At 72.1% G+C, this 55810-nt stretch carries 55 protein-coding genes and 1 CRISPR repeat array (1 of these 56 cut by a window edge); of the genes, 22 read left to right on the forward strand and 33 right to left on the reverse strand.

The window, feature by feature from the left end:
- Positions 1–72: 72 nt before the first annotated feature.
- Together AH6_RS29135 and purD are read right to left on the reverse strand one after the other, a co-directional pair.
- Positions 73–2055 carry an AsmA family protein gene (locus tag AH6_RS29135; protein WP_067486203.1) on the reverse strand — a complete coding sequence of 661 codons (1983 nt, stop codon included), beginning with the start codon at positions 2053–2055 and terminating at the stop codon, positions 73–75.
- A gap of 33 nt (positions 2056–2088) precedes the next feature.
- On the reverse strand, positions 2089–3318 hold the full coding sequence (gene purD / locus AH6_RS29140; RefSeq protein ID WP_067486205.1) for a phosphoribosylamine--glycine ligase: 1230 nt from the start codon (positions 3316–3318) through the stop codon (positions 2089–2091).
- Positions 3319–3723: 405 nt separating this feature from the next.
- On the opposite strand from purD, the gene AH6_RS29145 reads away from it, so the two are divergent.
- Positions 3724–4830, forward strand: a complete 1107-nt coding sequence (locus tag AH6_RS29145; protein WP_067486207.1) for a magnesium and cobalt transport protein CorA — start codon at positions 3724–3726, stop codon at positions 4828–4830.
- Here the strand turns inward: AH6_RS29145 and AH6_RS29150 are convergent, their stop codons facing one another.
- The 6 genes from AH6_RS29150 to fbaA form a co-directional block, all read right to left on the reverse strand.
- Complete coding sequence (locus AH6_RS29150; protein WP_307190401.1) at positions 4831–5757, reverse strand: glycerophosphodiester phosphodiesterase family protein; 927 nt, start codon at positions 5755–5757, stop codon at positions 4831–4833.
- Positions 5758–5889: 132 nt separating this feature from the next.
- The gene (locus AH6_RS29155; RefSeq protein ID WP_067486209.1) at positions 5890–7173 is read right to left on the reverse strand and encodes an adenylosuccinate synthase; all 1284 of its coding nucleotides are present in this window, start codon (positions 7171–7173) and stop codon (positions 5890–5892) included.
- Positions 7174–7331: 158 nt separating this feature from the next.
- Positions 7332–7748, reverse strand: a complete 417-nt coding sequence (locus AH6_RS29160) for a DUF3151 domain-containing protein (protein WP_067486211.1) — start codon at positions 7746–7748, stop codon at positions 7332–7334.
- A gap of 25 nt (positions 7749–7773) precedes the next feature.
- Positions 7774–8292 (reverse strand): GNAT family N-acetyltransferase, encoded by a 519-nt coding sequence (locus AH6_RS29165; RefSeq protein WP_157431792.1) that lies wholly within the window; start codon positions 8290–8292, stop codon positions 7774–7776.
- Between the two features lie 47 nt (positions 8293–8339).
- Entirely contained in the window at positions 8340–8792 is a 453-nt protein-coding gene (locus AH6_RS29170; protein ID WP_067486215.1) for a winged helix-turn-helix transcriptional regulator, read from the reverse strand.
- 86 nt (positions 8793–8878) lie between these two features.
- Positions 8879–9901, reverse strand: a complete 1023-nt coding sequence (gene fbaA / locus AH6_RS29175) for a class II fructose-bisphosphate aldolase (protein WP_067486217.1) — start codon at positions 9899–9901, stop codon at positions 8879–8881.
- Positions 9902–10118: 217 nt separating this feature from the next.
- On the opposite strand from fbaA, the gene AH6_RS29180 reads away from it, so the two are divergent.
- Positions 10119–10934 carry a DedA family protein gene (locus tag AH6_RS29180; protein ID WP_083983579.1) on the forward strand — a complete coding sequence of 272 codons (816 nt, stop codon included), beginning with the start codon at positions 10119–10121 and terminating at the stop codon, positions 10932–10934.
- Between the two features lie 51 nt (positions 10935–10985).
- Positions 10986–11414 carry a hypothetical protein gene (locus AH6_RS29185; RefSeq protein WP_245679520.1) on the forward strand — a complete coding sequence of 143 codons (429 nt, stop codon included), beginning with the start codon at positions 10986–10988 and terminating at the stop codon, positions 11412–11414.
- Between the two features lie 177 nt (positions 11415–11591).
- Here AH6_RS29185 and pyrE read toward each other — a convergent pair whose 3' ends face one another.
- Positions 11592–12128, reverse strand: a complete 537-nt coding sequence (gene pyrE, locus AH6_RS29190) for an orotate phosphoribosyltransferase (protein WP_067486223.1) — start codon at positions 12126–12128, stop codon at positions 11592–11594.
- A gap of 102 nt (positions 12129–12230) precedes the next feature.
- Between pyrE and AH6_RS29195 the strand changes: the two genes are divergently transcribed.
- Positions 12231–12863 (forward strand): hypothetical protein, encoded by a 633-nt coding sequence (locus AH6_RS29195; RefSeq protein ID WP_067486225.1) that lies wholly within the window; start codon positions 12231–12233, stop codon positions 12861–12863.
- A 130-nt stretch (positions 12864–12993) separates the two neighbouring features.
- Here the strand turns inward: AH6_RS29195 and AH6_RS29200 are convergent, their stop codons facing one another.
- The 3 genes from AH6_RS29200 to AH6_RS29210 all read right to left on the reverse strand — a co-directional run bounded on the left by AH6_RS29200 (position 12994) and on the right by AH6_RS29210 (position 17937).
- Positions 12994–13635: a tetratricopeptide repeat protein gene (locus AH6_RS29200; protein WP_067486227.1), complete on the reverse strand. Its 642-nt coding sequence runs from the start codon at positions 13633–13635 to the stop codon at positions 12994–12996.
- Positions 13636–13726: 91 nt separating this feature from the next.
- Positions 13727–15001, reverse strand: coding sequence for an NYN domain-containing protein (locus AH6_RS29205; protein ID WP_067486229.1), 1275 nt, complete (start codon positions 14999–15001; stop codon positions 13727–13729).
- A gap of 428 nt (positions 15002–15429) precedes the next feature.
- Positions 15430–17937: a sigma-70 family RNA polymerase sigma factor gene (locus AH6_RS29210; RefSeq protein ID WP_067486231.1), complete on the reverse strand. Its 2508-nt coding sequence runs from the start codon at positions 17935–17937 to the stop codon at positions 15430–15432.
- Between the two features lie 195 nt (positions 17938–18132).
- Between AH6_RS29210 and AH6_RS29215 the strand changes: the two genes are divergently transcribed.
- Positions 18133–18909 (forward strand): hypothetical protein, encoded by a 777-nt coding sequence (locus tag AH6_RS29215; protein WP_083983582.1) that lies wholly within the window; start codon positions 18133–18135, stop codon positions 18907–18909.
- 172 nt (positions 18910–19081) lie between these two features.
- Here AH6_RS29215 and AH6_RS29220 read toward each other — a convergent pair whose 3' ends face one another.
- Both AH6_RS29220 and AH6_RS29225 read right to left on the reverse strand, forming a co-directional pair.
- Positions 19082–20701, reverse strand: a complete 1620-nt coding sequence (locus tag AH6_RS29220; protein ID WP_067486233.1) for an alkaline phosphatase D family protein — start codon at positions 20699–20701, stop codon at positions 19082–19084.
- Between the two features lie 129 nt (positions 20702–20830).
- Complete coding sequence (locus AH6_RS29225) at positions 20831–21835, reverse strand: NADP-dependent oxidoreductase (RefSeq protein ID WP_067486235.1); 1005 nt, start codon at positions 21833–21835, stop codon at positions 20831–20833.
- A gap of 75 nt (positions 21836–21910) precedes the next feature.
- Here AH6_RS29225 and AH6_RS46785 point away from each other — a divergent pair, with 75 nt between their 5' ends.
- Positions 21911–25021: an AfsR/SARP family transcriptional regulator gene (locus tag AH6_RS46785; protein ID WP_067486237.1), complete on the forward strand. Its 3111-nt coding sequence runs from the start codon at positions 21911–21913 to the stop codon at positions 25019–25021.
- A gap of 13 nt (positions 25022–25034) precedes the next feature.
- Here AH6_RS46785 and AH6_RS29235 read toward each other — a convergent pair whose 3' ends face one another.
- Positions 25035–25517: a hypothetical protein gene (locus tag AH6_RS29235; RefSeq protein ID WP_157431793.1), complete on the reverse strand. Its 483-nt coding sequence runs from the start codon at positions 25515–25517 to the stop codon at positions 25035–25037.
- Positions 25514–26140 carry a TetR/AcrR family transcriptional regulator gene (locus AH6_RS29240; protein WP_067486240.1) on the reverse strand — a complete coding sequence of 209 codons (627 nt, stop codon included), beginning with the start codon at positions 26138–26140 and terminating at the stop codon, positions 25514–25516. Before AH6_RS29240 ends, AH6_RS29235 begins: the two co-directional genes overlap by 4 nt.
- Before the next feature lie 305 nt (positions 26141–26445).
- On the opposite strand from AH6_RS29240, the gene AH6_RS44215 reads away from it, so the two are divergent.
- Positions 26446–26619, forward strand: coding sequence for a hypothetical protein (locus tag AH6_RS44215; protein ID WP_157431794.1), 174 nt, complete (start codon positions 26446–26448; stop codon positions 26617–26619).
- 131 nt (positions 26620–26750) lie between these two features.
- Here AH6_RS44215 and AH6_RS29245 read toward each other — a convergent pair whose 3' ends face one another.
- From AH6_RS29245 to dnaK, 6 genes are all read right to left on the reverse strand, one after another.
- A complete protein-coding gene (locus AH6_RS29245; protein ID WP_157431795.1) occupies positions 26751–27482 on the reverse strand; it encodes a hypothetical protein in 732 nt (243 codons plus the stop codon).
- A 287-nt stretch (positions 27483–27769) separates the two neighbouring features.
- On the reverse strand, positions 27770–30367 hold the full coding sequence (clpB, locus tag AH6_RS29250) for an ATP-dependent chaperone ClpB (protein ID WP_067486245.1): 2598 nt from the start codon (positions 30365–30367) through the stop codon (positions 27770–27772).
- 31 nt (positions 30368–30398) lie between these two features.
- Complete coding sequence (locus AH6_RS29255; RefSeq protein WP_067486247.1) at positions 30399–30845, reverse strand: heat shock protein transcriptional repressor HspR; 447 nt, start codon at positions 30843–30845, stop codon at positions 30399–30401.
- Positions 30846–30848: 3 nt separating this feature from the next.
- Complete coding sequence (dnaJ, locus tag AH6_RS29260; protein ID WP_067486253.1) at positions 30849–32024, reverse strand: molecular chaperone DnaJ; 1176 nt, start codon at positions 32022–32024, stop codon at positions 30849–30851.
- A gap of 90 nt (positions 32025–32114) precedes the next feature.
- The gene (grpE, locus tag AH6_RS29265) at positions 32115–32720 is read right to left on the reverse strand and encodes a nucleotide exchange factor GrpE (RefSeq protein ID WP_067486255.1); all 606 of its coding nucleotides are present in this window, start codon (positions 32718–32720) and stop codon (positions 32115–32117) included.
- A gap of 67 nt (positions 32721–32787) precedes the next feature.
- Positions 32788–34656, reverse strand: coding sequence for a molecular chaperone DnaK (gene dnaK / locus AH6_RS29270; RefSeq protein WP_067486257.1), 1869 nt, complete (start codon positions 34654–34656; stop codon positions 32788–32790).
- 267 nt (positions 34657–34923) lie between these two features.
- Here dnaK and AH6_RS29275 point away from each other — a divergent pair, with 267 nt between their 5' ends.
- The 6 genes from AH6_RS29275 (at position 34924) to AH6_RS29300 (ending at position 40553) form a co-directional block, all read left to right on the forward strand.
- On the forward strand, positions 34924–35511 hold the full coding sequence (locus AH6_RS29275) for an RNA polymerase sigma factor (protein ID WP_067486259.1): 588 nt from the start codon (positions 34924–34926) through the stop codon (positions 35509–35511).
- On the forward strand, positions 35508–36710 hold the full coding sequence (locus tag AH6_RS29280; RefSeq protein WP_067486261.1) for a CU044_5270 family protein: 1203 nt from the start codon (positions 35508–35510) through the stop codon (positions 36708–36710). Before AH6_RS29275 ends, AH6_RS29280 begins: the two co-directional genes overlap by 4 nt.
- A 134-nt stretch (positions 36711–36844) precedes the next feature.
- Positions 36845–37456: an RNA polymerase sigma factor gene (locus tag AH6_RS29285; RefSeq protein WP_083983585.1), complete on the forward strand. Its 612-nt coding sequence runs from the start codon at positions 36845–36847 to the stop codon at positions 37454–37456.
- On the forward strand, positions 37449–38597 hold the full coding sequence (locus AH6_RS29290; protein WP_067486263.1) for a hypothetical protein: 1149 nt from the start codon (positions 37449–37451) through the stop codon (positions 38595–38597). Before AH6_RS29285 ends, AH6_RS29290 begins: the two co-directional genes overlap by 8 nt.
- Before the next feature lie 136 nt (positions 38598–38733).
- Positions 38734–39330, forward strand: a complete 597-nt coding sequence (locus tag AH6_RS29295; protein ID WP_067486265.1) for an RNA polymerase sigma factor — start codon at positions 38734–38736, stop codon at positions 39328–39330.
- On the forward strand, positions 39327–40553 hold the full coding sequence (locus AH6_RS29300; RefSeq protein WP_067486267.1) for a CU044_5270 family protein: 1227 nt from the start codon (positions 39327–39329) through the stop codon (positions 40551–40553). The genes AH6_RS29295 and AH6_RS29300 overlap by 4 nt, the downstream gene beginning before the upstream one ends.
- 16 nt (positions 40554–40569) lie before the next feature.
- Here the strand turns inward: AH6_RS29300 and AH6_RS29305 are convergent, their stop codons facing one another.
- The 4 genes from AH6_RS29305 to AH6_RS29320 form a co-directional block, all read right to left on the reverse strand.
- Positions 40570–41109: a type 1 glutamine amidotransferase domain-containing protein gene (locus AH6_RS29305; RefSeq protein WP_067486269.1), complete on the reverse strand. Its 540-nt coding sequence runs from the start codon at positions 41107–41109 to the stop codon at positions 40570–40572.
- A 92-nt stretch (positions 41110–41201) separates the two neighbouring features.
- Complete coding sequence (locus AH6_RS29310) at positions 41202–41753, reverse strand: type 1 glutamine amidotransferase domain-containing protein (RefSeq protein WP_067486271.1); 552 nt, start codon at positions 41751–41753, stop codon at positions 41202–41204.
- A 265-nt stretch (positions 41754–42018) separates the two neighbouring features.
- Positions 42019–42378, reverse strand: coding sequence for a fluoride efflux transporter CrcB (crcB, locus tag AH6_RS29315; RefSeq protein WP_067486273.1), 360 nt, complete (start codon positions 42376–42378; stop codon positions 42019–42021).
- On the reverse strand, positions 42375–42848 hold the full coding sequence (locus tag AH6_RS29320; RefSeq protein ID WP_067486275.1) for a fluoride efflux transporter FluC: 474 nt from the start codon (positions 42846–42848) through the stop codon (positions 42375–42377). Before AH6_RS29320 ends, crcB begins: the two co-directional genes overlap by 4 nt.
- A 378-nt stretch (positions 42849–43226) precedes the next feature.
- Here AH6_RS29320 and AH6_RS29325 point away from each other — a divergent pair, with 378 nt between their 5' ends.
- Positions 43227–44063: an undecaprenyl-diphosphate phosphatase gene (locus AH6_RS29325; protein WP_067486277.1), complete on the forward strand. Its 837-nt coding sequence runs from the start codon at positions 43227–43229 to the stop codon at positions 44061–44063.
- Positions 44064–44142: 79 nt separating this feature from the next.
- Positions 44143–45777: a serine/threonine-protein kinase gene (locus AH6_RS29330; protein WP_157431796.1), complete on the forward strand. Its 1635-nt coding sequence runs from the start codon at positions 44143–44145 to the stop codon at positions 45775–45777.
- Between the two features lie 17 nt (positions 45778–45794).
- On the opposite strand, the gene AH6_RS29335 is transcribed toward AH6_RS29330, so the two are convergent.
- Positions 45795–46667, reverse strand: coding sequence for an NAD(P)H-binding protein (locus AH6_RS29335; RefSeq protein WP_067486279.1), 873 nt, complete (start codon positions 46665–46667; stop codon positions 45795–45797).
- A 51-nt stretch (positions 46668–46718) separates the two neighbouring features.
- On the opposite strand from AH6_RS29335, the gene AH6_RS47145 reads away from it, so the two are divergent.
- Entirely contained in the window at positions 46719–46925 is a 207-nt protein-coding gene (locus tag AH6_RS47145; protein WP_373861809.1) for a MerR family transcriptional regulator, read from the forward strand.
- Positions 46926–47030: 105 nt separating this feature from the next.
- On the opposite strand, the gene AH6_RS29340 is transcribed toward AH6_RS47145, so the two are convergent.
- Positions 47031–47213 carry a hypothetical protein gene (locus AH6_RS29340; RefSeq protein WP_067486281.1) on the reverse strand — a complete coding sequence of 61 codons (183 nt, stop codon included), beginning with the start codon at positions 47211–47213 and terminating at the stop codon, positions 47031–47033.
- The gene (locus tag AH6_RS29345; RefSeq protein ID WP_067486283.1) at positions 47210–47662 is read right to left on the reverse strand and encodes an ATP-binding protein; all 453 of its coding nucleotides are present in this window, start codon (positions 47660–47662) and stop codon (positions 47210–47212) included. The genes AH6_RS29340 and AH6_RS29345 overlap by 4 nt, the downstream gene beginning before the upstream one ends.
- A 154-nt stretch (positions 47663–47816) precedes the next feature.
- Between AH6_RS29345 and AH6_RS29350 the strand changes: the two genes are divergently transcribed.
- Together AH6_RS29350 and AH6_RS29355 are read left to right on the forward strand one after the other, a co-directional pair.
- Positions 47817–48635, forward strand: a complete 819-nt coding sequence (locus tag AH6_RS29350) for a helix-turn-helix domain-containing protein (RefSeq protein WP_067486285.1) — start codon at positions 47817–47819, stop codon at positions 48633–48635.
- Positions 48632–48826, forward strand: a complete 195-nt coding sequence (locus tag AH6_RS29355; protein WP_067486287.1) for a DUF397 domain-containing protein — start codon at positions 48632–48634, stop codon at positions 48824–48826. Before AH6_RS29350 ends, AH6_RS29355 begins: the two co-directional genes overlap by 4 nt.
- 82 nt (positions 48827–48908) lie before the next feature.
- Here the strand turns inward: AH6_RS29355 and AH6_RS29360 are convergent, their stop codons facing one another.
- The 3 genes from AH6_RS29360 to AH6_RS29370 all read right to left on the reverse strand — a co-directional run bounded on the left by AH6_RS29360 (position 48909) and on the right by AH6_RS29370 (position 51687).
- Positions 48909–49439 carry an RDD family protein gene (locus tag AH6_RS29360; protein ID WP_067486289.1) on the reverse strand — a complete coding sequence of 177 codons (531 nt, stop codon included), beginning with the start codon at positions 49437–49439 and terminating at the stop codon, positions 48909–48911.
- Positions 49440–49820: 381 nt separating this feature from the next.
- Positions 49821–50154: direct repeats of the CRISPR family, unit length 29 nt; unit sequence CTGCTCCCCGCGCACGCGGGGATGGACCC.
- Positions 50155–50167: 13 nt separating this feature from the next.
- Positions 50168–51070, reverse strand: a complete 903-nt coding sequence (locus AH6_RS29365; RefSeq protein WP_245679522.1) for a PaaX family transcriptional regulator C-terminal domain-containing protein — start codon at positions 51068–51070, stop codon at positions 50168–50170.
- A 5-nt stretch (positions 51071–51075) separates the two neighbouring features.
- A complete protein-coding gene (locus AH6_RS29370) occupies positions 51076–51687 on the reverse strand; it encodes a GNAT family N-acetyltransferase (protein ID WP_067486299.1) in 612 nt (203 codons plus the stop codon).
- A 76-nt stretch (positions 51688–51763) separates the two neighbouring features.
- On the opposite strand from AH6_RS29370, the gene AH6_RS29375 reads away from it, so the two are divergent.
- Positions 51764–52762, forward strand: a complete 999-nt coding sequence (locus AH6_RS29375) for an alpha/beta hydrolase family protein (protein WP_067486301.1) — start codon at positions 51764–51766, stop codon at positions 52760–52762.
- Between the two features lie 18 nt (positions 52763–52780).
- Here the strand turns inward: AH6_RS29375 and AH6_RS29380 are convergent, their stop codons facing one another.
- Positions 52781–53497, reverse strand: a complete 717-nt coding sequence (locus tag AH6_RS29380; RefSeq protein WP_067486303.1) for a TetR/AcrR family transcriptional regulator — start codon at positions 53495–53497, stop codon at positions 52781–52783.
- Positions 53498–53599: 102 nt separating this feature from the next.
- Here AH6_RS29380 and AH6_RS29385 point away from each other — a divergent pair, with 102 nt between their 5' ends.
- From AH6_RS29385 to AH6_RS29395, 3 genes are all read left to right on the forward strand, one after another.
- Entirely contained in the window at positions 53600–55063 is a 1464-nt protein-coding gene (locus AH6_RS29385) for an MFS transporter (RefSeq protein ID WP_067486305.1), read from the forward strand.
- 84 nt (positions 55064–55147) lie between these two features.
- Positions 55148–55717: an RNA polymerase sigma factor gene (locus AH6_RS29390; RefSeq protein ID WP_067486307.1), complete on the forward strand. Its 570-nt coding sequence runs from the start codon at positions 55148–55150 to the stop codon at positions 55715–55717.
- 2 nt (positions 55718–55719) lie between these two features.
- Positions 55720–55810, forward strand: the 5' end (the start) of a protein-coding gene (locus AH6_RS29395; RefSeq protein ID WP_067486309.1) for a CU044_5270 family protein. Its footprint extends 1019 nt past the window's final position; the window shows 91 of its 1110 coding nt (coding positions 1–91); the start codon lies at positions 55720–55722; its stop codon lies beyond the right edge, outside the window.

Below are 55810 nucleotides of genomic sequence, written 5' to 3' on the forward strand. Positions count from 1 at the left end.
CGTGACGGCTGGGGTCGCTGGTCAAGTTCGCGCGCGGGGCTGGGGTCGGTGGGCATGTTCGCGCGGGGAGCTCTAACGACGATTTATCGTGCGAGCCACTCCAGCAGCAATCGTTGTCGCCAGCACCCACCCCGCCGCTATGAACACATATGACAACCACTGATAAGCCCCAGCCGGATTGAACGCCCGCTGTTGTCCCAGGTCCACGATCGGAATCATCAAATCCAGCGTGTAGACCACCGGGTTGAAGTGCGGTGCCTCGTCCGCCTTTAGCGGGGCCGGTGGGTTCAGCCCGTAAATCACGCCGCCCACCGTCACCAGCGCCGCCAGCCACAGGAACGACCGCCATGGCTGGTAGCCGTATCCCGTCGTCAGCGCCTGCATCCTGCCCCACAGGCCGATCAGCGGGGTCTCCCCGTCGAGCTTCAGGCGTTCCTTCGCGCTCAGCACCTTTCGCGCGTCGGCGTGCAAGCCCAGTGCCGTGTAATGCGCGGCCAGCTGCTCGTACGGCTGTGACTCGAAACCGCTTCCGTCGCCGCTCAGCCACGTCAGCCGTTGCTTGGCCGGTAGGCGCGGTTCCAGTGCCTCGTAGGTCAGGCCGTTCGCGTCCAGTGTCTTCGGCCAGCGGGTCGGGTCGTCTCGCAGCACCCCGATCCGCGCGTGCGTCAGCACCACCTTGCCCTCGATCGGGGTCTCAGGCAGCAGCGACAACTCGCCCGCCGTCAGGCCGTGGGCGTTCAGCGCGACGTTCTCGTGTCCGGAAAGGCGAAGGCCTGTCAGGTCCGCGTGCTGGCCCACGCGCATCCCGTACAGCCTCACCTCCCCGTCGGCGGTCAGGTCGTGGGCCGTCAGGTCGGCGCCGATCTCGCTGTTGGAGGCGCGCAGCGCCACGCCCTGCGGGTTGTGCAGGGTCGCGTTCAGCAGCAGTATCCGCACCTTCACGCGGGTCGCTCGGATCATCACCTCGCCGTGCGCCCGCAACCGGCACAGGGACACCAGGCCCAGTTCGGCGTGGTCGATGGCCAGCGCGCGGGGGCCGCCGGTGTTGTTTAGTTCGGCGTCGTTCAGGTTCGCCTGGCCTGCGATCCGGGTGTTGCGCATGCTGATCTCGCCCGCCGTCACGTGCAGACGGACGCCGCTGAGTTCGTTGCAGGTCGCCGAGTCCAGGTCCAGGGCCTTGCCGTTTGGGTGGTCGAGCTTGGCGTCATCGAGGGTCAGATTTCCGCTGAGCTGCGCGCCTATCAGTCGGATTCCGCCCTGCACGGTGAATCCATCTCCGCAGAAAACGCCTCCGGCCGCCGTCAGGCCGCCTGCGTTCAGTGCGTACTCGTTGGGTGCGCTCAAGTGGGATCGGTTGAGCACTGCGTTGCTGCCGATTTGTGCGTTTCGCAGGAGGAGGCGGCCGGTGGTCCTGATGTTCTCGGCGCGTAGTCGGCCGCCGATCTTGGCCGCGTCGCCGTCCAGGGCGGTTCGTGTACTGGGAGAGCCGAAGATTCCATCGGTCAGGGCCAGGTCGCCGGTGATCTGGCCGCCCCGCACGCTGAACTCGCCGTGCACGGTGATGCCTGTCGCGTCGAGTGTGCCTTGGATCTCGATGTTGTCTGCTTGTACGCGTCCGGCCTCGACGTTTGTCAGCCGGACTTCGCTTTCCAGTCGCGCGTGATCCAGCCGTAACGTGCGTTCGACCGACGTTCCCTCCAGGGAGAGTAGGCCCGTCGCTCGCAGGCGGGGGGCCTTGAACGCTGGGAGGTGGCCGCCTGTGATCCGCAGTGTGCGCAGGTCCGCCTCGGCCAGGCTCACCGTGTCCTCGAAGACGCAGTCGCCGCAGTCCAGCAGCGTGTCGAAGCGCGTTCCGTCGAGGTCGAGGCGGCCGGTGATCCTCGCGCCCCGCAGCCGGACGCCCGGGTAGTGGCCGGGCGCCGGCGGGACCGCGCCGAGGAGCAGGGCCTTGATCACCTCGGCGCGCACGCTCGTGTCGTCGAACGTGACGATCTCGCCGCTCGGGCACGCGTCCCACAGGCGGCGTTCCTCGTCGGTCAGCTCGTGTCGTTCCATCCCATGTTCAGACGCCGTCCGTTGTCGGGCGGTTCACCGCGCGATGTCGGATCGGTGGTGGGCGCCCCGGATCTTGATCTTGGCGGCGGCCTCGTAGGCGGTGGCCCGCGCGGTCGCCTGGTCCGGGCCGGTGCCCACCACGTTCAGCACCCGGCCGCCGTTCGTCAGCAGGCGGTCGCCCTCCAGGCGCGTGCCCGCCTGGAGCACGTACGCGCCGGGCACCTGCGCCGCCTCGTCCAGGCCCGTGATCTCGTCGCCCTTGACCGGGTTCTCCGGGTAGCCCTCGGCCGCGATCACCACCGTCACCGCCGCGCCCTCGTGCCAGACGGGGCGGAACGCCGGGTCCAGGCCGCCGATCGCGCACGCGTGCAGCAGGCCCGCCAGCGGCGTCGCCAGCCGGTCCAGCACCACCTGCGTCTCCGGGTCGCCGAAGCGCGCGTTGAACTCGATCACCCGCACGCCCTTGGCGGTCAGCGCCAGGCCCGCGTACAGCACGCCCACGTACGGCAGGTCGCGGCGGCGCAGCTCGTCCACGGTCGGCTGCACGACGGTCCGCATGACCTCCTCGACCAGGTCCGGCGGGGCCCACGGCAGCGGCGTGTAAGCGCCCATCCCGCCGGTGTTCGGGCCCGCGTCGCCGTCGTAGGCGCGCTTGAAGTCCTGCGCGGGCATCAGCGGCACCGCGTTCACGCCGTCGCACAGGGCGAACAGCGACACCTCCGGGCCGTCCAGGTACTCCTCGATCACCACGCGCTCGCAGGCCACGGCGTGCGCGAGCGCGGCGTCGCGGTCGTCGGTCACGACCACGCCCTTGCCCGCGGCCAGGCCGTCGTCCTTCACCACGTAGGGCGGGCCGTACTCGTCCAGCGCCGCCTGCGTCTCGGGGGCCGACTCGCAGACGAACGCGGCGGCGGTCGGCACTCCGGCGGCCTTCATGACCTCCTTGGCGAACGCCTTGGAGCCCTCGATCCGCGCGGCCGCCCGGTCCGGGCCGAAGCAGGCGATCCCGGCCTCGCGCAGCGCGTCGCCCACCCCGGCGACCAGCACCGCCTCGGGGCCGACCACGACCAGGTCGGCCGACAGCCGGCCGGCCAGCTCCACCACCGCCGTCGGGTCGTGCGGGTCGATCTGGTGGTTGACCGCGACCTCGGCCGTGCCCGGGTTGCCCGGGGCGCAGTGGAGGGCGGTGACGGCAGGGTCGCGGTGCAGGGCGCGGGCGAGCGCGTGCTCGCGGCCACCCGATCCAAGGACGAGTACTCGCACGTCACGGGAGCTTAGCGCGGGGCCTGGCATATCCGGGGGCGCGCGGGCGTTGTGACCGGTGTCGTCCCGGAACGTGCTATCCGGGTGCGCGCGGACACTCCGAAGTGCTTTCGGTGCACGCCCGGAATCGGCCCGGTGAACCCGTCCGTTGCCCGCGGCGTCTCAAATGTCGGCTGGTAGGCTGCTCGGGATCGTGGCCTTGTCGCCTGTTGCGAAAGGAGGTGGTCGGGATGAGTCCTGGCGATACGTGCGGTTCGCCGGAAACCCCTCACAGTCCGGACTGGACTGCACTTCCGTCCGCCTCTACACGGCGTCCGGCCACGCCCACTTCCGCGCGCTCCTCAGCCTGATCCGGGGCCGAGCGCGCGCAGGCGTGTGTGGCCGGAGGGTTAGGAGCAACCTTCCATGGCCATGACACGAGTCCGCCCGGGCCGCGCGACGATGTCGCTGTTCAAGACCCGCGGCCGGCCGCACCCCGTGCCGGTCCAGGGGTCCCGCCGCGACACCGCGGTGATCGACTGGGCCGCCTACATCGACGGGCACCGCGTGTGCACCGACTCGGTGGCGGACGCCGTCCGCCTGGTGCGCGACGGCCACCTCACCACGATCGGCGACGAGGAGAGCGCCGGTTTCGTCTGGGTCGGCCTGCACGAGCCGTCCGCCGCCGAGCTGACCGAGCTGGCCGAGGTGTTCGGCCTGCACCCGCTGGCGGTCGAGGACGCGATCCACGCCCACCAGCGGCCCAAGCTGGAGCGCTACGACGACGTCCAGTTCTTCGTGCTCAAGACCGTCGGCTACGTGCAGCGCGAGCCCGCCGGAGCCGAGGTCGTCGAGACCGGCGAGATCATGGTGTTCTGCGGCTCCGACTTCGTGGTGACGGTCCGGCACGGCGCGCACGGCGAGCTCGGCCCGGTCCGCCGCCAGCTCGAAGAGCACCCCTCCCGGCTCGCGTTCGGCCCCGCGGCCGTCCTGCACGCCATCGCCGACCGCGTCGTGGACGGCTACGTCAACGTGGCCGACGCCGTCCAGGAGGACATCGACGAGGTCGAGGAGGCGGTGTTCGCGCCCGAGCGCACCGACGAGGCCCGCCGCATCTACCGGCTCAAGCGCGAGGTCATCCAGCTCAAGCGCGCCGTCGGGCCGCTCGCCGGGCCGCTGCGCCAGCTCGCCGGCCGCCGCTTCGTGCCCGACGACATCAAGGAGTACCTGCGCGACGTCGAGGACCACCTCACCCGCGTCCGCGAGCAGGTGGAGTCCTACGACGAGCTGCTGAACCCCATCCTCCAGGCGCACATGACCCAGGTGACCGTCGCCGACAACCGGGACATGCGCAAGATCTCCGCCTGGGGCGCCATCTTCATGGTCCCCACCGCGATCGCCGGGATCTACGGCATGAACTTCGACTTCATGCCGGAGACCAAGTGGGAGTTCGGCTATCCCATGATCCTCGGCGTGATCGCGATCGCCTGCCTGTCCCTGTACCGGGGCTTCCGCCGCAACGGCTGGCTCTAGCTACCGCAGCGCGGGGCTCCGGAACGGCGACGGCAGCGCCAGGCCCCGCGCCGCCATGACGGCCCGCAGCCGGTCGGGGTAGTCGGTCACCACCGCGTCCACGCCGTGGTCGAGGAAGCGCCCCATCGCGGCGGGGTCGTTCACCGTCCACACCGCCACCGGCAGCGCCAGCGTGTGCGACCGGGCGACCAGCTCCGGCGTGGTGATGTGGTGCTCGGGCGACAGCGCGGTCGCCCCGATCTCCAGCGCGGACGCCGCCGGGTCGTGCGGCGTCCGCCCCGCCAGCCAGGCGGTGCCCGGGACGAGCGTCTTGCGTTCCACCAGCGCCACCCGGCCCAGCGCCGGGGCGTACTCGCGCGCGGCCACCAGGACCCGCCAGTCGAACGCCAGCAGCCGCCCCCGGGCCGTGAGGCCGTGCGCGATCAGCACGTCCGCCACGGCCCTCGTGAAGCGCTCCACGGCCGCGTCGGACCAGCCGGGGTCGGTCTTCAGCTCCACGGCCAGCCGGACCCCCGGCGCGGCCCCCAGCAGCGCGCACGCCTCGTCCAGGGTCGCCGGGGCGGTGCCGGGCAGCGGGAGCTGCGTCAGCACGAACGGGTCGTCGTCGCCCTGTGGCCGCCGCACGCCCGCGTCCAGCGTGCGGAACTGCGCGAGCGTCAGCTCGGCGATCGCGCGGCCGACGTAGGGGAACAGCGGGTCGCCGGGGGCGGCGGGCGCGGTGTCGGCCACGTTCACCGGCGACAACACCTGGTCGTGGCCCAGCACCACCGCCCCGTCGGCGGTCAGGCCCACGTCCAGCTCGACCGCGTCCACGCCGAGCGCGAGGGCGTGCGCGAATCCCGGCAGCGTGTTCTCCGGCCGCAGCCCACGCGCCCCCCGATGACCGTGGATCTCCACGGCTCCCCCGAAGCAAGTCACGGCCCGCACGCTACCGGCTGTAACCGAGCGGTTCGTGGCCTACCGGTGAAAAGCAGGGAACACCGTGCGGCCGGGTTCGTGCGGCCGGGTTCGTGCGGCCGGGAGCAGGCGACCCGGAGCGGGCGGCCCGGAGCGCGCGGCTCAGATCAGCGGGCGCAGCGCCAGCGTCTGGTCGCGGCCCGGACCGACGCCGATCGCCGAGATCTGCGCGCCCGACATCTCCTCCAGCGCCCGCACGTACGCCTGCGCGTTCTTGGGCAGGTCCTCGAACGTCTTGGCGCCGGTGATGTCCTCCTGCCAGCCGTCCAGGTACTCCAGGACCGGCTTGGCGTGGTGGAAGTCGGTCTGGGTGGTGGGCAGCTCGTCCACGCGCTCGCCGTCGATCTCGTAGGCGACGCAGACCGGCACCCGCTCCAGGCCCGACAGCACGTCCAGCTTGGTGAGGAAGAAGTCGGTGATGCCGTTGACGCGCGCGGCGTAGCGGGCGATCACCGCGTCGAACCAGCCGCAGCGGCGGTCGCGGCCGGTGGTGACGCCGTACTCGCCGCCGGTGGTGCGCAGGTACTCGCCCTGCTCGTCCAGCAGCTCGGTCGGGAACGGTCCCGAGCCGACGCGGGTGGTGTAGGCCTTGAGGATGCCGATCACCTTGGTGACCTTGGTGGGGCCGACGCCCGACCCGGCGCACGCGCCGCCCGCCGTCGGGCTGGAGGAGGTGACGAACGGGTAGGTGCCGTGGTCGATGTCCAGCAGCGTGCCCTGCGCGCCCTCCAGCAGCACGACCTTGCCGTCGTCCAGCGCCCTGTTCAGGATCAGCGTGGTGTCGGCGACGTAGGGCCGCAGCCGCTCGCCGTAGGCCAGGTACTCCTGGACGATCGGGCCGGTCTCGATCCGCCGCCGGTTGTAGACCTTGGTGAGGACCTGGTTCTTCTCGCGCAGCGACAGGTCCAGCTTCTGGGTGAGGATGTTCGGGTCGAACAGGTCCTGCACCCGGATGCCCATGCGGTTGATCTTGTCGGCGTACGCCGGGCCGATGCCGCGGCCGGTGGTGCCGATGCGGGCCTTGCCCAGGTAGCGCTCGGTCACCTTGTCCAGGGTCCGGTGCTGGGGCATGATCAGGTGCGCGTTGGCCGAGATCAGCAGGCGCTCGGCGGAGATGCCGCGCTCGGCCAGGCCGTCGATCTCCTGCAGCAGCACCGCGGGGTCGATCACCACGCCGTTGCCGATCACCGGGACCACGTCGTCCGACAGGATGCCGGACGGCAGCAGGTGCAGCGCGTAGGACTTGTCGCCGATGACCACGGTGTGGCCGGCGTTGTTGCCACCCTGGTAGCGGACGACGTAGTCGACGTCCCCGCCGAGCAGGTCGGTGGCCTTGCCCTTGCCCTCATCTCCCCATTGGGCTCCGACAAGAACGATGGCCGGCATGCCACTTTCCTCTCCCACGACGAAGGCCCCTGATCGCAAGCGCGAAGGGGCCTCTTGCGATCAAATCGTACCCGCCACGGGGGACTGAAGAAACCGCACGTCGTGGTGAACGGGGGTGAAGGGGCTGGTGAGGCCCCCTCAACCGGGAAATGAAACCCTTACGCCAGGGCCTGTGCGGCGGTCTCGCTGCTGTCGCGCAGGAAGGTCTTGCAGCGGGTCGCCTCGGCGTCCTCGCCGATCGCGGCGGCGGCGCGGCCCAGGGCGTGCAGGGCGCGCAGGAAGCCGCGGTTGGCCTCGTGCTCCCACGGCACCGGGCCGTGGCCCTTCCAGCCCGCGCGGCGCAGCGCGTCCAGGCCCCGGTGGTAGCCGGTGCGGGCGTAGGCGTAGGACTCGATGACGCTGCCGGCGGCGAAGGCGCGGTCGGCCAGGGCGGCCCACGCGCCGGGGTACTCGGGGTGGCGGGCGGCCACCTCGACCGGGTCGACGCCGCTTTCCAGGGCCTCGCGGGCCGCGGCGTTGTCCGGGAGTTCGGTCGGGGCCGGGCCGCCGAGCAGGTTCTGGGTCATGCGGGTCATGGTAAGTCGGGCCAGGTAGTGCATATCAACCGGGGATGGGCAGCGGCAGCCGGAAGCTCGCCGCGCCGTCGGCGTCGGCCGGGGCCACGGCGGGCCAGTACCGCCGGATCGCCGAGAGCGCCGGCCGGTTCTCGTAGATCACCTCGGCGCCGAACTCGGTGATGCCGCGGCGCTGCGCCAGCGGGACCAGGCAGGCGACCAGCAGGCCGCCCAGGCCGTGCCGCTGCCAGGGGTCGGCGACCAGCGCGGCGACCTCGGCGCGGCAGGGGCGGTCGCGGTCGCGCACGTACTCGGCGACGCCGACCAGCTCGCCGTCCAGCAGCGCGACCAGCGCCTCGCGGTCCCAGTGGTCGAGGCCGTGCAGGGCGGACACGTAGGGCTCGGGGATGCGCGGGGTGCCGGTGAAGAAGCGGGTGTAGAGGCTGCCGCGCGACAGCAGGGCCGACATCCGGCGCAGCCGGTCGGCGTCGGCGGGGCCGAAGGGACGGACGCGGAGGTCGGCGAGGGTGGGCCGGGAGCCTCGCGACGCTGCGAGTTGTTCCATGCAACTCATTGCACCGCAAAGGGTTGCGTGAAACAACCCTTGATTTCTCAGGCCCCGGGGCCGCGCCGGGGCTCGACGTTGTTCGGGGTGAGGGCCGCGCCGCAGGACGTGCAGGTCAGCGCGGGCGTCAGCGACCCGTCGCAACCCCGGTGGCCCACCACCAACGGGGGGCCGCCCTCGGGCGCGTAGTGCCGGTCGCCCCACAACAGCAGCGTCATCATCGCCGGCCAGAGCTCCACGCCCTTGCGCGTCAGGCGGTACTCGTAGCGGACGGGCCGCTCCTGGTAGGGGACGCGGCGCAGCACGCCCTCCTCGCACAGGCGCGACAGCCGGTCGGTCAGCACGTTGCGGGCCACGCCCAGCTCGTCCTGGAAGTCGTCGAAGCGGCGCACGCCCTCCAGCGCGCTGCGGATCACCAGCAGCGTCCAGCGGTCGCCGACCACCTCCAGGGAGCGGGCGATCGAGCAGTTCTGGGACTCGTAGGTGCGGGGTAGTGCCACGCCCGCAGCGTACCCGGGTTTCGTCAGGCAACGCAGGGGTGCGCGCGAGGGCCGGGACGCGCGCGCCCCGGCCCTCGCGAGCGGTGCTACTTGATCTTCTTGCCCGCCGACAGCAGGCTCTCGCACGCCTCGGTGATGCGCGCGGCCATCGCGTTCTCGGCGGCCTTGCCGTAGGAGCGCGGGTCGTACTTCTTCTTGTTGCCGACCTCGCCGTCGATCTTCAGGACGCCGTCGTAGTTGTCGAACATGTGCCCGGCGATCGGCCGGGTGAAGGCGTACTGGGTGTCGGTGTCGATGTTCATCTTGATGACGCCGTAGGACACCGCCTCGCGGATCTCCTCCAGCGTGGAGCCCGAGCCGCCGTGGAACACCAGGTCGAACGGCTTGTCCTTGCCGTACTCGGCGCCCACCGCGTCCTGGATCTCCTTCAGCACCTCCGGCCGCAGCTTGACCGCGCCCGGCTTGTAGACGCCGTGCACGTTGCCGAAGGTCGCCGCCAGGATGTAGCGGCCCTTCTCGCCGACGCCGACGGCCTTGGCGGTGTCCAGCGCGTCGCCGACCGTGGTGTACAGCTTCTCGTTGATCTCGTTGGCGACGCCGTCCTCCTCGCCGCCGACGACGCCGATCTCCATCTCCATGATGATGTTCGCCTTGGCGCACTGCTCCAGCAGCTCGGCGGCGATCTGGAGGTTCTCGTCCAGCGGCACGGCCGAGCCGTCCCACATGTGCGACTGGAACAGCGGCTGCTCGCCGCGCGCCACCCGCTCCTGGGAGATCTTGACCAGCGGGCGCATGAACCCGTCGAGCTTGTCCTTGGGGCAGTGGTCGGTGTGCAGCGCCACGTTGACCGAGTACCGGTCGGCCACCACGCGGGCGAACTCGGCCAGCGCCACCGAGCCGGTCACCATGTCCTTGACGCTCTGGCCCGACAGGTACTCGGCGCCGCCGGTGGACACCTGGATGATGCCGTCGCTCTCGGCCTCCGCGAAGCCCTGGAGGGCGGCGTTCAGGGTCTGGCTGGAGGTGACGTTGATGGCGGGGTAGGCGAAGCCGTCCCGCTTGGCACGGTCGAGCATCTCCGCGTAGACCTCGGGGGTCGCGATGGGCATGTTGGCGTCCTTTCCTCACGCAGTGGTGCCGCCGGGCGTCCGGCCGGGCGGGCGCATCCGCCCCGCCGCGCTCCAGATCGTCGTTCCGGGCGCGGGGGACGGGCTGGGCATGCCGTCCACGGCCAGTATCCCGTTTTTCCCGCCGCAGGCCAGCGGGGGCCCGCCCTCGGGGTGTCCACGCCCGGCCGCACCCGGCCTGGGGCCGCTGGGACGCCCGATGACGCCGGGTTCGCCGGACCCGGACGGGGAAACGTTTCTCGCGGATTCCGACCGCCCCGCCAGGTACGCTCACACCGTGGATCTCGCGCTCATTCCCCTTGACATCACCGAGTGGCTGCACCCGACCGCCTGGTTGCAACTGTTCGGCACCTTCGCCACGATCGGCGTCCTCGCCATCATCTTCGCGGAGACCGGGCTGCTGTTCGGCTGCATCCTGCCGGGTGACTCCCTGCTGTTCACGGCGGGGATCCTCACCGCGGTGAACGAGGTCAACGGCCAGGAGTTCCAGCCGCTGTCGCTGCCGTGGCTGCTGATCGGCGGCCCGATCGCCGCCATCGCCGGCGCGCAGCTCGGCCACTGGCTGGGCGCCCGCTACGGGCGCCGGCTCTTCGACCGCCCCGACTCCAAGATCTTCCGGCAGGAGTGGGTGGAGAAGGCCGAGTACTACTTCAACCGCTTCGGCCCCGCCCGCGCGGTGGTGCTGGCCCGCTTCATCCCGATCGTGCGGACCTTCCTCAACCCGCTCGCCGGGATGCTCGGGATGGACTCGCGCAGGTTCCTGGTGTGGAACGTGATCGGCGCGGTGCTGTGGACCGACTCGTTGTTCCTGCTCGGCCACTTCCTGGGCGCGAAGGTCCCCAACATCGAGAGCTACATCCTGCCGGGCGTGGCGATCATCCTGATCCTGTCGCTGATCCCGATCATTCGCGAGGTGCTCAAAGGCCGCGGTGGCAGCGGCGGAGACGGCCATGGAGGCAATAAGAATGCCCCGGAACAGTCTCGTCCGTCGCTCAGCGGTGACAGTTATCGCTAACCTCCCCATGTGGGACGTCATCGGTCGGACCCTCGTGGTCTCGCGCGCATATTGATCGCGGCAGTCGCCGTGGTGCTCGCCCTGGCACTGGTCGTGGTGGGCGGCATGGCGCTGGTCAACGCGCTGACGTCCGAGGCGGAGAAACCCGTGCCCACGCCGAGCGCGGGCGGGGGCACCAAGGGCGGAAAGGAACCCGGCGAGCCGTCGCCGGGCCAGTCGGGCACGGCGTCGCCGCTGTCGAACTCGCTGGTGCTGAAGGTGATCAGCAACCAGCCGGTGAACGTGGTGGTGAAGCTCGCCGGCACCACCGACATCCTGCACAGCGGCACGCTCAACCCCGGCGAGGGGCGGCAGTGGACCGAGTCGCCGCTGGACGTGGTCGCCTCCGACGGCGGCGCGCTCCAGGTCACGATCTACGGCAAGGTGCAGCCGCCCGAGCCGTCGGGCCAGCGCGGGACATGGTTCGTGCGCAAACGCTGAACGCGGAACGCGGGCGGCGCCCCTGGGGGAGGGGCGCCGCCCGCGTTCTCTTTGGCCCGCGTGTGGTGCCAGGCCGTGTTCTGTTCAGCCCGCGCTCCAGGCCAGACCGCGTTCTGCGTTGGCCCGCGTTCAGGGCGGTCCGCCTGCGGGGCGGGCCGCGTTCTGTGTCGGCCGGGGTCAGTCCAGGCCCAGGTCGGGCACGCTGAACGGGTGCCGGTACTCCAGCCCCTCGGCCGCGATCCGCTCGGCCGCGCCGCGCTCCAGGATGGTGGCCACCGCGACGACCTCCGCGCCCGCCGCGCGCAGCGCCTCCACCGCGGTCAGCACCGAGCCGCCGGTGGTGGAGGTGTCCTCGACCGCCAGCACCCGGCGGCCCGCCACGTCCGGCCCCTCGATGCGGCGCTGCAACCCGTGCTGCTTGTCGGCCTTGCGCACCACGAACGCGTCCAGCCTGCGGCCCCGCGCGGCGGCGGCGTGCAACATCGCGGCCGCCACGGGGTCGGCGCCGAGCGTGAGGCCGCCGACGGCGTCGTAGTCCAGGTCCGCGGTCTCGTCCAGCATCACCCGCCCCACCAGCGGCGCGACGGCCCCGTCCAGGGTGACCCGGCGCAGGTCCACGTACCAGGACGCGCGCTTGCCCGACGACAGCACGAAGTCGCCGTGCACGACGGCCTTGTCCTTGATCTCTTCCAGCAGGTCATCACGTTCGCTCACACCAGAACCCTATTCGCGGCGCGGGACGGCCGCGCACCCGCGCCCGCCGGTCCGCTCCGTGTACGGTGAACCCGGTACGCGCAGGGGCCTGGAGGTGGGGAGATGACGCCCGGTTCCCTCGTCCTGCTGCACGCCCCGCTCGGCTCGGCCGCCGCCTGGGGCGATCTGCCGGAGATGGTGCGCTCCTACGGCCTGGACGTGATCGCGCCGGACGTCCCGGACGCGGCGGGCGCGCGCTACGTGGCCCGCGCCTCGCTGATCATCGCGGCGTCCTACCCGTCGGTCCCGCTGGTGCTGGCCGGGTACGGCGCGGCCGGGCCGCTGCTGCCCGCCATCGCGCTGGCCCAGCGCGCCGCGCACCGCAAGGTCGGCGGCTACGTGTTCATCGACGCCGAGCTGCCCCAGGCGCGCCGCTTCCGCGAGCACGAACACGATCATGACCACGGGCCGGGGAACGGCCACGCGTCCGGCCACGCGCACGGGAACGGCCACGCGCACGGCCACGCGCCCGGCCCCGAGGCCGCCGCGCCGCCCGTGCCCGTCCACGCCGACTGGCCCGACGCGCCCTGCGGCTACCTGCGCACGCACGCCGAGCGCACGGCCGCGCCGCGCGCGGGGGCCGCCGCCCGCGAGCAGGCCGTCAAGGAGGCCCGGCTGCGCGGCTGGCCGGTGGCCGAGCACCAGCCCCCGGCGGCGGTGGCGCAGACGTTGAGCGAGCTGATCGCACGGCTGTGACCCCGGCCGGCGCGGCCGGGCGGCTCACCGCCCGGGGCCGGAAGCAGCCGGACCGGGGCCGGTCGGGCCGGGGACCGGCGGACTGGCCGGACCGGGGCCCGGAGGGCCGGGGACCGGCCGGGCGCCCGGGTCAGGCGTTCTTCAGGAGATCGTCCAGCAGGGCGTCGTAGTCGTCCTCGCTCTTGCCGAGGTCGACCCGCGCCCGGTAGCGCAGCCGCAGCAGCGCCTCCAGGCTGTCCTCCGCGAGCGCGACGTCGTCGGGCCCGGTCAGGTCGGCGTCGTCGGCGGGGGACGGGTCGGGCTCGGCCCCGATGCCGGTGCCCACCGCGCGGTCGCGCAGCGCCAGCACCACGTCCACGCCCGTGGTCGCCCACTCGTGCGCGCCGTCGGCGTCGCCCTGCGCGTACAGGACCTCCGCCACGGCGCGGTACACCTCAGGGTCGCGCGGGGCGTCGGCGCGGATCTGCTCGATCAGCGCGCGGGCCTCGTCGGCGCGGCCCAGCTCGAACAGGGCGTCGGCCAGGTAGGCGCGCGGGTCGCCGTAGGTCTCGCCGCCGTCCTCCAGGGCCTGCCGGTAGTAGTCGGCGGCGCGGCCGTGGTCGCCGGCGTGCTGCCACTGCTCGCCGGCGCGCAGCAGCACGTTGGCGCGGGACACCCCGCCGGACACCGACTCGGCCAGTTCGCCCAGCCGCCGGGCGGCCGTGATGTGATCGCCCGTGCGCAGGGTGTCGAACTCCAGATCGTCGAGATCGTCTTCCGTCACATGCGTCACGCTTCAACGCTACCCGCCGCTCGGCGGCCGAAGCGGGCGAATCGATGATGATCGTGAATGTTCTACATGTACGGCTTGGCGAAGAGTGCCGTCACCTGCGCGAACGCTCCAGCGCGTCCCAGAAGCCGCGGCGCAGCGCGTGCCGGACCTCGTCGTGCAGCAGGAAGTCGATCGGCAGCGAGGAGCCCTGCAGCAGGCGGGCCTCCAGGTCGGAGGGCATGCGCGGCTTGCGGGCCAGCACCGCCTCCAGCCACAGCGCCGGGGCGTCGCGGGCGACCGACTCGCCGAAGTCCTGGCCCTCCTGGTGGGCGGCCTTCACCGCGTCCGACAGGGTCGGGGCGTTCTGCTGCGCCGGGACGGGCGAGATCTGCTGCGGCCCGGTGTAGGGGCCGTGCGGCGGCGGGGAGCCGGGCGGGGGCGTGCCGGGCGACGGCGGGGCGTACTGCGGCCCGGTGCCGGGCATCGGCGGCGGGGCCTGCGTCGCGGCGGGCGCCGGGGCGGACTGCTGGGCCTGCTGGCCGGACGGCTGGAGCGGCGGCGGGCCGGGCTGCTGGACGGGCTGCTGGACGGGCGCGGCGTGCAGCGGCGGGCCGCCGGAGGCGCCGAGGCCGACCGGCGCGCCGAGGCCCTGCTGCGGAGCGTTCAGCGAGGGCGGCGGCGCCTGGCTCGGCACCAGGCCGGGCATCGGCTGCCCGGTGAGCGGGGTGGACGGCGGCGGGCTGTGGTGCGCGGGCGGCTGGAGCGAGCCCAGCGAACCGCCGCCGCCGCTGCCGTGCCCGTTGGACAGCGGGCTGGTGGACAGCGGCACGGACCCGGTGGAGGTCTCGATGCCGGTCAGCAGGTTCACGTACGGGCGCAGGTGGCCCGAGCCGATCTCGATCAGGTCGTCGCACTCCTGGCGGAGCACCCGCGAGATGGTCCAGTTGCCGTCCACGGCCACGTGCACGACGGTGACGCGGACGCCGAGGTCCTGCGCGTCGGCGACGACCTGGGCGAGGTCCTCGTCGCCGCTGACCAGCACCGCGTCGGCGAGCGCGCCGTTGCGGGCCAGCGTCATCAGGTCGCGGTGGATCTCGGTGTCGACGCCCTCGCGGCGGCCCGGCCGGATGCGGCCCAGCCGCAACTTCAGGCCGGGCAGGTCGGCCAGCGCCTCGTGCTCGGGCGCGCGGCGGCCCTCGATCGTGGCCTCGTACCAGTAGCAGCGCAGCAGCGGCATGCCGGTGCGCTCGCGGGCCAGGTTGCTCAGCAGCTGGAGCAGCCCGCTGAAATCCCAGGAGACGGTCTCGCGATGGCGGGTGCCGTGCACCGCCATGGCGCCGTCGGCCAGCAGATAGCCGGCGTCTACGAACAGCGCGCAGCGATCCATGCGACACCGCCCTTCCTCGACTCGGGGCCTCGGGCCACGCCTTGCTCCACGGTCGGGCTGACGAGGGTGACCATCGTGGGCGGCCTGCCCTTCCTGCTCTCGGGGACGCGGGCTGCTCTCGGGGACGCGGGCCGGCGCCTCCATAGCGTAGTGAAGCCCGTCGGCCCGGTAGGCCAATACGGCGATTCGCCACTCTTTCACGGGGTCCGGCGGCGCGCGACCGGTCCGGCCGGGCCGCGCGTCCGGTGGTGCGCGCGCGGCGGTTCCCGGAGCCGGTCAGCGCGGACGCTACCAGCCGTTCCGGTCTGTCCCTAATGCTTCCTCATGATCTTTACGGGGAGAAAGGGGGCCGTGGCGGTTCCGCGACCCGGGCTTGCCGGAGGCGCCCCGCGCGTCCGGCCGCCGGAGCCGCCGCCGCGCGGGGCGTCCTAGCTGCGCATCGGCGCGGTGACGGTGACGACGCCGGTGAGGAAGGCGTCCTGGCGGGTGGTGAGGGTGAGGGTGGCGCGGTCGGTGACGGTCGCGGAGAAGCAATCGACATCTATCCCGAAAGTCAGCTTTGTCCCGATGGCTCCGAACGCCGAGCTGTCGAGCACGTTGCCCGCCGCGCCGTCGCCCGTCCCCGGGGTGAGCGGTGTGCCGTTCAACAGCAGCCGGTCGCCGGGCAGGTCCGCGTCGCCCTCCCAGGACACCAACCCGATGCGCGCCGGGCGGGCCGACGCCAGCAGCCCGTTCACCTGGACGGAGAAGTCCTTCGCGGCGGTGTGCGGGCCGACGGCGCGCACCCCGTCCAGCACCATGGCCTGCTGGTAGGGGGCGGCCGCGTCCTCCACGACCACGACCAGGCTCCAGCCCGCGTAGTCGCCGACGCCGGCCCGCGTCGGCGCGTCCGCGCCCCACCACGTTCCGCCGCCCGCCTCGCGCACCTGCGCGGTGACGTCGGCGAACCCCTGGTAGGCGAGGAAGCCGGGCATGCGGTCGTTGCGCGTTTCGGTGGGCCGGATCGTGCTGTAGGCGGTGGCCTTGGGACCGCGCAGCCGGATGGTTCCGGCGTCCTTCCCCACGCCTGACCAATACAGGCCCGCCCAGAGGACTTTCGCTCCGGGGGGCAGATCCAGTAGGGCGGCGCTGGAGGACTTGGTCTCCGGGTCGTCGTCGCGGTCGATCGGGGCCATGTTCCAGAAGTCGTTGTCGCGGCGCTCGCCCTTGCGGTCGAGGGCCTGCTCGCATCCGGCCTCGGCGGGCGGGCAGCCGAGCAGCGCGTTGCCGACCTGCGCGGTGCGGACGGTGCCGTCCACCGCGTACCGGGCGGGCAGGCCGTCCCGGGCGATGCCCTGGCGCGCGCGTGCGGTGACGGGCGTGCCGTCGCCGTGCAGCGTGACGCGCGGCGGGGTGTCGAACGGCGCGGCCCCGCCGACGTGCACCTCCAGATACGCCGAGGTGGCCTTGCCGGGCGGGAGCGGCGCGTGGGTGCAGCGGACGCGGGTGCCGGTGGTGGGGCGGCAGTTCCAGCCGTCGCCGGGCGGGCGCGCCGGCAGGAAGGCGACGCCGTTGCGGCCGGTCGTGGCGCCCCGGTAGGCGACGTCGGGCGGCAGGTCCACGTCGGCTATGACGTCCTTGGACCGGCCCTCGCCCTGGTTGCGCACCGCCATCGCCACGATGCCGGTCTGCTCGCGCAGCAGGGTGCCGACCGCGCCGATGCTCGCGGTGAGGCGGGAGGGCTTGGCCGGTGGGGGCGGGACCTGGGGCTGAGGGGTGGGGGGCTGCTCGTTGGGCTTGGCCTTCGGGGCGGCGACGGGGCGTTGGGGCTTCGGGACCGGGACGGGCGCTGGGGGCGGCGGCTGGGCGGCGGGCGGTTTCGCCGGTTTGGGCTTGGGCGGCTTGGCGGGGGGCTGGACGGCCGGTGGTTTGGCGGCCGGTGTGGTGGGCTCGATCGGCGTGTTGTTGGAGACCAGCAACATCCCCGCCACCGCGAGCGCGGCGGTCGCGGCGACGCCGCCGCTCAGCGCCTGCTGCTGGCGCTTGGGCAGGTGCCGGAACCAGCCGAAGATGCCGCCGCCGATCAGGCCGCCCTTGGCGACCGCCGCCAGGTAGGCGGCGGCGGCCGTGCCGAGCACCAGCGGGCCGAGCGCGTCGCGCAGCGTGTTGTTGACGTCGGCCAGTTCGGCGTGGATCGCCTTGCAGCGGGGGCAGTCGTCCAGGTGCTCCTCGACCAGCCGGGACTCGCGCTTGGCGAGACCGCCGCGCACGTAGGCGCCCAGCCGGTCGAGCGCGGGGCGGCACCGCTCGTCGGCGCCCGCCGACACCGCCGCGCCCGCCGCGACGCCCGCGGCGTCGTGCTGGGCGTGCTCGGCGGCCGGGCGCGGCTCGGCCAGGTGCATCTGGAGGTACGCCTGCCGCAGCCCCTCGCGCGCGCGGTAGGCCAGCGCCGCCGCGCCGTTGGCGGTGAGCCCGAGCAGCGGCGCGACCTCGGCGGGCTTGGCGCCCTCGACGACGGTGTGCCAGAGCACCGCCCGCCAGCGCTCGGGCAACGACTGGTAGGCCCGCACGATCATCGAGCGCTCCAGCCCGGCCAGCGCCGGGTCCTCGAACGGCTGCCCGGGGTCGAACAGCTCGATCTCGTCGGTGCTGTGCAGCCGCTTCTCGCTGCGGTACCGGTCGTAGACGGTGCGGCGGACGGCGGTGAGCAGGTAGGGCCGGAACCCCGACTGCGGGCCGCCGCCGCGGCGCAGCACGTCCAGCACCTTGGTGAAGGTGTCCTGCACCGCGTCGTCGGCGGCGTCGCCGCCGATCAGGTGCCGGGCCAGGCCGCGCGCGGCGTCCAGATGCCGCTCGTACAGCATGCCGTAGGCCGACGGGTCCCCCGCGCGGATGCGGGAGATGAGCACGGCGTCGCTCGGCGCCGGTGCGGTGACCTCGGTGGCGGCCTCGCGCACGCGTCCTCCTCGCCCGATCATTGATCGCCCATGGTGATCACTTGACCACCCAGTGTCGCGGAAAATGATTCCGCAAACGGCGTCATGACTAAACCGCTTCGCCGTCTTAGGTGGGGAAGGACGCACCACCAGGACAGTCCGTGCAGGTCAGCGGGGAAGGTCGGCGGGAAAGGCCGACGGGAAAGGCGGGGCGCGATGAACGAGGCGGAGGCGGGCGTCGTCCACCGCTGGAACGGGCCGCGGGCCGCGCGGACGCCCGAGGAGCTGCGCGACCGCTGGCGGGCGGCGAGCCGCGAGATGGGCTGGTCGGTGCCCGGCGACTGGTGGGCCCCGGCCGTCGAGTCGGTGGTGGCGGCGGCCTGCGGCGGGCGCGGCATGGCGGTGGCGTGCGCGCGGCTCGGCCAGGCGCGCGGGCGCGCGGGCGTCGCGATCGGCGAGACGCTGGACGACCTGGGCGCGCTGTTCTCGGTGTTGCGCTGGCCGGACCCGCCGCTGTCGCTGGTGCGCTGCGCCGCCGAGGGCTGGGTGGACTCGGGGCTGCTGGAGCTGGTCGCCGAGTCGTGCGAGGACCCGCTGACGGGCCTGATGACGCCGTCGTACCTGCGGTCGCGGCTGACCGAGCTTTACCGGGGCGCGGCGGCGCTGGGCGGCGCGCCGGGCACGGCCGCCGCCGACACGCACCGGCTGGTGCTGGTGGACCTGCCGGACGGCGTGGAGCCGTGGCGGCGGCTGGCCCGCGCGATCGTGGTGGCGCACGACCTGCGCGCGGTGTTCGCGGGCGGCGAGACGTTGTCGCTGGTGGGCGCGGGGCGGGCGGCGGCGCTGGCGGCGGCCGGGCCGCGCCTGGAGGCGGAGGTGGCCGAGCTGCGGCGGCTGCTGGACGCCGGGCGCGCCGGGTGCCGCGTCCGGGTGGAGCCGCTGCCGGACACCCTCCAGGAGGCGCGGGAGCTGCTGGAGGCGCTGGCCTGCTGACGACCGGCCCACACTGACCACCGGCCTGTTGACCACCGGGCGGATCATCCGCCCGGGTTCAGGACGCCATCGGCGCCGCGTGCCCCGGAGAGGGGGCGGGGTTCCGGCGTCGATGGCCCATGCGGGGCGCGCCCGTTCCAGCGAGGGGGTGGAACGGGCGCGCCCACTGCGTTCAGCAGACCGTCACGACCGCCATGTCGGTCAGCTCGGTCTCGCTGCTGGGCGTCTCCCAGCGCACCTTGCAGTCGCGGCCGCGCAGGTCCACGGTCGCGATCGCGTTGTCGAACCACGGGCCGTCGGTCAGCCGCCACTTCAGCGGCGCGACCGGCACCTTGGCCCAGCGCGCCAGCACGCGCGGCAACCCGCGCAGCGGGCGCGCCACGGCGACGCGGTTGGCCCACCGGAACACGCCGGGCAGCGGGTTGCGCAGCGGCGAGCACACCACCTGCGAGATCGTGGACTGCGTCTGCGGATCGGTGACGCGCGCCAGGTAGGAGTAGTGCACGTCGCCGGACAGGAACGAGATGCTGGCCGGGGCCGGGCCGCGCTCGCCGCGTCCCACCGCGATGACGTCGCGGGCGACCTCGCGGAACGACTGGTCGAACGCGCCCCAGTGCTCCAGGTCGGCGCCCTGCCGCAACTTCTCGCCCCACCGCGCCGCGCGCGGGCCCCACGCGCCCCCGGCGACGGCCTCGTTCCACGTCTCGGCGTGGTGGATGGCCGGGGCCAGCAGGTACGGCAGCGAGCTGGCGATCAGCAGGTGGTCCATGCCGCCCTGGAGCTGGCCGTCCAGCCAGTCGAACTCCTCGTCGTCGAGCATCCCGCGCCGGTCGGCGGTGAGCAGCCGGGAGCACCGGCTGTCCACCACGATCAGGCGGGTGTTGCCCCAGTCGTGGGCGTAGCTCCAGCGCGCGGTGGCGGGCTCCTTGTCGGCGAGCTCGGCGAACTCGTCCAGGATCTTGCCGCCGTCCTCGCCGTTGCGCGACGCCTCGCGGATCGCGCGGTAGGTGGGTTCGGCGGCGCGCTCCTCGGGGGTGAGGTTGCCGAGGTGCTGGTAGACCCAGTACGAGCCGATGCCGCCGGTGATGCGGGCGCGCCACCAGTCCTGCGCCCACATCTGCTGCCGCCAGGTGTGGGAGGTGTTCCAGTCGTCGCGGATGTCGTGGTCGTCGAAGATCACGAAGGTGGGCACGGTGGACAACAACCACTGCACCGCCGGGTCCTCGCGCCAGGCGAGCTTGTACAGGTGGGCGTAGTCCTCGTAGTCGGCCAGCTCGTCCACCGGCTCGACGTCGGGGGCGCGGCGCGAGCGGATGAAGGTGCGGATCTCCTCGCTCAGCTCGTCGGCGTACACCTGGTCGCCGACCATCAGCAGCACGTCGGGCCAGTCGCGGGCGTCGGCGGCCAGCCGGTGCGCGAACGCGGCCAGCGCGTCCACGCCGTGCACGCGGGCGGTGTCGGGGGCGCGGCGGCAGGAGCCGAACGACAGCTGCACGCCGTCGCCCAGCTCCAGGGTGCGGATCTGGCTGGCCGGGAACCGCGTCACCTCCTCCGGCCACACCACGTGCTCGTCCAGCGCGACCGAGTAGGGGACGCGGGCGCCCGGTTCGAGCCCGTCGATCTCGACGAAGGCGTAGTGGTGGCCGTGCACCGTGAAGGTCCGTGCGGTCGCGTCGAGCCCGTGCTCGCCGTTGAACACGCGGACCTCGCACGGGTGGGCGGTCTCCACCCAGATCGTGGCGGTGCGTTCACCGACGTGCCGGAGGAGCGGCCCGAGTACCAATGCGGTCATACCACGCTTCTCTAGCGGACGGGGGTCGGCCGCGTCCATCTTTTGGGCGCTTCGGGCTGCGGGGCATCACCCGGCGGACACCCCGCAGCCCACGTCAGCCGAGATCGGCTGTAACGGCATCGGCCCTGGTCAGGGTAGGCGGACGAGCATCTTGCCGGTGTTCGCGCCGCTCAGGACGCCGAGGAACGCGGCCGGGGCCTGCTCGATCCCCTCGACGACCGTCTCGGCGCTGCGCAGCGAACCGTCGGCGAGCCAGCCCGCCGCCTGCGCGATGAACTCGGGGAACCGGTCGAAGTAGGCGGAGACCTGGACGCCGCGCAGGGTGAGCTGCCGCAGGACGATGCGTTCGAGGTTGCGCGGGCCCGGCACGTCGGCCTCGTAGCCGCTGATCGAGCCGATCAGCGCCGCCCGCCCGCCGGTCCGCATGGCGTCGATCGCCGCCTCCAGGTGGTCGCCGCCGACGTTGTCGACGTAGAGGTCGATGCCGTCGGGCGCGGCGGCGGCGAGTTGCCCGGCCAGGTCGCCGCGCTTGTAGTCGAGGGCGGCGTCGAAGCCGAAGTCGTGGACCAGCCGCTTGGCCTTGTCCGGCCCGCCCGCCGACCCGATGACCTTGGCCGCGCCCAGGCGGCGGGCGATCTGCCCGGCGATGCTGCCGACCGCCCCGGCGGCGGCCGACACGAACACCACGTCGCCCTCGCGGACCGGCGCGACGTCGGTGAGCGCGGCCCAGGCGGTGAGGCCGGTGGTGCCGAGCGGGCCGAGGTAGGCGTTCGCGGGGGCGAGGCCGGTGTCGATCACCGTGGCCTCGGCGGCGTCCACGACGGCGTACTCGCGCCAGCCGAGGAAGTGGGACACCGTCGCGCCGACCGGAACGCCGTCGGCGCGGGACGCGACGACCTCGCCGACCGCGCCGCCGTAGAGGGGCTGGCCGATCTCGTACTGCGGCAGGAAGAAGTCGGATTCGGCGTCCATCAGGCCGCGCATGAAAGGGTCCACCGACATCCAGGTGTTGCGGACCAGGATCTGGCCTGCGCCCGGCTCGGGGATCTCCGTCTCGGCCAGGGCGAAGTTCTCGGTGCGGGCGGGGCCGGAGGGGCGGGAGGCGAGGCGGATCTCGCGGTTGCGGTTCGTCATGTCCCCGACTGTGCCGATCACCGCTTCGGGATCTCTTCAGCTCGGCTTCAGGTGGTCCCGTTAACCTTGTCCACCATGCGTTTCGGGGTGCTGGGGCCGGTCGCGGCGTGGACGGACGACGGCCGCCCCGTGAAGATCCCCGACGTCAAGGTGCGGGCGCTGCTGGCCGACCTGCTGGTGCACGAGGGGCGTCCCGTCCCGGTGGACCGGCTGATCGACGATCTGTGGGGCGAGCGGCTGCCGCGCAACCCGCTCGCGACGTTGCAGACGCGGGTGTCGCAGCTGCGCCGGGCGCTGGAGGACGCCGAGCCGGGCGGGCGGGGCCTGGTGGTGTCGCAGCAGCCGGGCTACCTGCTGGAAGCCGCCGCTTTGGACGCGTCGGACTTCCAACGGCTGACGGCCCAGGCGCGCGCGGCGGGCACGGTCGAGGAACGGACCGCCCGCTTGGGCGAGGCGCTGGCGTTGTGGCGGGGCGCGCCTTACGCGGACTTCGCGGACGCGGAGTTCGCCCGTTCGGCGATCACGCGGCTGGAAGAGGAGCGGCTGACGGCTCTGGAGGAGCAGGCCGAAACGCGCCTGGACCTCGGCGAACACGCTGCATTGACGGCGGAGCTCAGCGACCTGATTTCGGCGCACCCGCTACGCGAACGGCTCCGAGCCGTACACATGCGCGCCCTCTACCGGACCGGACGCCAGAGCGACGCCCTGGCCTCCTACGCGGACCTGCGCGAACGCCTGGCCGACGAACTGGGACTGGACCCCGCTCCCGAGCTGGCGGCTCTGTACGAGGCGATCCTGAAACAGGACCCGGCGCTCGCCCCGGCTCCCGAACGCACCCCGGGCAACCTTCCGGCGGCCGTGCATGACCTGATCGGCCGCGCGGACGCGGTGTCGGAAGTGCGCGGCCTGCTGGGCGACGCGCGGCTGGTCACCCTCACCGGCCCCGGTGGGGTCGGCAAGACGAGCCTCGCGATGGAGGTCGCCCGAGGGCTGGACGGGGCCTTCCCCGACGGCGTGTGGGTGGTGGAGCTGGCCGGGCTCGACCGGGATTCGCAGTCGGGCGCGGCCGACGTCGTCGCGGCCGTCCTCGGTGCCCGCGACGACGACAAGGTGCCGCTGCCCGACCGGCTGCGCGGCAAGCGGACGTTGCTGCTCCTGGACAACTGCGAGCACGTGGTCGAGCAGGCGGCGGACCTGGCGGCGCTCCTGCTCCGCAACGCCCCGGACCTGCGGGTTCTGGCCACGAGCCAGGAGCCGCTGGGCATCGCGGGCGAGACGTTGTGGCCGGTGCCGCCGCTGGAGTCGCCGGGGGACGGGGCGGAGGCGGCGTTCATTGAGCGGTTCAGCGCGGTGCGGCTGTTCGCGGCGCGGGTGGCCGCTGCTGTGCCGGGCTTCGCGGTGGGGCCGGACAACGCGGGGGCGGTCACGTCGATCTGCCGTCGTCTGGACGGGGTTCCGCTGGCGCTGGAACTGGCGGCGTCGCGGGTGCGGGCGCTCGGCGTGCAGGAGTTGGCGGCGCGGCTGGACGACCGGTTCGGGGTGCTGGTGTCGGGCCGCCGCGACGCGCCCGCGCGGCAGCGGACCCTGCGCGCGATGATCGACTGGAGCTGGGAGCCGCTCACCGACGCGGAGCGGACGGTGTTGCGGCGGCTGGCGGTGCACGCGGACGGCTGCACGCTGGAGACCGCCGAACACGTCTGCGCGGCACCGGGACTGGACGTGCTGGACGCCTTGGCGCGGCTGGTGGACCGTTCCCTGGTGGTGATGGCGGAGGGGCCGCGCTACCGCCTGCTGGACTCGGTGCGGGCCTACGCGCTGGAACGGCTGGAGGAAGCAGGGGAAGCCGAGGAAATTCGCCGCCGCCATGTGGAACACAACGTGGCGCTAGCGGAACGGGCGCAGAACCACCTTTACGGCCGCTCCCAGCAGGAGTGGCTGGAGCGCCTGGACGTCGAGTCGGCGGATCTGCGCACGGCCTTGGACCATGCGGACCCGGCAGACGCGCTGCGCTTGGTGAACGCGCTGTCCTGGTACTGGTTCTTGCAGGGACGGCTGATCGAGGCGCGCCGCGCGCTGGAACACGTCCTCGCCACCGCCACGTCGGATCTGCCCGGCCACCTGGAGGCGACGATCTGGCAGGCCGGATTCGCGCTGCTGACCTGCGACGGAACCGACAAGCAGGCACGCCTCAACGCCGAGCGCATCGTGTACGGGCAGCTGCCCGACCCGGGGATGCGGGCGTGGGCGCAGTGGTTCCTGGGCTTCGCCAACCGGGGCTTCGGCGACCTGAAGGTGACGTCCGACCTGGTGGACCGCGCGCTGGAGGGCTTCCGCGAGCAGGGCGACCGCTGGGGCACGGCGGCGGCGCTGAGCGTGCGCGCGACCATCAACCGGGCGCGCGCGGACCTGGCGGCGGCCCGGCGCGACGCGGCCGAGAGCCACGCGGTGTTCTGCGAGCTGGGCGACCGGTGGGGCGGCCTGCACGCGGCGGGGACGCTGGCGGACCTGTCGGAGATCGCGGGCGACTACGAGGAGGCGGCCCGCCTGCACGAGCAGAGCTTGCGGATGGCCGAGGAACTGGGCCTGCACACCCAGGCGTCGTTCACGCTGTCGGGCCTGGGCCGGATCGCGCTGCTGAGGAAGGACCTGGCGACGGCCGACGACCTGCACGAGCGGGCCCGACGGCTGGCGATCCGGCAGTCGAACAAGGTGGCGGAGCACTTCGCGGAGGTGGGCCTGGCGCTGGCGGCCCGCCGCCGGGGCGACCTGGACCGGGCCGAGGCGCACTTGGTGAAGTGGCTGGACTGGATCAGGCGGGTGGACGGCGAGCCGGGGCTGGCGCTGGTGTCGGCGGAACTGGGGTACGTGGCCGAGCTGCGGGGCGACGAGGCGGAAGCGCGCCGGTGGCACAACGAGGGCTTGGCGGCGGCGCGGCGGATCGGCGATCCGCGTGCGGTGGCGATGGCGCTGGAGGGGTTGGCGGGGGTGGAAGCGCTGGCGGGCGACGCGGTGAGGGCGGCGCGGCTGCTGGGGACGTCGGAGGCGCTGCGGGCGTCGGTGGGAGCGCCGCTGCCGGTGGCGGAGCGGGGGGATGTGGAGCGGGTTGGCGGGGCGGTTCGGGGGACGCTGGGCGAGGAAGGGTTTGCGACGGAGAGGGGACGGCCGCTGGACGTGGCTGGAATTTGAGCTGCCTAGGGCTCTACAGCCAGAGCGTCACCGCGTAAAGAACCGACCCGCCGCACACCATGCCGACCGTGATTCGTGCAATGCGAGCCGCCCGAGGCAAGCGCGTCAGAGCCGTCGCCACCAGCGCCGACACCACGCCTCCGCTCCCGCCCCACACTCCCGGTGCCAACGCCGCCAGCCACGGGAAGCACAACAGCCACACCACGATGGCCAACCCGTAGACGAGCAGGCTCCACCGCACCGGCCCCTTCGGCACATGCGGCACCCCACCGGCCGCCAAGACCGTCAGGCCGACGATGACCACCGCCAACAGCGGCAGCCCCACCAGCGCCGGGCCCATCTCGCCAGCCGCGCCACTGGCAGCCATATACGCCGTCAGTCCGTACAGCGGAACCGTGAACGTCCCCAGAGCCGTCAGCACGATCACCATGCGCAACACGCGGCGGACCAGCGGCTGCGGAACCGCCAAAGGCTCGGCCGACGATGGTGCGCTCATCGCGTGCTCTTGCGCAGCTTCGCGCGTACCGCCCGCCGGACCACCGGGCCCAGGTCATCCAGCGCCGACACCAGCACCGCCAGCTCGTTCAGCGAGTCCATCGCCCGGTGCGCCGCGGTCTCGTCCACCCCCGCGTACAGCTCCAACCCGATGTACGACGCCGCCACCGCGCGGGCCAGGCCCGCCACGTCCACGAACTCCGCCAGTGGCGTGTCTTTCAGCACCCTCGCCAGGGCGCTTTCGATCTCCGTCGTCCACAGCGCCAGACCGGCGGCCGTCGCGGCGGCCAGTTTCGGGTGGGCCGGGCTTCCCGCGAGCAGCTGGCCTATCAGCGCGAAGTTGCCCTCGCTGTGCTCCTCCTCGCGGATCACCTGCCCCACGTCCGCCAGTTCGCGCAACGAGGAGACCCGCGCCAGCCGGTCCCGGTGGCGGGCCACGTGGTCGCTCGACCCGTGCTCCAGGGCCGCCACGAGCAGATCGTCCACGGTGCCGAAGTGGTAGAAGATCAGCGCCTGGTTCACGCCCGCCGCCGCGGCGATCGTGCGGGCGGACACGCCGGCGATCCCGCGCGTCCGCACCGTCTCCAAAGCGCCTTCCAGCAGCTTGTCCTTGGTCTCGCTGATAGCAGTGCCTCCTGTTTGAGCGAACGCTTAAAAGAAGGCTAGCCTGCGGGTTGAGCGAACGCTTAAGAGGGGGTCTCCCGAACGCGACGCCCACGGAGGCCAGGCGCGGGACGGCGGTTTCCCCGCCGATCCCGCGATTTCTGTGTGAGGCTTTCCAGGAGCCGACGTTCAGCTGGCACCCAGGAAGGAGGGGGGTTACCCCTACCTTCGATCGGGTGGGAGGACCTATGGTGATCGTCTCCGCCGGTTCCTAGATTCGAGGTATCGGCGCGAAGGCCGCGCCGGACGGGGAGAAAGGGAACACCATGGCAGCTCGACCGGATGTGAACCGCGACAGTGCCGCCGGACGGGTACGGGCGCGGCGTCGGCTGGCCCTGGTCGCGGTCGCCGCGCTCGGCATCACCGTGGCCGCGACGGTGCCGCCGCCGGAGAGCCCGCTCACCCGCCTCGCCCAGCCCGGCGTCACACAGACCCCTTAGGCGACATCCTGAGCAACCCGTCCCTGCTGGGCGGGCGCGCAGACAGGATCACCTGCTTGGGCAGGAACGGCATCGGACGCCCACACATGGACTGTCTTCAGTCCGCGCCGATGCCGAACCCGGCCTCGGTTCTAGGTGGTGAAGAGGTCTTCCACGGAATTGGCGGTCAGCGCGCGGTCGAGCCAGTTCTGTACCGTTTCCTCGTCCTCGCAGCTGAGGATCTGGGCGCGGACGCTGTCGGGGACGCGCACGCTTCGGCGGTCGAGGACGCGCAGCACGCTCCGCGCCTCACCCTCCAGCCGCCCCTCTTCGCGCCCTTCCTCGCGGAGTTGCTGGGCGTATTCGGATTGGAAGCGGTAGGTCTGGGCCGACATCTTCGCCCTCCAGATCGTTTGTGCCTTGGTGCCGGTGAGTCCGAGTTCCAGGTGCTCCGCCAGGACCGCGGCGAAGTCGACGTCGATCGTGTCCAGTGCCTGCTCCACCACGTCCAGTATCGCATCCACCGACCGGGAGCGACCATGGGTGATGGCCGCCAGCACGGTGAACGGCACGTCCTCCACGGCCTCGGCGAGGGTCCGGATCACCGGGACGTTGTCGGGGCCCAGCACGCGCGGGTAGACCGTCATCACGGCGTACTCGTCGCCGTCGTCCGGGTCCTTGATCACGATGGGGGAGCGGGCCCAGGCCGCGGTGGCCGTGTCCGAGCACACCACGATCAGAGTGATCGGGCATTCGTACAGTTCGTGCAGGTAGGCGATGTAGTAGGGCCACGAGCGTCGTTTCTTCGCGTCCGGTTTCGTCTGGGACTCGATGATGACGATGCGCTTGCGTCCCGGTTCTTGAAGCAGCAGCACCGTGTCCATGCGCCGTTCCAGGGGGCGGTGTTCCGTGGCGTCCACGTTGATCGGCGTGGTCGAGCATGCCGCGGGCCGCTTCCGTCCGAAGATCCGGCCCAGCGTTCTGGACGCCAGGTCCGGGTCCGCCTGGAAGAGGCGATGTCGTGCCTCGTGCGTTGTTCCGACCATGTCACGCAAAGTTAGTCTTGGTGACGGTGGGTTCGCAGGGAAATTCGAAAACTTGTTCAGGGTGGTACGGGATCGAACGGCAGAAGGGGCGTCCCCGAACGGGGCGCCCCTTCTGTGTTCTGCGGTTACTTCGCCAAAGTCAGGCCCTGGGACGGGCCCACCGTCAGCTTGTCGGCCGACTCGTCCAGGTCCACCACCACCTCGTCGCCGTCGCGCACCTCGCCCGCCAGCAGCTCCCGCGCCAGCTGGTCGCCGATCGCCGTCTGCACCAGGCGGCGCAGCGGGCGGGCTCCGTACAGCGGGTCGTAGCCCGTCAGCGCCAGCCACTCGCGCGCCGCGGGCGTCACGGTCAGGGTGAGCTGGCGGTCCGCCAGGCGGTCGGCCAGGCGGTCCACCTGCAGGTCCACGATCCGGGTCAGTTCGTTGGTCGACAGCGCGTCGAACAGGATCACGTCGTCCAGGCGGTTCAGGAACTCCGGCTTGAACGACGTGCGCACGGTGTTCATCACCGCCTCCCGCTTCGCCCCGTTCTCCAGCGTCGGGTCCACCAGGAACTGCGAGCCCAGGTTCGAGGTCAGGATCAGGATCGTGTTCCGGAAGTCGACCGTGCGGCCCTGGCCGTCGGTCAGGCGGCCGTCGTCCAGCACCTGGAGCAGCACGTCGAAGACCTCCGGGTGCGCCTTCTCCACCTCGTCCAGCAGCACCACCGAGTACGGGCGCCGCCGCACCGCTTCAGTGAGCTGGCCGCCCTCCTCGTAGCCGACGTAGCCGGGAGGCGCGCCGACCAGGCGGGCCACCGAGTGCTTCTCGGAGTACTCGCTCATGTCGATCCGCGTGATCGCCCGCTCGTCGTCGAACAGGAACTCCGCGAGGGCCTTCGCCAGCTCGGTCTTGCCGACGCCGGTCGGGCCCAGGAACAGGAACGAGCCGGTCGGACGGTCGGGGTCGGCCACGCCCGCGCGCGCCCGACGCACCGCGTCCGACACCGCCTGCACGGCGGTCTGCTGACCGATCAGGCGACGGCCCAGCTCGTCCTCCATGCGCAGCAGCTTGGCGGTCTCGCCCTCCATCAGCCGCCCCGCCGGGATGCCGGTCCAGGACGCCACCACGTCGGCGACGTCGTCGGGGCCGACCTCCTCCTTGACCATCGCGTCGCGGTTCTCGGCCTGCTCAGAGGCCTGTTCGAGCTGCTTCTCCAGCTCCGGGATCTCGCCGTAGGTCAGCCGCGCCGACGTCTCCAGGTCGCCGTCGCGCTGGGCCCGCTCGGCCTCGCCGCGCAGCTGGTCGATGCGCTCCTTGATCTCGCCGACGCGGTTCAGCCCGGCCTTCTCCCGCTCCCAGCGGGCCACCAGGCCGTCGAGTTGCTCCTGACGGTCGGCGAGGTCGCGGCGCAGCCGCTCCAGGCGCTGCTTGGACGCCTCGTCGGTCTCCTTGGCGAGCGCCAGCTCCTCCATCTTCAGCCGGTCCACCGAGCGCTGGAGCTCGTCGATCTCCACCGGGCGCGAGTCGATCTCCATGCGCAGCCGGGACGCCGACTCGTCCACCAGGTCGATCGCCTTGTCGGGCAGGAACCGGGCGGTGATGTAGCGGTCCGACAACGTCGCGGCGGCCACCAGCGCCGAGTCGTTGATCTGCACCTTGTGGTGCGCCTCGTAGCGGCCCTTCAGCCCGCGCAGGATCGCGATCGTGTCCTCGACGGTCGGCTCGCCCACGAACACCTGCTGGAAGCGGCGCTCCAGCGCCGGGTCCTTCTCGATGCGCTCGCGGTACTCGTCCAGCGTGGTCGCGCCGATCATCCGCAGCTCGCCGCGCGCCAGCATCGGCTTGAGCATGTTCCCGGCGTCCATCGCGCCCTCGGCCGCGCCCGCGCCGACGACGGTGTGCAGCTCGTCGATGAAGGTGACGATCTGCCCGTTGCTCTGCTTGATCTCGTTCAGGACGGCCTTCAGCCGCTCCTCGAACTCGCCCCGGTACTTCGCCCCGGCCACCATCGCGCCCAGATCCAGCGACATCAGCCGCTTGTTGCGCAACGACTCGGGCACGTCACCGGCCACGATGCGCTGCGCCAGCCCCTCGACGACGGCCGTCTTGCCGACGCCCGGCTCGCCGATCAGCACCGGGTTGTTCTTGGTGCGCCGCGACAACACCTGCACCACGCGCCGGATCTCGGTGTCGCGCCCGATCACCGGGTCGAGCCGCCCCTCGCGCGCGGCGGCCGTCAGGTCGACGGCGTACTTCTCCAGCGCCTGGTAGGTCTCCTCGGGGTTCTCGCTGGTCACCTTCTGGTGCCCGCGCACCTTCTCGAACGCGTCCAGCAGCGCCTGCGGGGTCGCGCCCTGCTCCTTCAGCAGGTCGGCGACCGGGCCGCCGTCGGCGGCCAGCCCCACCAGCAGATGCTCGGTGGAGACGTACTCGTCCTGCAACTCCTCGGCGCGGTGCCCGGCCGTGCCCAGCACCCGCTGCACCTGCCCCGACAGGCGCGGCTCGGGAACCGTGGAGCCGCTCGCCTTCGGGAACCGGGAGATCTGCTCCTCGGCGAGCCGCCGCACCACCGCCGGGTCGGCGCCCACGGCCTCCAGCAGCGGGGCCGTGGTGCCCTCCGGCTGCGCCAGCAACGCGGCGAGCACGTGCGCGGGCTCGATCTGCGGGTTGCCCTCGGTCGCGGCCCGGCGGATCGCGACCGTCATGGCCTCCCGGCTCTTCAACGTCAGCTTGGTGTCCATATGCGCTCTTCGCTCCCCGTGAGGTGTGGTCCTACTCCCGGTTGCGCTCGTGCCACACCACGACGCTGGTGCGGCGGATCGGCACCAGATCGGAGCCGGGAGTGCCACCGGAGTCCCCGCGCCGCCGCTGCTGCGCCAGACGCGCGGCGACGGCCCGGGTCGATTCGAGTTCGTTGCTCAGGTCCTCCAGCGCGGCGTGCGCCTTCGCCAGCTCCTCGGCGAGCCGGATGTTGTCGCGCTGGAGTTCGAGGATGTGCTTGATGCCGGCCAGGTTGATGCCCTCCTCCTGGGAGAGCCGCTGGATCTCGCGCAGCATCACGATGTCGCGCATCGAGTACCGGCGGCCGCGCCCGGCCGTCCGGCCGGGGCAGACCAGGCCCATCCGGTCGTAGGTGCGCAACGTCTGCGGGTGCAGCCCCGACAGTTGCGCGGCCACCGAGATCACATAGACCGGTGTGTCGTCGCCGAACGGGTCCATGGCCTACTCCTCCCGGGCGTGTTGCAGCAGGTCGCGGCGCAGGTCGTCGCCGTCCCCGGCCGAACGCAGCGCCTCCAGCGCCTGGCGCGTGGCGTCGTCGAGCTTCTGCGGGACCTGCACGTCCGCCGTGACCAGCAGGTCGCCCTTGGTGCCGTCGCGGCGGGTCGCGCCGCGGCCCTTGACCCGGAACGTCCGCCCGTTGGGGGTGCCCTCCGGCAGCCGCAGCGTGACGGGCTGCCCCTGGAAGGTCGGGACCCGCACCTCCGCGCCGAGCGCGGCCTCGGGGAAGGTCACCGGGACGGTCAGGGTCAGGTTGTCGCCGCTGCGCCCGAACACCTTGTGCGGCAGCACCTTGATGTTGACGTAGAGGTCGCCGGACGGGCCGCCGTTCTCGCCGGGCGCGCCCTTGCCCTTGAGCCGGATCTTCTGCCCGTCGGCGACGCCCGCCGGGATGCGGGCCTGGATGGTGCGGGTCCCGGCCGCGCGGCCGCTGCCGTGGCAGGTGGGGCACGGGTCGTCGACCACCAGGCCGCGGCCGTGGCAGATGTGGCACGGCTCGGAGAAGCCGAAGTTGCCGAGGTTGCGGGTCTCCTGCCCGGTGCCCTCGCAGTTGGCGCAGACGCGCGGCACGGTCCCGGTCTTGGCGCCGGTGCCGCGGCAGGTCGGGCAGGCCGCCTCGCTGGTCAGCTTGATCGGCACGGTCACGCCGTCCAGGGCGCGGCCGAACGACAGCGTCACCTCGGTCTCGACGTCGGCGCCGCGGCGCGCCCGCCGCGCGCCGGTGGTGGTGCGGGTGCCGCCTCCACCGCCGCCGCCCCGGTTGAACAGGCCGCCGAACAGGTCGCCGATGCGCTCGCCGGTGCCGCTCTGGCCGCCCTGCTGCCCGAACAGGTCGCCGAGGTCGAACCCGAAACCGCCGCCGGGCTGGCCGCCGCGGAAGCCGCCGGGCATCGACCGCACCGCGTCGTACTCCTTGCGGCGCTTGTCGTCCGACAGCACGTCGTAGGCCTCGGAGACCTCCTTGAAGCGCTCCTCGGCGTCGGAGTCGCCCTTGTTGGTGTCCGGGTGGTACTTGCGCGCCAGCTTCCGGTAGGACTTCTTGATCTCGTCCTGCGAAGCCGTCTTCGAGACACCCAGGACCTTGTAGTAGTCCTTCTCCAGGTAGTCCTTGGTGCTCACAACGCCCCGCTCTCCGCTCTCACAACCGCGTCATGTCGGTCTTGCCCCGGGTGGCCCCGCCCCGCACGGGACGGGGCCACCCGGACTCGCTCATTCGACCTCGGAGCCGTCGCCGGTCTCCGGTTCGGGATCGGCCACCGCCACCCGGGCCGGACGCAGGATCCGCTCCCCGATGCGGTAGCCGGGCTGCAGCACGCCCACCACGCTGGTCTCGGTGACCTCCGGCGAGTAGGAGTGCATGAGCGCCTCGTGCACGGTCGGATCGAAGGGCTCGCCCTCCGCCCCGAACCGCTCCAGGCCCAGCTTGGTGACCGCGCCCTCCAGCGCCTCGGCGACCGACTTGAACCCGCCGGTCAGCTCCTCGTGCGCGCGGGCCCGGCCGATGTCGTCCAGGACCGGCAGCAGCTCGTTGAGCACGCTGCCCACCGCGTTCTCGCGGACGGCGCTCTTGTCGCGCTCGACCCGCTTGCGGTAGTTGACGTACTCGGCCTGGAGCCGCTGCAGGTCGGCCGTGCGCTCGGCCAGCTGCTTGCTGAGCTCGGCGGCCTCGCCGTCCGCGACGGGCTGCGCACCCGCGGCCGGGGCCCCGGGGGCCGGCGTCTCCGCCGGCTCCCGGACCTCCCCGGTCTTCGGGTCGATGCGCCGCTTGTCGCGGATCACCGGGCCGTCGTGCTCCTCACCCCTGGGGGAGGTCACGATGCCTCCTCGCCTTGCGGCTCGTCGCCACGTGCCCTTGGGTGCTGTGTTTCCTGGTTCGCTGCGCTCACTGGGCACCCCCACCCTTCGGCTTCTCGTCGTCGACGATCTCGGCGTCGACGACCTCGTCGTCCTGCTGCGCCTGCGCGTCACCGGCCGCCGAGCCCGTGCCCCCGTCGGCGGCGGTCGGGCCCGCCTCCGGGTTCTGCGCGTACATGGCCGCGCCCATCTTCTGGCTGACCTGGGCCAGCTTCTCGGCGCTGGTCCGGATCGCCTCGACGTCGGTGCCCTCAAGGTTCTTCTTGACCTCGGCGACGGCGTCGTTGATCTCGGTCTTCAGCTCGGCCGGGACCTTCTCGTCGTTCTCGCGCAGGAACTTCTCGGTGGAGTAGGCGAGGGTGTCGGCCTGGTTGCGGACCTCCGCCTCCTCCTTGCGCTGGCGGTCCTCCTCGGCGTACTGCTCGGCCTCGCGCATCATCTTGTCGATGTCGTCCTTCGGCAGCGCCGAGCCGCCGGTGATGACCATCGACTGCTCCTTGCCGGTGCCGAGGTCCTTGGCCGACACGTTGACGATGCCGTTGGCGTCGATGTCGAAGGTGACCTCGATCTGCGGCACGCCGCGCGGCGCCGGGGGCAGGCCGGTCAGCTGGAAGGTGCCCAGCTTCTTGTTGTAGGCCGCGATCTCGCGCTCGCCCTGGTAGACCTGGATCTCCACCGAGGGCTGGTTGTCGTCGGCGGTGGTGAAGGTCTCCGAGCGCTTGGTCGGGATCGTGGTGTTGCGCTCGATGATCTTGGTGAAGATGCCGCCCTTGGTCTCGATGCCCAGGCTCAGCGGCGTCACGTCCAGCAGCAGGACGTCCTTGACCTCGCCCTTCAGCACGCCCGCCTGGAGCGAGGCGCCGATCGCGACGACCTCGTCGGGGTTGACGCCCTTGTTGGGCTCCTTGCCGCCGGTCAGCTCCTTGACCAGCTCCGACACCGCGGGCATGCGGGTCGAGCCGCCGACCATGACGACCTGGTCGATGCCCTTCACCGAGATGCCGGCGTCCTTGAGGACCTGGTTGAACGGCGCCTTGGTGCGCTCCAGCAGGTCGGCGGTCATGCGCTGGAACTCGGCCCGGGTGAGCTTCTCGTCCAGGTGCAGCGGGCCCTCGGCGGAGGCGGTGATGTAGGGCAGGTTGATCTGCGTCTCGGACGAGCCGGACAGCTCGATCTTGGCCTTCTCGCCGGCCTCGCGCAGCCGCTGCAGCGCCATCTTGTCCTTGGACAGGTCGACGCCGTTGGCGTTCTTGAACTTCTCGACCAGCCAGTCGACGACCTTCTGGTCCCAGTCGTCGCCGCCCAGGTGGTTGTCGCCGGAGGTGGCCTTGACCTCCACGACGCCGTCGCCGACCTCCAGCAGGGACACGTCGAAGGTGCCGCCGCCGAGGTCGAACACCAGGATGGTGGCCTCGTTCTCCTTCTCCAGGTGGTAGGCCAGCGCGGCGGAGGTGGGCTCGTTGATGATGCGCAGGACGTTCAGGCCCGCGATCTGCCCGGCCTCCTTGGTGGCCTGGCGCTGGTGGTCGGAGAAGTAGGCCGGCACGGTGATGACCGCGTCGGTGACCTTCTCGCCCAGGTAGGACTCGGCGTCCCGCTTCAGCTTCTGCAGCACGAACGCGCTGATCTGCTGCGGGGTGAAGTCCTTGCCGTCGATGGTGGTCTTCCAGTCGGTGCCCATCTCGCGCTTGACCGAGCGGATCGTCCGGTCCACGTTGGTCACCGCCTGGCGCTTGGCGACCTCGCCCACCAGGACCTCGCCGTTCTTGGCGAAGGCGACGACGGACGGCGTGGTCCGCGACCCCTCCGCGTTGGCGATGACGGTGGGCTCGCCGCCCTCCAGGATCGCGACGACCGAGTTGGTCGTCCCGAGGTCGATGCCGACCGCACGTGCCATGTCTCTCGTCCTCCGTCGTTTGCCGTGTTCGCCCCGGTCACGTCCCCCCGAGGGGCGGCCGGTCAGTTCTCGCTGCGTCCCAGACTGCCGTGGAGCCGCGCCGTCTGTCAAATCACTTGAGCCGACCCGACTCAACTTTGCTGACGTCCTCTACAACAGGACGGATGAGCGGGGTATTCCGGTTCCCGTTACCCGCCGCCGTGAAGGCGAATCGGCCGGGCGGATGAGGACGGTATGACGGTCTCCTCCGAGCGAAGGACCCCCGACATGGACCACGACCGCGTGCCCGACGACGCCGCGGTGATCGAGCGGTCGCGGCATGAGCCCGAGGCGTTCGCCGAGCTCTTCCACCGCCACTTCGACGAGATCCACCGCTACGTCGCCCGGCGGCTCGGCCCCGACGCCGCCGACGACGTCGCCGCCGACACGTTCCTGGCGGCCTTCCGCCGCCGGGAGCGCTTCGACCCGGCCCGGGGGGCGGTGCGGCCCTGGTTGTACGGCATCGCCACCAACCTGGTCGGCACGCACCGCCGCGCCGAGCGCCGCCACCTGCGGGCGCTGGCCCGCACCCCCGCCGACCGCGCGGCACCCGGCCCCGAGGACCGGGTGGCCGCCCAGGTCAGCGCGGCCGGGGTCGGCGGGGAACTGGCGGCGGCGCTGCGCCGGCTGTCGCCGGGCGACCGCGACGTGCTGCTGCTGGTCGCGCTGGGCGACCTCAGCTACGACGAGGTCGCGGCGGCGCTGGATCTCAAGAACGGGACGGTGGCCTCCCGGCTGAACCGGGCCCGAAGGAAGCTGCGGGCCGCGCTGGGCGGGACCGACCCCATGATGATCACCGAGGAGTCGCACGCATGAACGAGCTGAACCAGGTCCGCGCCCTGCTCCGCGAACCCCCGCCCCCGTCGGCCTCGGTCAGGACGGCCGCCCTCCGAAGCCTGGAGGACGGCATCGCCGGCCGCGCCCCACGCTCCCGCCGCACGGGCCCGCGCCCGGTGAGGCCGCGCCTCCGACTCGGCCTCACCGGCCTCACCGGCCTGGTGGCCGCCGGAGCCGCCACCGCCGTGGCCGTCGCCGCGCTCGGCGGCGGGGGGACCGGCCCGTCCCCCTCCGCCTCCCCGCCGGAAGGCGAACTGTCGGCCCGCTCGGTGCTGCTCGCCGCCGCCGAGCACGCCGCCAAGGAGCCCACCGGCCGCTACTGGCGGGTGCAGACGGTGGACGGGCAGGCGTACCGCGTCGGCGGGGCCGAGAACGGCTACACCGTGCTCGGCTACAGCGTCCAGTCGGACGAGTGGCGGGCCCGTTCCATGGACGACCCCGACATGCTCTACGGCCGCGACCTGGGCGCCCGGCCGCTGACCCCCGCCGACGCCGCCGCCTGGAAGAAGGCCGGGTCGCCGAAGACGTTCCGGGTCTGGTCCAACGACCACTGGGCCACGCTGAGCACCAAGCCCGGTGAGACCTTGGGCTCGCTGCCCGCCCGCTGGAGCGGCGAGAGCACCACCCCCGCCGCGAAGCGCGCGGCGGGCCGGCAGGCGAAGAAGATCTGCGCCGAGAAGAAGCCGGTCGACGGTCCCGACTTCGGGGGCAAGTGCGACACCCGCTCGCCCGAAGAGGTGGAACGCCTGGTCAGCGACCCGAAGACGGTCGAGAAGCTCCTCTTCGGCACGTCCGCCTCCAGCGGCGCGCAGGACGCCGGCCGCGACCTCATGAACAGTCTGGACCTCCTCACCCGGACCGCCGCTCCGCCGACGGTCCGGGCGGCGGTCTTCCGCGCCCTGGCCAAGCGGCCGGGCGTGCGGGTGCTGGGCAAGGTGCGCGACCCCAAGGGCCGTCCCGGCATCGCGCTGGCCGCGCGCAGCGTCATGCAGGAGGGCAGCGGCACCGTCTTCGACGACCGGCTCGTGCTGGAGGAGGGCACCTACCGCATCCTGTCCAACGACCGGGTCGTGGTCCGGCCGGGCGGGCGGATGCGCGGGATGCGGCCCGGCGACGTCCTCAGCCAGCAGGTCTTCCTCGGCATCGGGTGGACGAACGAGTCCCCGCACCACCCGTGACCGGGCCGAAGGAGCCGGACGGAAGGGGAGCGCGCCGACGCGCCGCCGAGCCGCTCCTGATGTCGGTGTGAAAGTAGATCGCCGTTCCGGGTGATACGCCGGTGACCGCCGGACGCGCCACGGAAAGGCACCAGATGACAGGGGAGCCCCTCACCGCCGCCCCGCCCCGGCCCACCCGGCCGGAGCGGGGCGGCGGCCCCGAGGATCTGCACGACCCCGACCGCTTCGGGGAGGTCTTCGACACCTACTTCGCGGAGATCCACGGGTACGCGGCCAAGCGGCTGGACCGCGACACCGCCTACGACGTGGCGTCCCAGACGTTCCTGGAGGCGTTCCGCAAGCGGCACCGCTACGACGCCGCGCGCGCCAACGTGCGGACCTGGCTGTACGGGATCGCGACCAACCTCATCGGCAAGCACCGGCGCGGCGAGGTCTGCGCCTTGCGCGCCCGCGCGCGGCTCGGCCCCGCACCCGTCGCCGAAGGCCACGCCGATCGGGTGGACGCCCAAGTCAGCGCGCTGGGCGTGCGGGGAGCGCTGGCCGGGGCGCTGGCCTCGCTGAAACCCGCCGAACGCGACGTGCTGCTGCTGGTCGCGCTCGCCGACCTCAGCCACCAGGAGATCGCCGACGCCCTGGGCATCCCCTACGGCACGGTCGGCTCCCGTCTCAACCGTGCCCGGCGCAAGGTGCGCGACGCGCTCGGCGGCACCAACCCCCTGCTCGACCTGGAGGACGACCGTGGATGACCTGACGACGATCCGTACGGCGTACGGCGAGCCCGCCCCGCCGACCCTCCAGGAGATCACGCAGGCCCGCGCCCTGCTGGAGCAGGCCCCCGCCACCGCGCCCCGCCGCCGCTGGCTGCCCGTCGGCCTCGGCGTGCTCGCGACCGGCGCGGCGGCGGCCGTCGCCGTGGCGACCCTGGGCGCCGGGGGCGGCGGCGTCACCCCGTCCCCGTCCGCGCCCCAGGCGGCCCCGTCCGCCAGGCAGATGGTGCTGGCGGCCGCCCACCAGGCCGAACAGCGCACCACCAAGCGGTTCCTGACCGTCCACAGCCGGCACTGCTTCGCCCTCCCGGTCCGCGCCAAGACCGGCACCTACCTGATGCAGCCGTGCGACGAGAGCTGGCAGTGGGCGGCCCGCGACCGTGCCGGGGATTCGGCGATCTGGTCCCGCAACCTGGCGACCAAGCCGTCGTCGCCCAGGGACGCCGAGCTGTGGAAGAAGGCCGGATCGCCGCGCGGGCTGCCTTACCGGGACCTCCCCGAGCGCTACCCCGACATGTACAAGGTGGACCCCACGCCCTGGAAGGAGGACCCGAGCGACCGTAACAGCAACTCCGGCAAGTTCTTCCTCAGCGGTCTGGGCCGCGAGGTGACGGCCGCGCAGTTCCAGGACCCGGCGGTCATCCGGGAGGCCGTGCGGGAGAAGCTGAACCAGCGCAAGAGGCTGCCGCCCGGGGTCAAGGTCGCGCCCGGAAGGGGCGAGCCCGAGGGCCCGGGGCAGGCGCTGGTCCGCGTCCGGAGCACCGTGCAGGACCTGCCACTGTCCCCGAAGGGGTGGGCGGAGGTCATCCGGGCGCTCAGCGACGTCCCCGGTGTGGTCGCGGTGGGCCGGGTCACCGACCCGCTCGGCCGTTCCGGCGTGGCGCTGGAGGGCACCCGCACCAACGGTCGCGGCAGCGCCCGCACCCTGGAACGCGTGATCTTCGACCCGCGGACCGGTGAGCTGCTGGCGAGCACCTCCACGCTCGTGCAGCCGGCCACCGGCAAGAACGCGTCGTTCGGCGAGGGCTACCGGCCGGGCACGGTGGTCTCCTCGGACGTGTCGATCCGCCGCGAGTGGACCGACCGCCGCCCCACCGCCCCCGAGGGCGTCCGCCGCTGACCGCACCGCACCGGAACCGCCCCGAGACAATGATCTCGGGGCGGTTCCGTCGTTTCCGGGGAAGCGGGATCGCGGTGCGGACAAGAACAGGCGTCAACCCCACCGACGACAGGGCCCCACCGTGAAGGAGCCGCGCATGACCGCTCCACCCGACGTCGCCCCCTCCCCGCCCGACGACGCCGAGACCATCGGGCGGTCCCGGGACGAGCCCGAGCGCTTCGGTGCGATCTTCGACGCGCACTTCGCCGAGATCCACCGCTACGTGGCGCGCCGCCTGGACCCGCAGACCGCCGACGACCTGGCCGCCGAGACGTTCGCGATCGCGTTCCGCCGCCGCGCCGCCTACGACCCGTCCCGCCGCGACGCCCGCCCCTGGCTCTACGGCATCGCGACCAACCTCATCGGCCGCCACCGCCGCGACGAGCGCCGCAAGCTGCGCGCGCTCGACCGCGTCGACCACGGCGGTCCCGCCCCCGACCAGCAGGACGCGGTCGCCTCCCGGGTGACCGCGCAGGGCGTGCGCGGCCCGCTCGCCAAGGCCGTCGCGGCCCTGCCCGCCGCGCAGCGCGACGTGCTGCTGCTGACCGTGCTGGGCGAGCTGTCCTACGAAGAGGTCGCGGAGGCGCTCGGCGTGCCCCCGGGCACCGTCGGCTCCCGGCTCAACCGCGCCCGGAAGAAGCTGCGCAAGGCGCTCGGTGGGAACGACCCCATGCTGGACGAGGAGAAGCGATGAACGACCTGCACGACGTCCGGGCCCTCTACGACGACCCGCCGGCCCCGTCCGCCCACACCGTCGCCGCCGCCCGCCGCCGTATGGTCGAAGGGCCCGGCCGGACCGCCGTCCCGCGCCGTAGGCGCGGTCTCGCCTTCGGCCTCGGCGCCGTCGCGGTCGGCGCTGCCGCCGCCGTCGCGGTCGCGGTGCTGCCCGGCGGTGGCGTCGCCCCGTCCGCGCCGGAGCAGGAGGCCCCGGAGGTGTCGCCGCAGACGTTGCTGCTGGCGGCTGCCGAGCGCGCCGCGAAGGAGCCCGCGTCGGGCAGCCACTGGTACTACAAGCGGATCGACGGCAGCCAGGCGGTCGTCAAGGACAAGGGCTACCTGGTGGACCGGCGCGTCGAGAAGGAGAGCTGGATCCCCACCTCCGCGCGCGAGTACGCCTGGACGGTCGAGCGCCCGCTGAGCGTCAAGCCGCTCGGCCCGGCCGACGAGGCGGCGTGGCGGCGCGACGGATCCCCGACGAGCTGGAAGGTGCTGGCCAACATCGGCGGCGCGCTGGACGGCCGCCCGTTCAAGGAAGGCACGGACGGGCCCGGCTCGGACGCCGGCGACCCGGTCACCGCCGGACCCGGCGAGCCGTACGCGGTCCCCGACAGCCTGCGCCCCGGCTGGCTCGGCACGCTGGCCGCCCAGCCGATCACCCCGCCGGGCCTGCGGAAACTGCCGGGCGACCCGGTCGCGCTGAAGGCGACCTTGGAGAAGCGGATGCGGCCGTACGAACGCAGGATGGCCAAGGTGCCGCCCGCCGACAGCGCCGACAACATCCGCGCGATGCACGACGACATGCTCTTCCACACCACGCTGACCCTGCTGACGACCCTGCCCGCGCCGCCGAAGGTGCGCGCCGCCGCGTTCCGGATGCTGGCGACGCTGCCGGGCGTGCAGAACCGCGGCAAGGTCACCGACGCGCTGGGCCGCAAGGGCCAGGCGGTGGCCTACCGCAGCATGGACGACACCGTCGAGCAGCGCGTGGTGGTGGACCCGGCCACGGGCCGCCTGCTGGCCGTCCAACAGGTCGTGATCACGCCGCAGGCCCGCTACCGGGAGCGACCGGGCCAGGTCCGCCACTACTCGGTGCTCCTGGAGGCGAAGTGGAGCGACAAGGGGCCGGTCCTGCCCGCCAAGCGCTACATGGTGGACAAGAACGGCAACCCCGAGAAGCCCACCTGCGCCCGCTGCTGACCCCGCCGGGGCGACGCTAGGACAACGCTTCCACGAGCTTGCCGCAGAACGCCTCCAGGTCGCCGGGGTCGCGGCTGGTGATGATGTTCCCGTCCACGACGACGGGCTCGTCCACCACCTCGGCCCCCGCGTTGCGCAGGTCGGTGCGCAGGCTCGGGTAGGACGTCATCGTTCGGCCCCGCACCACGCCCGCCTCGATCAGCGTCCACGGCCCGTGGCAGATCGCCGCGACCGGCTTGCCGTCGGTCACGAACCCGCGCACGAACGCGACGGCGGCGTCGTTCTGCCGCAGCCGGTCGGGGTTGACGGTGCCGCCGGGCAGCACCAGCGCGTCGAACTGGCCCGCCACCGCGCGGTCGATCGGCCAGTCCACGTCGATCATGTCGCCCTTGTCGATGTCCTGGTGCATCGCCTGGATGCGTCCGGGCTCCGGCGACACGACCTCGACCTTGGCCCCGGCCTCGCGCAGCGCCCGCCGGGGCTCCTCCAGCTCGATCTGCTCCACGCCCCCCGTCGCCAGGATCGCGACGTTCTTGCCCTCCAGCGCGCCCGCCATGGTGGACCTCCCCCTCGGTCGTCTCATCCAGGACCTACCAAGGGGGAGGTCTGCCTAAGGCCGGGCGTTGCCCATCAGTTGGCGCGGCGGGGTCAGGCGGCCGACCCGGCGAACACCTCAAGGATCTTCTCGTTGAAGGCGGGCAGGTCGTCGGGGTTGCGGCTGGTGATCAGGTTGTCGTCCACGACGACCTCCTCGTCCACCACCTCGGCCCCCGCGTTGCGCAGGTCGGTGCGCAGGCTCGGGAAGGACGTCAGCGTGCGCCCGCGCACGACCTCGGCTTCCACCAGCGTCCAGGGTCCGTGGCAGATGGCGGCGACGGGCTTGCCCTCGCGGACGAAGTCGCGCACGAAGTCCACGGCCGCGTCGTCCTGGCGCAGGTGGTCCGGGTTGACGGTGCCGCCGGGCAGGATCAGCCCGTCGTACTCGTCCACGGTGGCGTCGCCCACCAGGCGGTCCACGTCGATCTTGTCGCCCTTGTTGATGTCCTGGTTCATCGCCTGGATCTGGCCGTCCTCGATGGACAGGACGTCGACCCGCGCCCCCGCGTCCTGCACGGCCGCGCGCGGCTGCTCCAGCTCGACCTGCTCGACACCGGTGGCGGCGAGGATCGCGATGCGCTTGCCTTGCAGTTCCCCAGCCATGAGTTCCCTTCCGGTTCAGTGCGTGCTCGGTGCGTGATGTCTCGTATCCAGGAGTAACGGACGACACCAAATCGACCGGGCGATCCGGCCTTCCCGCGCAAAGACGGCACAAATCAGACGCAGTGCCCGGCCAAGAAACCGGCCCGCACGTCTCCGAACGGCGTGCCGCCACGCGCCCGGACGGCCCCGGCGGGGCGCAGTTCCAAAGAACGGCAATGATCTGACGGGCGAGCAGAACGACGCCGTGGTCCGCCGTCCGCCCTCCTCAGCCCACGACCTGGGCGAGGGCCATGCCGCAGTAAGCAGCGCCGAGCCCGGCCGCGACGGAGATGACGGCGTTGAGGATCGCGTAGGTGCGCACGCCGTCCTCGGCCAGCCGCAACGTCTCGTAGGAGAAGGTGGAGTAGGTGGTCAGCGCGCCGCAGAAACCGGTTCCGGCGAGGGCCGTGACGGTGGGGTCGGCGGGCAGCGCGGCCAGGAAGCCGAGCAGCGCCGAGCCGGTGACGTTGACGGTGAAGGTGCCCCAGGGGAACGACGAGCCGGTGCGGGCCTGCATCATGCGGTCGGTCAGGTAGCGCAGCGGCGCGCCGACGGCCGCGCCCAGCGCGACGAGCAGCAGCGTCATCGCGTCTCCCCGGCGCGGCGCGAGCGGGTGAGCAGGCGCGCGAGGCGGACGCCCGCGTAGACGGCGGCGAGCGCGGCGAGCAGCGTGGCGGCCAGGTAGACCAGCGCGGTACGAGGTGCTCCGGCCTCCAAGGACGCCTGGATGTCCACGACATAAGTGGAGAAGGTCGTGAACCCGCCCAGCACCCCGACACCGAGGAAGGGCCGGACCAGGTGATGTACCTGCCACACCTCGGTGATCGCGACCATCAGGACGCCGATGAGCAGGCACCCGGCGACGTTGACCGCGAAGGTGGCCCAGGCGAAGTGCCCGGCGTCATGGGGGAGGGCGGTGGCGATGCCGTAGCGGGCCAGCGCGCCCGAAACACCGCCCGCCGAGATGGCCGCGAGCGTCGTCCAGGGGGCCTGGCGCAGTTCGAGCCGCTGCCGTGGCTCGTGCAGATCGACATCGGGGTCCACGGGATCGTGCATGGGCTCCTCCTACCAGGGATCCTCGCTGGTAGGGACCGTTGGCGCGGGTCGGCGCGGTTGCCCCGGAGCGGTCCGGGGGCGGCGGGCCCCACCGCCGCGACCTGGACGTGCACAACCCGCCAGGCGTGCTCTCAGTGTAGCGATCAGCGGGCTTTCGGCCGGTCAGCGAACGGACACGCGGTGGACACGTGGCGGACACCGGCCATTTGTTGCCCGTACCGTCGGGGGATGGCTACGGTCATCGCTGGAGCTGCCGCCTTCGACGTTCCGGCCGTTCCCCATGGTGGACCCGCCGCGTCGCGGACCGGCGAACCGCGCCGCCCAGCCACGATCCCCGCTCGTCACGCGCGTGCGACCTGACCAGAAAGCAGAACCTCCTTGAGCGCCATCAGCCTCGGCCAGGCCGTCGTCCTCGGGATCGTGGAAGGGGTGACCGAGTTCCTGCCGATCTCCTCCACCGGCCACCTGAAGATCACCGAGGGGCTGATGGGCATCCCGGTGGACGACGCGTCGGTGGTCGGCTTCACGGCGGTCATCCAGGTCGGCGCGATCGCGGCGGTGCTGCTGTACTTCCGCAAGGACATCCTCCGCTTCGCCTCGGCGTGGTTCCGGGGCCTGCGCCACCGCGACCAGCGGACGAGCCACGACTACAAGTTCGCCTGGTGGATCATCTACTCGACGTTGCCGATCGTGGTGGTGGGCCTGCTGGCGAAGCCGCTGATCGAGGGGCCGCTCGCGTCGTTGTGGGTGGTGGCGGGCTCCCTGATCGTGGGCAGCGGCATCATGTGGCTGGCCGAGCGCATGGGCCGTCTCAAGCGCGGCGAGGACGACACGACGCTGACCGACACGATGCTGGTCGGCTGCTCCCAGATCCTGGCGCTGCTGTTCCCGGGCTTCTCGCGCTCGGGCGCGACGATCTCGACGGCGCTGCTGCGCGACCTGGACCGCGTGGCGGCGACGCGGCTGTCGTTCTTCCTGTCGATCCCGGCGCTGACGGGCGCGGGGATCTACGAGCTGAAGGAGGCGACGTCGGGGAACGTGGCGGTGTTGTCGCTGGCGGTGGGGACGCTGGTGTCGTTCGTGGTGGCGTACGCGTCGATCGCGTGGCTGCTGCGCTACATCGCGGGGCACACGTTCACGGCGTTCATCCTGTACCGGCTGGTGGTCGGCGGCCTGCTGATCGGGCTGCTGGCGACGGGCGCGCTGAACGCCTGACGTCGGCGACGCCCGAGTCGGCAGGGGTTTGGGGCGGTATGCGCAACTTGCCGAAAGCCAGGGTTCTAGGCTGTCCGGCGTGACTCTCGGGAAGACGGTGATCGACGGGCGCTTCGAGCTGCGCGATCGGCTCGGCAGCGGCGGGATGGGCGCGGTCTGGCGCGCCTTCGACCTCGCCCTCGAACGCGAGGTCGCGCTCAAGGAGGTACGTCTCGCCGACGTCGACATGTCCCAGCTCGACGCCGGGACCGCGCAGATGATGCGCGAACGGGTGATGCGCGAGGCCCGCGCCCTCGCCCGCATCGACCACCCCAACGTCGTGACGATCCACCACATCGTCGACTCGCCCGAGATGACGCACCCGTGGCTGGTCATGGAGCTGGTCCGGGGCATGTCGCTGCAAGAGCGGCTGGCCGCCGGGCCGATGTCCCCGGCCGAAGGGGCGGCGCTCGGACGCGGGGTTCTCGCGGCGTTGCGGGCCGCGCACGAGGCGGGGATCTGCCACCGCGACGTCAAGCCCGCGAACGTCCTCCTCCGAACCGACGGCACCCCCGTCCTCACCGACTTCGGCATCGCCGTGCTGGAGGAGACGTCCCGCGTCACCGCGACCGGCGGCCTCGTCGGTTCGCCCGAGTACATCGCGCCGGAGCGCCTGCACGGAGAGGAGGGCAACCCCGCGTCCGACTTCTGGTCGCTCGGGATGCTCCTCTACGTGGCGGTCGAGGGAACGCACCCGCTGCGGCGGCCCACCACGGCCGCGACGCTGGCGGCGGTCATGACGGCGCAGATTCCGCCCGCCCAGCGCGCCGGTGGCCTGACCCACGTTCTCCAGGCTCTCCTTATCCGCGAACCGGACGCGCGCCCTTCGGCGGTGCAACTGGACGCCATGCTCGCGTCGGTGTCGGGCGGCCTCCCGACGTCGGTGCCGCTGCCGTCGCCCCCGCCGTTCTCCATGCCGGGTCCGGCGCAGGGATTCCCGCCGGGGCCCACACACCAGCCAGGCCAAGGCGTCAGAACGGGCCCGGCCGTCGGCCCGCACGTCACCCATCCCGCGCAACAACGGCCGCGCCGCTCGAAGGCGGTCGGCGCGGCGCTCGCGCTCCTGGTGGTCGGCTTGGTCGCGACGGTCATCACGGTGATCGCCACCGTGGCGCTCGAACTGATGGAGTCGGACACCCCACCGGACGTGGACGCCGTCGGCACCAGCCGTTCGAAGGTCCCGGTGACGGGCAGCGGCGGCGGGAAGCGGACGGCGGCGAAGCCCAAGACGCTGCTGGAGCCCAGCACGATCCGGAGCGTCATCAAGAAGTTCCAGGAGGCGTCCGGCAGCAGGCAGTTCGCCGAGATGGCGCTGTACCCGGACCACGCGTCCGCCGACGCGCCCGCGAAGGCGCGGCCCGACAAGTTCGACAACTTCACGTACCAGCGGGGCGCGGACGCGGCGGTGCGGACCCGTCCCAGCGTCGCCATCACGGAGAACACGAGGTTCGACTTCAGCCGGTTCAAGTGGGAGGCGCTGCCGCAGTTGATGAAGCGGGCCGAACAGACGCTGAACGTGAAGAAGCCGACCAACCGCTACATCCTGGCGAAGTCGTCCTGGACGTTCGCCGGGGACAAGCCCGTCATGATGATCTACCTGGGCGACGAGTACGGCAGCGGCTACATGGCGGTGAACGCCCTGGGCAAGGTCGTCAGCACCTACCCGGCCGACTGACGCCGCCGCGCCGCCCGTCAGCCGAACTCGGCCGCGTGGTCGAGGGCCCACTTCGCGAAGGTGCCGGCCGGGTGGCCGGTGAGGCGCTGAATGTGGTCGGTGACGCGGTGGGATTCCGGTCGTCGCGTCGAGGCGGCGATCAGTGCCTCCACCAGTGGTTCGGGACGGCCGTCGGCGAGCATTCGTGAACGTGCGAGCTCGGCCGGAAGCGCCTGGAACCGCAGGTCGCGCCGGAGCGCGGCACCGAGCTGGACGACCTGGTCGGCGCGGCTGAGCACTTCGGGGCCGGTCAGCAGGTGGGGGCCGTGATCCAGGTGATCGTGCTGTGCGAGCAGGACGGCCACGGCCGCGTCAGCGACGTCGCGCTCGTCGACGACGGCGGTGCGCGCCGCCGCCGGGCCTGAGACGACATCGCCTGCCCGCACCTGCCGCGCCCAGCCACGGGCGTTGGAGGCCAGCGTGTCACTGCGCAGCACCACGGGGCGTAGGTCGGCGTCGTGGAGCAGGGCTTCCATGTCCGCGTGCACCTGGACGATGGGGTCACTCTGGCGGGCGGCTTGATCGTCTATGGCGGTCGAGGACAGGTAGACGATGCGCGGGGTCGCCGTGGTGAGTTCCGCGATCAGGTCGTGGGCGGGGGCGGAGTCGAGCAGGGGCCAGATCAGGAAGACCGCGTCGATGCCCACGAGCGCCTGGCGCATGGTGCCGGGATCGGTGAGGTCACCGACCACCCATTCGGCTCCCGGTTGCGGGTCGGGCTGATCGCGCGTGAGGCAGCGCAGGCGTACGCCGTGGATGCGGAGCCGGGCGACGATCTCCCGGCCGAGGTTGCCCGTGGCGCCGGTGACCAGGATCGATGGACGGTGCGGGGGGTTGGTGGTGTCAGGCATGATCGTGACGCTAGGGGTTCAGGTCGACATGAAGGCAAGGCGCGCGTGGTGATGACGATCGGGGAAGCGGCTGCGGCGCTCGGCGTCGAGGCTCACGTGCTGCGGCACTGGAGAACGAGGTCGTCCACAGGCAGCAGGCGATCACCTTCTTGCAGCACACCGTGGAGTGCCGACACCGGTACCTCGACGACTGCCCGGACTGCACGGCGTTCGTGCGCGGGGCTTGAGCCGCACTCTCGTTGGGTTTGGCGGCCCTGACGGGGCCCACGTCACTGGCGTGTTGCGGTGGGGTGGCCTCCGGACGGGCGGGACCTGGTGCGTCGGTTCACTCGGGGGAGGTGAAGACCGCCCGTCCGGAGGTGTTCAGGAGTCGCGGAGATCGGCGATGCAGGTGGCGGCCAGGGCGTTGATCGCGGTGATGGTGCCGGGGAGCAGGCCGTAGGTGCGCATGGCCTCCTCGTAGGCGGCCTTGGCGATCTCCAGCGCGGAATGCAGGGGTACCGAGGCGTCGGGTGCCGGTGTTTCCGGGGGCGGCGCGCCGGTCATCGGGTGGTCCCGGTGGATGCGGGGTGGATGGGGGCCGGTGGCTGGGTCGTCGCTGGTGGGCTGATGTGAAGGGCTGCCCACACGATCTTCCAGATGGTGCCGGCCTCGTCGGGCTGGTAGCGGTAGCCCCAGTCGTTCGCCAGGTTGGTGACCATGTGCAGGCCGCGCCCGGATTCGGAGAGCTGGTCGGTGGCGCGGCGCACCGGCGGGTCGAGATGCTGGTCGCTCACCTCGATGAGGAGGACGGCGCGGGGACTGGGCGTGGTGGTGGGGGTCGGTGGGGTGTAGGAGAGGGACACCCAGAAGCGCCGGTTCGGGTTGTGGTCGATGGCGTTGGTGACCAGCTCGTTGAGGGCGGTGACGGCGGAGTCGCCCTGGTCCGGCGGGATGCCCCAGAGCGCCAGCTCCTGGCGCGCGAGGCGACGGACGAGTTGCGCGGCCTTCGGCATCCCGAATGCCGGAAATTTCCATTCCTGGCGTATTGATGTGGCGCTTGAGCCGGCCATTTCGCCTCCATAAAAGCTGCTTCTGGAGACAAGCGTGGCCTTGGCAAACTAGCTTGTCGCGTATCGACGACACACCCGATACACCGGAGCGTGATCAATGGCCCCGCTGGAGTCACTGAATCCCGATGCCTCTTTCAAGCACTGGATCGCCTCTGACCTGCGCTTCTATCGAGAGACGCTGGGACTCTCCCTTGCGCAGCTCGGGCAGGTCATGAAATGTAGCAGGCACACTGTGTCGAACATCGAGCATGCTCGCGACGGCTGGAATCTCAATGAAGATCAGGCGGAGCGGCTGGACGCGTTCTTGAAGCTCAATGGTCACTTCGCGCGCCTGGTGCGATACGCGCGCACCGCGCATGATCCCGACTGGTTCCCCGAGTACGCCAAGTACGAGGCGAAGGCGCTGGAGATCCGCACCTACCGGCTCTCGCTCATACCGGGCATCCTCCAGACTCCGGAGTACGCCCGGGCCCTGTTCGCGGGGTGTCACATGGTCGAGGACATCGAGGCTGAGGTGGAGGCGCGGATGAAGCGCCAGGAGATCTTTCGGCGTAAGAAGCCGCCGCTGCTCTGGGTCTTGCTGGACGAGAGCATTCTTTATCGGGTCGTGGGTGGAGTAGAGGTGATGCGCGGTCAGCTCGCGCGGCTCCGCGCGGCCATCGAGTCGCCGCATGTGGTGATCCGGATCGTGCCGCACTCCGCCGATTGCCCCTTGGCTCTGGAAGGCTCTTTCAACCGCCTGACCTTGGAAGGCAGCGATATGACCTTCGTTGACGCCCCTGGCGGAGGAAGGCTGGTACAGGTCGACACAGAAGTTCGGGAGTACGGGATACGTTGGGACCGAATCGGTGCGTGCGCCCTTCCGTGGGAGTCCTCCCGAGACTCCGTAGAGCGAGCGATGGAGCGGTTTGGATGATCATTTGGCGTAAGTCGAGCCACAGCGGTGGCGGCGGTGCGGGAGGCCAGGAATGCATCGAGGTCGCCAGGCTGCGTGAGAGCGTCGGCTTCCGGGACAGCAAGGCCCCTGATGCAGGCCATCTCTCCTTCTCCGCCGAAGGGTTCGCTGCCCTCGTTAGCCGTGTGAAGCGGGATGAACTGAGCCTCTGAACCCGACGTGACGACACGGGCCCCGGCCGCAGGAGTGCGGCCGGGGCCCGTTCACGTTCACCAGATCTGTGCTGTGCCGTCCTCAGGTGCGGATGACGAGGGTGTGCGCGACCTTGTCGTTGAGGGACTGGCGGCTGGGCCGGTCCCACAGCGGCCACAGGCCGTTCAGGAACGAGAACAGCCCGAAGATCCAGCCGATCCACGCCAACCCCGACAGCGTCGAAGGTAAGTACCAGGTCAGCGCCCGGATCACCGCCATCCGCGACGTCATGCCAGGGACGTACGGGCCGTTCACCGGCACCACGCGGAGCTTCATGACCTTCTTGCCGATGGTCGCGCCCTCGCGCTGGAGGAAGAACGTCTCGTACGCGACGGCGATGATGAGCCCCACCAGGTTGATGAGGAACTGCGCGGTGGGCCGGTTCTCCTCGATGTCGCCTGACCGCACCCACGGGATGGGCGTCGCCCCGGTCGCCGTCCCCATGACGATCGCCGAGATGACGACCCCGATCAGGAAGGTGGGGATGGCCACGATGATCCCGTCGATGATGCGTGCCACCACCCGCCGCCACCAGGGTCCGTGCCGCAGGCCCGTGCCCGATCCGTACGTCATAGCGCCCCCGATGCCCGACTGCTGATCATCTTTCGGTTACTCGCCGTGATATTGCCGGGCCGGACGGGCGGAAAACCTGCTGGTCAGCTCATGAAAATGCCTTGAAGGTATACATGCCGAGATTGAGCCTTCCCGAGATCATCCCTGGAAGGCGTCTCCGCGCGACCAGCGGCGCGATCGGCCAGCCGCTGCCCCCAGTAGGCGTGCTCCCCGCGCACACGGATGGCGACGCCGTCGCCGAACGCCGTAGCCTGAGAAGCGATGACCTACTTGACGGACGAGAAGGCAAACTCCGTTCGACGGTCGCCGCCCGAAATGTCCGTCTCTTCAAAAGTGCTCACGAATCGTGTTACTCGCCGGTAGAACACCAGGTCAGCGAGCCTGCTCCCCGCGCACGCGGGGATGGACCCGAAAGAAGGTAAATGCTGCTGTAAAGCAGCTCCTGCTCCCCGCGCACGCGGGGATGGACCCGCCGTACTGCCTGCGGAGCGCCAGGCCGTAAACTGCTCCCCGCGCACGCGGGGATGGACCCGCGATCTGGTCGTAGGTGACGCGCGGGATGTTCTGCTCCCCGCGCACGCGGGGATGGACCCACGGCCGCTACCAGCGCGCCGCCTGACCCCTCCTGCTCCCCGCGCACGCGGGGATGGACCCCGAGACCGGCAGCAAGGCACTGGAGTTCGGAGCTGCTCCCCGCGCACGCGGGGATGGTTTTGTGCAGGGAAGGTCTACGGTGCAGCGTTCTCTTTCTTCGGGCCTGACGACGCCGCGCTCGTCCCTGCCCTTCGGGCGATCTCGTCATGCAGCCGGAACAGGGACGGCATCGTCCCCCGATCGCGTTCATGCAGCACCGTCCAACACCGCGCCACCAGCCCCCGCGCCTCCGTCCCCGGCCACGGCTGCGGCAGCAGTTCCGGCGGCAGCAGCGGGTCAGGCTCCATCGCCCGCGTCAGCTCCGCCGCCAGTTCCACCGCCATCGTCAGCAACTCCGCCGAACCGATCTCCCCAGGCCCAGCCAGCCGCTCCCACCGAGGACGGGCAACGGCACCCAGCCGCTCATAGCGAGCCGCGATCTCCTGCACCGGCCACAACCCCCGAGCCAGCTCCACCGGATCGCTCGTCTCACCCCGGCGCAGATCCGTGCTGGTCATCAGCGTCAGCGCGTCATGCACCCCCAGCCGTCGCGCCTCGTCCTCTACATACGGCTCCCACGCGTTCGCGCTGACGTACAAGCCGCCCTGCACCAACGACCCGCCCAGATACAGCAGCTTCTCCCGCAGCGCATCGCGCGCCCCGCGCGCCGCCTCGGGCACCGCGAATGCCGCCAGGTGCCAGACCCCGTCCCACGGCGCGAGCCCGGCGTCCTGCTGGAACGCGTAGTCCAGGAAGTCCGCGTCCGGCACCAGGTCCCGCATCGTCTCGGCCGTCGCCCGCAGCACCGCCTTGCGCCCCCGCCCCTCCTGCGCGAAGCGCCCCTCCGCCACCAGCCGCTTCACGCACAACCGCACCTGCTGGTCGCTCATCCCCAGCACCCCGGCGACGTCGTACAGCTCGCCCGCGTCCACCGTCCCGTCCTCGCCGACCAGCGCATGGACGAGCATCCGCGTGGGCACCTCGACGTGATCGCTCACCACGTTCACCGCCCCTTCCGCCGCACGGCCCGCCGCATCGTCGTCACCGCGCCGAACCCCAGCAGCCTCCGAAGATAGGGCGTCTGCACGGTCCGCACAGCCGTGAACCCGCGCCGCTCGTACAGGGCCCGCGCCCGCAGGTTCACGTCGATCACGTCCAACCTGATCTCGCGGCACCCGTGCTCGGCGGCCACAGCGGCGATCTCCTCCAGGAGCAGGCTCCCCACCCCTATGCTCCGCGCGGCACCGTCCACCGCAATGCCGTCCATGACGAGCTGCCCGGACGCCGCCCGACGCTCGAACAGCGCCAGCAACGCCACCCGCCACACCCCGCTGACCCACCCGTACTCGCGCAGCACATCCACCGCCGAGCCCCCGGTGAGCGACCGCCCGTCGAGCTGGTAACCCGCCAGGCCGACGAGCCGCCCGTCCACCAGCGCGCAGACGGCCCGGTCAGCGTCCAGGTGGGCGGCGATGAAGGGCACCGCCTTCTCCGGCGGGTTCAGCGCCGGGCCGAGCTTACGGCCGAACGCCTCCCAGTACAGCTCGGCGGCCCGCAGCTCGGCCCCGGCGGGAAGGCCGCGACGGATCGTGACCCGCCCGGTGTCCTCGACCATGCGACGCCCCTTTCGATCGCGCAGCAAACTATCGTTATGTGTACGATCGTAGCTCAAGTGATAGAAAGGTGAGTCGATGCGTCCCAAGACCCGCAGATGGCTGGCAGCCCTGGCCGCCCTCCTCGCCATGACCACAGGCCTGGGCGGCGTGGTGATCTGGCAGAACTCCTACGCCATGCATGAACAGCGCGTCTCGATCAAGCACGGAACCCGCACCCTGACCGGCGTCCTGGCCACCCCCGACGACGGCCGCGCCCGGCACGGCCTCGTCGTCCACGTCCACGGCGACGGCCCCACCGACGCCACCCACCAGGACGGCTACAAACCCATGTGGGAGGCCAACGCCAAAGCGGGCTACGCCTCCCTCTCCTGGGACAAGCCCGCCCACTGGCTCGACCAGAGCATGGACGACCGGGCCGACGAGGTGACGGCCGCGATCGCCTGGGCCCGCGCCCGCCCCGACGTCGACCCCGACCGCATCGGTCTCTGGGGCACGAGCCAGGCGGGCTGGGTCCTGCCGAAGGTCGCCGCCAGAACGCCGGTCGCCTTCGTCCTGGCCGTCTCACCCGCGATCAACTGGCTCCGCCAAGGCCGCTACAACCTCCTGGCCGAACTGCGCGCCGACGGCGCGTCCCCGGCCCGCGTGCAGACCGAGGTCGCCAAGAGCGACACCGTCCGCGCCCTCCTGGACCGCCGCGCGCCCTACGCCGAGTACCGGACGGCCATGGGCGACGACGCCATGACCCCCGCCCGCTGGACCTTCATCACCAAGAACTACAGGTCAGACGCCACGAAAGACCTGCGAGCCCTGCGCGGAGTGCCGCTCCTGCTGATCCTGGCGGGCCACGACGTCAACGTGGACACCGCCGACACCGAACGCGTCTACCGCCGCGAACTCCCCGCCCACGCGCTGACGGTCAAGCACTACCCGGACGCGACGCACTCCCTGCTCAGGCGGTCGGTCGAACGCTCGAAGACCGCGACCGTCCTGACCGCCCTCTTCCGCCCCCGCGCCCTGTTCGCCCCCGGCTTCCTGGACGACCAGCGCCGCTTCCTGCAGGCGCTCGGCCGCTGACCATCCGCAGGCGCGCCCTCACCCCACCCGCTTCTCCAACCCGTCCAACACACTCTCCAGCCCGAACGTGAAGCGCCCCTCCAGCACCTCCGCCGTCTCGTTCGCCCAGATCTCCCGCGCGTGCGCCGCCAGCCTCGGATGCCGCCCCGCCACCGCCGCGAAGTACGGCTCCAGCTCAGCCAGGATCTCCGACGCCGTCTGCCCGCCCTGGTTCTTCATCCACGCCGACTCGCTCCCCGCCGCCCCGATCACGTAGTCCACCACCAGCGACAACGCGTACTCCAGCCGGAACCCCGTGAACCCCGCGTGCCCGAACGCCACCAATGTCCCCTCCAGCACCCGCGCCGCGTTCGGCCCCAGCAGCGGACGCGCCCCGAACTGCGTCATCGTCCACGGATGCCGGTGGATCATCGTCCGCAGGCTGCGCGCGTAGCCCTCCGCCGCCGGACGCCACCCGCCCGCCGCCTCCGGGTCGGGCACCTCCACCTCGCCCATCACCCGGTCCATCGCCAGTTCCAGCAGCTCGTCCTTGTTCGCGACGTGCCAGTACACCGACGTCGCCCCCGCGTTCAGCTTCGCGCCCAGCCGCCGCATGCTCAGGCCCGTCAGGCCCTCGGCGTCCAGCAGTTCCAGCGCCGCGTCCACGATCTGGTCGCGGCCCAGCGTCGGCTGGTCGCGGCGGTTCCTGGCGGGGCGTACCCAGACCGACACCGGCTGGGACGGGCGTGCTGCCATCGGGCCTCCTCGTCTCTCGCACACAGTATCGGGACTTGAACGGCGTACGAGGCGAGTCGTACAGTGTGCGAGCTAACTCGAACGCTGTACTAGAGGAGTGCCGTGACCCCCCATCCCCACCGCTGGCGGATCCTCGCCGTCCTGTGCCTCAGCCTGTTCCTGGTCGTCATGGACAACACGATCCTGAACGTGGCGATCCCGTCCCTGCTCACCGAGCTGGACGCCACCACCGCCGACGTCCAGTGGGTCATCGACGCCTACTCGCTCGTCTTCGCGGGCCTGCTGCTCACCGCGGGCAGCCTCGGCGACCGCTACGGCCGCCGCCGCGCCATGCTCATCGGCTTCACCGTCTTCGCCCTGGCGGCCCTCGCCGCCACCGCCGCCACCACGCCCGGCCAGCTCGTCGCGCTCCGCGCGCTGATGGGCGTGGGCGGCGCGTTCCTCATGCCCGGCACCCTGTCGATCATGGCCCAGGTGTTCCCCGAACAGGAGCGCGCCAAGGCGTTCGCGATCTGGGGCGGCACCGCCACCGTCGGCGTCGCCGCCGGGCCCACGCTGGGCGGGCTGCTGCTGGAGCACTTCTGGTGGGGCTCGGTCTTCCTGATCAACGTGCCGGTGGCCGTCGTCGCCGTGCTCGGCCTGCTGCTGGTGGTGCCCGAGTCGCGCGGCCCGCGCCGCCGCCCCGACGTCGCCGGGGCCCTGCTGTCCACGCTCGGCATGAGCGCGCTGGTCTGGGCCGTCATCTCCGGCCCCGAGCACGGCTGGACGGGCCCGCGCTCGCTCGGCGGCCTGCTCGTCGCCGCCGCCGCGCTCGCCGCCTTCGCCGCCTGGCAGCACCGCAACCCCGAGCCGATGCTCGACCTCGCCCTGCTGCGGCGGCGGCGCTTCTCCGGCGCGGCCGTCATGATCGCGGTGTTCGGGTTCGCGCTGGCCGGGACGTTGTTCGCCCTCACCCAGTTCCTCCAGATGGTGCTCGGCTACCCGCCCCTGCGCGCCGGGATGGCGCTGCTGCCCGTCGCCGTCGCCGCCATGGTGGGCAACGGCCTGGGCGCGGCCCTGGAGGGACGGATCGGCGGCGTCCGCGCGCTGGTCACCGGGTTCGTCGTGCTCGCGGCCGGGTTCGCGTGCCTGGCGGTGGTCGGACCCGGCGACGGCTACCTCGCCGTGCTGCCCGGCCTGCTCGTCCTCGGCTTCGGCTCCGGGCTCGGCGCGCCGCCCGCCTACAGCACGCTGATGTCGGCCGTCCCCGACGAAGAGGCCGGGATCGGGTCGGCGGTCAACGACGCGGGCGGCGAACTCGGCAACGCGCTGGGCGTCGCGGTCCTCGGCAGCGTCATCTCCGCCGCCTACGCCCGCGCCCTCCCCGACGGGACGCCCGGCGCGGCGCGCCACTCGCTCGGCGAGGCCCTGGCGCTCGGCGACCCCGCCCTCGCCCGCGCCGCGCGGGACGCGTTCGTGCACGCTCTGTCGGTCGGCGCGCTGGCCGCCGGAACGATCACACTGGTCGCGGCGGTCGCGTCGGCCGTCGTCCTGCGGCCCGCTGAAAAAATCCACGAACCGATGTGAAAGCGATCGGCCGGTGTGACGGAGTACGGGTGTTCCCCGACCCCGGAGGTGCTTGATGCCGGACCCCACCCCAGGGGCGGCCGCGTGACCGCCCCGCCCGACCTCGCCGCACCGGCCGACGAAGAGCTCGTCGCCGCGTCGCTGCACGACCCCGAGAGCTTCACGGCCGTCTACGACCGGCACTACCCGGCCGTCTACCGCTACGTCGCCGGGCGGCTCGGCACGCAGGCCGCCGACGACGTGGCCGCCGAGACCTTCCTGATCGCCTTCCGGCGGCGCGCCACCTTCGACCCCGTCAAGGGGGCGCTGCGGCCCTGGTTGTTCGGCATCGCCACCACCCAGATCGGCCAGCACCGCCGCGCCGAGACCCGCCGCTACCAGGCGCTGTCGCGGGTCGGGGCCGAGCCGGACGCCGCCGGGCACGAGGAGCGCGTGCTCGCGTCCGTGACCGCCGAGCGGCTCCAGCCCAAGCTGGCCCGCGCCCTCGCCAAGCTCTCCCGCAAGAACCGCGACGTCGTGCTGCTCAGCGCGCTCGGCCAGCTCACCCACGAGGAGATCGCGGCGGCCCTCGGCATCCCCTACGGCACCGTCGGCTCCCGCCTCAGCCGCGCACGCCGCACGCTGCGCGCGGCCCTTGGCCAGGAAGGACTTTAACGATGGACGAAATGCGAGCGATCGCCGACATGTTGGACGCAACCCCTTCGGAGCAGAGCACCATGCGTGGACGCAACCGTCTGACCACCGAGA

It is taken from the genome of Actinomadura hibisca NBRC 15177 (assembly GCF_001552635.1).
Lineage (GTDB): Bacteria > Actinomycetota > Actinomycetes > Streptosporangiales > Streptosporangiaceae > Spirillospora > Spirillospora hibisca.

Bases quoted from the DNA above. Each gene is read 5' to 3' on its own strand.
- AH6_RS29275 (WP_067486259.1), top strand. From the start codon at position 34,924: ATGGACCACGACCGCGTGCCCGACGACGCCGCGGTGATCGAGCGGTCG.
- AH6_RS29340 (WP_067486281.1), bottom strand. From the start codon at position 47,213: ATGACCGGCGCGCCGCCCCCGGAAACACCGGCACCCGACGCCTCGGTA.
- AH6_RS29355 (WP_067486287.1), top strand. From the start codon at position 48,632: ATGATCATTTGGCGTAAGTCGAGCCACAGCGGTGGCGGCGGTGCGGGA.
- fbaA (WP_067486217.1), bottom strand. From the start codon at position 9,901: ATGCCCATCGCGACCCCCGAGGTCTACGCGGAGATGCTCGACCGTGCC.
- AH6_RS29335 (WP_067486279.1), bottom strand. From the start codon at position 46,667: ATGCCTGACACCACCAACCCCCCGCACCGTCCATCGATCCTGGTCACC.
- crcB (WP_067486273.1), bottom strand. From the start codon at position 42,378: ATGACGCTGCTGCTCGTCGCGCTGGGCGCGGCCGTCGGCGCGCCGCTG.
- AH6_RS29295 (WP_067486265.1), top strand. From the start codon at position 38,734: ATGACCGCTCCACCCGACGTCGCCCCCTCCCCGCCCGACGACGCCGAG.
- AH6_RS29245 (WP_157431795.1), bottom strand. From the start codon at position 27,482: ATGGACACGGTGCTGCTGCTTCAAGAACCGGGACGCAAGCGCATCGTC.
- AH6_RS29310 (WP_067486271.1), bottom strand. From the start codon at position 41,753: ATGGCTGGGGAACTGCAAGGCAAGCGCATCGCGATCCTCGCCGCCACC.
- AH6_RS29345 (WP_067486283.1), bottom strand. From the start codon at position 47,662: ATGCCGAAGGCCGCGCAACTCGTCCGTCGCCTCGCGCGCCAGGAGCTG.
- clpB (WP_067486245.1), bottom strand. From the start codon at position 30,367: ATGGACACCAAGCTGACGTTGAAGAGCCGGGAGGCCATGACGGTCGCG.
- AH6_RS29380 (WP_067486303.1), bottom strand. From the start codon at position 53,497: ATGGCAGCACGCCCGTCCCAGCCGGTGTCGGTCTGGGTACGCCCCGCC.
- AH6_RS29145 (WP_067486207.1), top strand. From the start codon at position 3,724: ATGGCCATGACACGAGTCCGCCCGGGCCGCGCGACGATGTCGCTGTTC.
- AH6_RS29255 (WP_067486247.1), bottom strand. From the start codon at position 30,845: ATGGACCCGTTCGGCGACGACACACCGGTCTATGTGATCTCGGTGGCC.
- AH6_RS29235 (WP_157431793.1), bottom strand. From the start codon at position 25,517: ATGAGCGCACCATCGTCGGCCGAGCCTTTGGCGGTTCCGCAGCCGCTG.
- AH6_RS29205 (WP_067486229.1), bottom strand. From the start codon at position 15,001: ATGGATCGCTGCGCGCTGTTCGTAGACGCCGGCTATCTGCTGGCCGAC.
- AH6_RS44215 (WP_157431794.1), top strand. From the start codon at position 26,446: ATGGCAGCTCGACCGGATGTGAACCGCGACAGTGCCGCCGGACGGGTA.
- AH6_RS29220 (WP_067486233.1), bottom strand. From the start codon at position 20,701: ATGACCGCATTGGTACTCGGGCCGCTCCTCCGGCACGTCGGTGAACGC.
- AH6_RS29300 (WP_067486267.1), top strand. From the start codon at position 39,327: ATGAACGACCTGCACGACGTCCGGGCCCTCTACGACGACCCGCCGGCC.
- AH6_RS29370 (WP_067486299.1), bottom strand. From the start codon at position 51,687: ATGGTCGAGGACACCGGGCGGGTCACGATCCGTCGCGGCCTTCCCGCC.
- AH6_RS29160 (WP_067486211.1), bottom strand. From the start codon at position 7,748: ATGACCCGCATGACCCAGAACCTGCTCGGCGGCCCGGCCCCGACCGAA.
- AH6_RS29195 (WP_067486225.1), top strand. From the start codon at position 12,231: ATGACGCCCGGTTCCCTCGTCCTGCTGCACGCCCCGCTCGGCTCGGCC.
- AH6_RS29155 (WP_067486209.1), bottom strand. From the start codon at position 7,173: ATGCCGGCCATCGTTCTTGTCGGAGCCCAATGGGGAGATGAGGGCAAG.
- AH6_RS29285 (WP_083983585.1), top strand. From the start codon at position 36,845: ATGACAGGGGAGCCCCTCACCGCCGCCCCGCCCCGGCCCACCCGGCCG.
- AH6_RS47145 (WP_373861809.1), top strand. From the start codon at position 46,719: ATGACGATCGGGGAAGCGGCTGCGGCGCTCGGCGTCGAGGCTCACGTG.
- AH6_RS29135 (WP_067486203.1), bottom strand. From the start codon at position 2,055: ATGGAACGACACGAGCTGACCGACGAGGAACGCCGCCTGTGGGACGCG.
- AH6_RS29215 (WP_083983582.1), top strand. From the start codon at position 18,133: ATGAACGAGGCGGAGGCGGGCGTCGTCCACCGCTGGAACGGGCCGCGG.
- AH6_RS29350 (WP_067486285.1), top strand. From the start codon at position 47,817: ATGGCCCCGCTGGAGTCACTGAATCCCGATGCCTCTTTCAAGCACTGG.
- AH6_RS29225 (WP_067486235.1), bottom strand. From the start codon at position 21,835: ATGACGAACCGCAACCGCGAGATCCGCCTCGCCTCCCGCCCCTCCGGC.
- AH6_RS29375 (WP_067486301.1), top strand. From the start codon at position 51,764: ATGCGTCCCAAGACCCGCAGATGGCTGGCAGCCCTGGCCGCCCTCCTC.
- AH6_RS29180 (WP_083983579.1), top strand. From the start codon at position 10,119: ATGACGCCGGGTTCGCCGGACCCGGACGGGGAAACGTTTCTCGCGGAT.
- AH6_RS29165 (WP_157431792.1), bottom strand. From the start codon at position 8,292: ATGGAACAACTCGCAGCGTCGCGAGGCTCCCGGCCCACCCTCGCCGAC.
- AH6_RS29320 (WP_067486275.1), bottom strand. From the start codon at position 42,848: ATGCACGATCCCGTGGACCCCGATGTCGATCTGCACGAGCCACGGCAG.
- AH6_RS46785 (WP_067486237.1), top strand. From the start codon at position 21,911: ATGCGTTTCGGGGTGCTGGGGCCGGTCGCGGCGTGGACGGACGACGGC.
- AH6_RS29305 (WP_067486269.1), bottom strand. From the start codon at position 41,109: ATGGCGGGCGCGCTGGAGGGCAAGAACGTCGCGATCCTGGCGACGGGG.
- dnaK (WP_067486257.1), bottom strand. From the start codon at position 34,656: ATGGCACGTGCGGTCGGCATCGACCTCGGGACGACCAACTCGGTCGTC.
- AH6_RS29360 (WP_067486289.1), bottom strand. From the start codon at position 49,439: ATGACGTACGGATCGGGCACGGGCCTGCGGCACGGACCCTGGTGGCGG.
- AH6_RS29280 (WP_067486261.1), top strand. From the start codon at position 35,508: ATGAACGAGCTGAACCAGGTCCGCGCCCTGCTCCGCGAACCCCCGCCC.